The sequence below is a fragment of the Pseudonocardia sp. P-1 genome (assembly GCF_058111925.1).
On the sequence record NZ_CM176614.1, the window covers coordinates 3,836,793 to 3,893,546 of the forward strand.

Annotated in this window: 51 protein-coding genes, 1 tRNA gene and 2 pseudogenes (2 of these 54 running past the window's edge); 34 read left to right on the forward strand and 20 right to left on the reverse strand. The window is 73.2% G+C overall.

Annotated features, from left to right (window positions below):
• Together AC0GKK_RS18880 and AC0GKK_RS18885 are read right to left on the reverse strand one after the other, a co-directional pair.
• Positions 1-1,351, reverse strand: partial view of a DUF3987 domain-containing protein gene (locus tag AC0GKK_RS18880; protein WP_489882238.1) — the 5' portion only. 1,004 nt of this gene lie to the left of the window's left edge; the window shows 1,351 of its 2,355 coding nt (coding positions 1-1,351); it begins with the start codon at positions 1,349-1,351; its stop codon lies beyond the left edge, outside the window.
• A gap of 331 nt (positions 1,352-1,682) precedes the next feature.
• Positions 1,683-1,886: a helix-turn-helix domain-containing protein gene (locus AC0GKK_RS18885; RefSeq protein ID WP_489882239.1), complete on the reverse strand. Its 204-nt coding sequence runs from the start codon at positions 1,884-1,886 to the stop codon at positions 1,683-1,685.
• A gap of 156 nt (positions 1,887-2,042) precedes the next feature.
• On the opposite strand from AC0GKK_RS18885, the gene AC0GKK_RS18890 reads away from it, so the two are divergent.
• Both AC0GKK_RS18890 and AC0GKK_RS18895 read left to right on the forward strand, forming a co-directional pair.
• Positions 2,043-2,645, forward strand: a complete 603-nt coding sequence (locus AC0GKK_RS18890) for a helix-turn-helix domain-containing protein (protein ID WP_489882240.1) — start codon at positions 2,043-2,045, stop codon at positions 2,643-2,645.
• A 1-nt stretch (position 2,646) separates the two neighbouring features.
• Positions 2,647-3,771, forward strand: a complete 1,125-nt coding sequence (locus AC0GKK_RS18895; RefSeq protein WP_489882241.1) for a tyrosine-type recombinase/integrase — start codon at positions 2,647-2,649, stop codon at positions 3,769-3,771.
• Between the two features lie 48 nt (positions 3,772-3,819).
• On the opposite strand, the gene AC0GKK_RS18900 is transcribed toward AC0GKK_RS18895, so the two are convergent.
• Positions 3,820-4,722 carry a 1,4-dihydroxy-2-naphthoyl-CoA synthase gene (locus AC0GKK_RS18900; RefSeq protein WP_226353926.1) on the reverse strand — a complete coding sequence of 301 codons (903 nt, stop codon included), beginning with the start codon at positions 4,720-4,722 and terminating at the stop codon, positions 3,820-3,822.
• Positions 4,723-4,739: 17 nt separating this feature from the next.
• The gene (locus AC0GKK_RS18905; RefSeq protein ID WP_489882242.1) at positions 4,740-4,898 is read right to left on the reverse strand and encodes a hypothetical protein; all 159 of its coding nucleotides are present in this window, start codon (positions 4,896-4,898) and stop codon (positions 4,740-4,742) included.
• Between the two features lie 215 nt (positions 4,899-5,113).
• Between AC0GKK_RS18905 and AC0GKK_RS18910 the strand changes: the two genes are divergently transcribed.
• From AC0GKK_RS18910 to AC0GKK_RS18925, 4 genes are all read left to right on the forward strand, one after another.
• Complete coding sequence (locus tag AC0GKK_RS18910; protein ID WP_405421679.1) at positions 5,114-7,966, forward strand: FAD-binding and (Fe-S)-binding domain-containing protein; 2,853 nt, start codon at positions 5,114-5,116, stop codon at positions 7,964-7,966.
• An 86-nt stretch (positions 7,967-8,052) separates the two neighbouring features.
• Positions 8,053-8,898 (forward strand): patatin-like phospholipase family protein, encoded by an 846-nt coding sequence (locus AC0GKK_RS18915; protein ID WP_208818953.1) that lies wholly within the window; start codon positions 8,053-8,055, stop codon positions 8,896-8,898.
• A 76-nt stretch (positions 8,899-8,974) separates the two neighbouring features.
• The gene (locus AC0GKK_RS18920) at positions 8,975-9,799 is read left to right on the forward strand and encodes an aldo/keto reductase (RefSeq protein ID WP_208818954.1); all 825 of its coding nucleotides are present in this window, start codon (positions 8,975-8,977) and stop codon (positions 9,797-9,799) included.
• Positions 9,800-9,986: 187 nt separating this feature from the next.
• Positions 9,987-10,304, forward strand: coding sequence for an adhesin (locus AC0GKK_RS18925; protein ID WP_073576881.1), 318 nt, complete (start codon positions 9,987-9,989; stop codon positions 10,302-10,304).
• Between the two features lie 54 nt (positions 10,305-10,358).
• Here AC0GKK_RS18925 and AC0GKK_RS18930 read toward each other — a convergent pair whose 3' ends face one another.
• From AC0GKK_RS18930 to AC0GKK_RS18940, 3 genes are all read right to left on the reverse strand, one after another.
• Positions 10,359-12,005, reverse strand: coding sequence for an ABC-F family ATP-binding cassette domain-containing protein (locus AC0GKK_RS18930; protein ID WP_208818955.1), 1,647 nt, complete (start codon positions 12,003-12,005; stop codon positions 10,359-10,361).
• A 20-nt stretch (positions 12,006-12,025) separates the two neighbouring features.
• Positions 12,026-12,760, reverse strand: a complete 735-nt coding sequence (locus tag AC0GKK_RS18935; protein ID WP_405414862.1) for a dienelactone hydrolase family protein — start codon at positions 12,758-12,760, stop codon at positions 12,026-12,028.
• Between the two features lie 100 nt (positions 12,761-12,860).
• Entirely contained in the window at positions 12,861-14,138 is a 1,278-nt protein-coding gene (locus AC0GKK_RS18940; RefSeq protein ID WP_489884037.1) for an MFS transporter, read from the reverse strand.
• 244 nt (positions 14,139-14,382) lie between these two features.
• On the opposite strand from AC0GKK_RS18940, the gene AC0GKK_RS18945 reads away from it, so the two are divergent.
• Positions 14,383-15,102, forward strand: a complete 720-nt coding sequence (locus tag AC0GKK_RS18945) for a PIG-L deacetylase family protein (protein WP_346108511.1) — start codon at positions 14,383-14,385, stop codon at positions 15,100-15,102.
• A 10-nt stretch (positions 15,103-15,112) separates the two neighbouring features.
• On the opposite strand, the gene AC0GKK_RS18950 is transcribed toward AC0GKK_RS18945, so the two are convergent.
• Positions 15,113-16,189, reverse strand: coding sequence for an alkene reductase (locus AC0GKK_RS18950; protein WP_346108509.1), 1,077 nt, complete (start codon positions 16,187-16,189; stop codon positions 15,113-15,115).
• 21 nt (positions 16,190-16,210) lie between these two features.
• Between AC0GKK_RS18950 and AC0GKK_RS18955 the strand changes: the two are divergent.
• Together AC0GKK_RS18955 and AC0GKK_RS18960 are read left to right on the forward strand one after the other, a co-directional pair.
• Positions 16,211-17,167: pseudogene (locus AC0GKK_RS18955) on the forward strand (thiamine pyrophosphate-binding protein); the annotation flags it as partial.
• A 296-nt stretch (positions 17,168-17,463) separates the two neighbouring features.
• Positions 17,464-17,991, forward strand: coding sequence for a thiamine pyrophosphate-dependent enzyme (locus AC0GKK_RS18960; RefSeq protein ID WP_489882243.1), 528 nt, complete (start codon positions 17,464-17,466; stop codon positions 17,989-17,991).
• A 13-nt stretch (positions 17,992-18,004) separates the two neighbouring features.
• Here the strand turns inward: AC0GKK_RS18960 and AC0GKK_RS18965 are convergent, their stop codons facing one another.
• On the reverse strand, positions 18,005-19,261 hold the full coding sequence (locus tag AC0GKK_RS18965) for an isochorismate synthase (RefSeq protein WP_489882244.1): 1,257 nt from the start codon (positions 19,259-19,261) through the stop codon (positions 18,005-18,007).
• A gap of 96 nt (positions 19,262-19,357) precedes the next feature.
• Here AC0GKK_RS18965 and AC0GKK_RS18970 point away from each other — a divergent pair, with 96 nt between their 5' ends.
• Positions 19,358-19,852, forward strand: coding sequence for a DUF3592 domain-containing protein (locus AC0GKK_RS18970; protein WP_405414874.1), 495 nt, complete (start codon positions 19,358-19,360; stop codon positions 19,850-19,852).
• Positions 19,853-19,904: 52 nt separating this feature from the next.
• Here AC0GKK_RS18970 and AC0GKK_RS18975 read toward each other — a convergent pair whose 3' ends face one another.
• Complete coding sequence (locus AC0GKK_RS18975) at positions 19,905-20,747, reverse strand: inositol monophosphatase family protein (RefSeq protein WP_489882245.1); 843 nt, start codon at positions 20,745-20,747, stop codon at positions 19,905-19,907.
• A 167-nt stretch (positions 20,748-20,914) separates the two neighbouring features.
• On the opposite strand from AC0GKK_RS18975, the gene AC0GKK_RS18980 reads away from it, so the two are divergent.
• From AC0GKK_RS18980 to AC0GKK_RS19065, 18 genes are all read left to right on the forward strand, one after another.
• Entirely contained in the window at positions 20,915-22,075 is a 1,161-nt protein-coding gene (locus AC0GKK_RS18980) for a glycosyltransferase family 4 protein (RefSeq protein WP_476652728.1), read from the forward strand.
• 128 nt (positions 22,076-22,203) lie between these two features.
• Positions 22,204-22,803 (forward strand): hypothetical protein, encoded by a 600-nt coding sequence (locus AC0GKK_RS18985; protein WP_251786725.1) that lies wholly within the window; start codon positions 22,204-22,206, stop codon positions 22,801-22,803.
• 30 nt (positions 22,804-22,833) lie between these two features.
• Positions 22,834-23,526 (forward strand): demethylmenaquinone methyltransferase, encoded by a 693-nt coding sequence (locus AC0GKK_RS18990; RefSeq protein ID WP_062403809.1) that lies wholly within the window; start codon positions 22,834-22,836, stop codon positions 23,524-23,526.
• A gap of 893 nt (positions 23,527-24,419) precedes the next feature.
• Positions 24,420-24,785: an NADH-quinone oxidoreductase subunit A gene (locus tag AC0GKK_RS18995; RefSeq protein ID WP_062397987.1), complete on the forward strand. Its 366-nt coding sequence runs from the start codon at positions 24,420-24,422 to the stop codon at positions 24,783-24,785.
• A gap of 7 nt (positions 24,786-24,792) precedes the next feature.
• Positions 24,793-25,500 carry a NuoB/complex I 20 kDa subunit family protein gene (locus AC0GKK_RS19000; protein ID WP_062397985.1) on the forward strand — a complete coding sequence of 236 codons (708 nt, stop codon included), beginning with the start codon at positions 24,793-24,795 and terminating at the stop codon, positions 25,498-25,500.
• A 95-nt stretch (positions 25,501-25,595) separates the two neighbouring features.
• The gene (locus tag AC0GKK_RS19005) at positions 25,596-26,369 is read left to right on the forward strand and encodes an NADH-quinone oxidoreductase subunit C (protein WP_489884038.1); all 774 of its coding nucleotides are present in this window, start codon (positions 25,596-25,598) and stop codon (positions 26,367-26,369) included.
• Entirely contained in the window at positions 26,366-27,721 is a 1,356-nt protein-coding gene (locus AC0GKK_RS19010; RefSeq protein WP_208818963.1) for an NADH-quinone oxidoreductase subunit D, read from the forward strand. The genes AC0GKK_RS19005 and AC0GKK_RS19010 overlap by 4 nt, the downstream gene beginning before the upstream one ends.
• Positions 27,718-28,485 carry an NADH-quinone oxidoreductase subunit NuoE gene (nuoE, locus tag AC0GKK_RS19015; protein ID WP_489882246.1) on the forward strand — a complete coding sequence of 256 codons (768 nt, stop codon included), beginning with the start codon at positions 27,718-27,720 and terminating at the stop codon, positions 28,483-28,485. The genes AC0GKK_RS19010 and nuoE overlap by 4 nt, the downstream gene beginning before the upstream one ends.
• A gap of 4 nt (positions 28,486-28,489) precedes the next feature.
• Positions 28,490-29,839 (forward strand): NADH-quinone oxidoreductase subunit NuoF, encoded by a 1,350-nt coding sequence (gene nuoF / locus AC0GKK_RS19020; protein ID WP_208818965.1) that lies wholly within the window; start codon positions 28,490-28,492, stop codon positions 29,837-29,839.
• Positions 29,836-32,277, forward strand: coding sequence for an NADH-quinone oxidoreductase subunit G (locus AC0GKK_RS19025; RefSeq protein ID WP_489882247.1), 2,442 nt, complete (start codon positions 29,836-29,838; stop codon positions 32,275-32,277). Before nuoF ends, AC0GKK_RS19025 begins: the two co-directional genes overlap by 4 nt.
• 35 nt (positions 32,278-32,312) lie before the next feature.
• The gene (gene nuoH, locus AC0GKK_RS19030; protein WP_062403806.1) at positions 32,313-33,557 is read left to right on the forward strand and encodes an NADH-quinone oxidoreductase subunit NuoH; all 1,245 of its coding nucleotides are present in this window, start codon (positions 32,313-32,315) and stop codon (positions 33,555-33,557) included.
• On the forward strand, positions 33,558-34,097 hold the full coding sequence (gene nuoI / locus AC0GKK_RS19035; RefSeq protein WP_060710481.1) for an NADH-quinone oxidoreductase subunit NuoI: 540 nt from the start codon (positions 33,558-33,560) through the stop codon (positions 34,095-34,097).
• Positions 34,094-34,945 carry an NADH-quinone oxidoreductase subunit J gene (locus AC0GKK_RS19040; RefSeq protein WP_062397973.1) on the forward strand — a complete coding sequence of 284 codons (852 nt, stop codon included), beginning with the start codon at positions 34,094-34,096 and terminating at the stop codon, positions 34,943-34,945. The genes nuoI and AC0GKK_RS19040 overlap by 4 nt, the downstream gene beginning before the upstream one ends.
• Positions 34,942-35,241, forward strand: coding sequence for an NADH-quinone oxidoreductase subunit NuoK (gene nuoK, locus AC0GKK_RS19045; RefSeq protein ID WP_060710483.1), 300 nt, complete (start codon positions 34,942-34,944; stop codon positions 35,239-35,241). Before AC0GKK_RS19040 ends, nuoK begins: the two co-directional genes overlap by 4 nt.
• Before the next feature lie 7 nt (positions 35,242-35,248).
• Positions 35,249-37,201, forward strand: a complete 1,953-nt coding sequence (gene nuoL / locus AC0GKK_RS19050) for an NADH-quinone oxidoreductase subunit L (RefSeq protein WP_218622898.1) — start codon at positions 35,249-35,251, stop codon at positions 37,199-37,201.
• Positions 37,198-38,853 carry an NADH-quinone oxidoreductase subunit M gene (locus tag AC0GKK_RS19055; protein WP_405414887.1) on the forward strand — a complete coding sequence of 552 codons (1,656 nt, stop codon included), beginning with the start codon at positions 37,198-37,200 and terminating at the stop codon, positions 38,851-38,853. Before nuoL ends, AC0GKK_RS19055 begins: the two co-directional genes overlap by 4 nt.
• Positions 38,850-40,463, forward strand: a complete 1,614-nt coding sequence (gene nuoN, locus AC0GKK_RS19060; RefSeq protein WP_489882248.1) for an NADH-quinone oxidoreductase subunit NuoN — start codon at positions 38,850-38,852, stop codon at positions 40,461-40,463. Before AC0GKK_RS19055 ends, nuoN begins: the two co-directional genes overlap by 4 nt.
• Positions 40,464-40,511: 48 nt before the next feature.
• Positions 40,512-41,489 carry a polyprenyl synthetase family protein gene (locus AC0GKK_RS19065; protein WP_062403804.1) on the forward strand — a complete coding sequence of 326 codons (978 nt, stop codon included), beginning with the start codon at positions 40,512-40,514 and terminating at the stop codon, positions 41,487-41,489.
• 168 nt (positions 41,490-41,657) lie between these two features.
• On the opposite strand, the pseudogene rarD reads toward AC0GKK_RS19065, so the two are convergent.
• Positions 41,658-42,407, reverse strand: a pseudogene (rarD, locus tag AC0GKK_RS19070) (EamA family transporter RarD); the annotation flags it as partial.
• Positions 42,408-43,239: 832 nt separating this feature from the next.
• On the opposite strand from rarD, the gene AC0GKK_RS19075 reads away from it, so the two are divergent.
• Complete coding sequence (locus tag AC0GKK_RS19075; protein ID WP_489882249.1) at positions 43,240-43,854, forward strand: sunset domain-containing protein; 615 nt, start codon at positions 43,240-43,242, stop codon at positions 43,852-43,854.
• Between the two features lie 77 nt (positions 43,855-43,931).
• Here the strand turns inward: AC0GKK_RS19075 and AC0GKK_RS19080 are convergent, their stop codons facing one another.
• The 3 genes from AC0GKK_RS19080 to AC0GKK_RS19090 form a co-directional block, all read right to left on the reverse strand.
• Entirely contained in the window at positions 43,932-44,987 is a 1,056-nt protein-coding gene (locus AC0GKK_RS19080; protein ID WP_482638393.1) for a 2-oxoacid:ferredoxin oxidoreductase subunit beta, read from the reverse strand.
• A complete protein-coding gene (locus AC0GKK_RS19085; RefSeq protein ID WP_489882250.1) occupies positions 44,984-46,915 on the reverse strand; it encodes a 2-oxoacid:acceptor oxidoreductase subunit alpha in 1,932 nt (643 codons plus the stop codon). The genes AC0GKK_RS19080 and AC0GKK_RS19085 overlap by 4 nt, the downstream gene beginning before the upstream one ends.
• A gap of 125 nt (positions 46,916-47,040) precedes the next feature.
• Positions 47,041-47,814, reverse strand: coding sequence for an enoyl-CoA hydratase (locus AC0GKK_RS19090; protein WP_251786718.1), 774 nt, complete (start codon positions 47,812-47,814; stop codon positions 47,041-47,043).
• 37 nt (positions 47,815-47,851) lie between these two features.
• Between AC0GKK_RS19090 and AC0GKK_RS19095 the strand changes: the two genes are divergently transcribed.
• The 4 genes from AC0GKK_RS19095 to AC0GKK_RS19110 all read left to right on the forward strand — a co-directional run bounded on the left by AC0GKK_RS19095 (position 47,852) and on the right by AC0GKK_RS19110 (position 51,756).
• A complete protein-coding gene (locus tag AC0GKK_RS19095) occupies positions 47,852-48,355 on the forward strand; it encodes a PaaI family thioesterase (protein WP_251786717.1) in 504 nt (167 codons plus the stop codon).
• Between the two features lie 97 nt (positions 48,356-48,452).
• Positions 48,453-49,313, forward strand: coding sequence for a zinc metalloprotease HtpX (gene htpX, locus AC0GKK_RS19100; RefSeq protein WP_073576528.1), 861 nt, complete (start codon positions 48,453-48,455; stop codon positions 49,311-49,313).
• Positions 49,314-49,964: 651 nt separating this feature from the next.
• Positions 49,965-50,249, forward strand: a complete 285-nt coding sequence (locus AC0GKK_RS19105; RefSeq protein WP_489882251.1) for a hypothetical protein — start codon at positions 49,965-49,967, stop codon at positions 50,247-50,249.
• Between the two features lie 28 nt (positions 50,250-50,277).
• Entirely contained in the window at positions 50,278-51,756 is a 1,479-nt protein-coding gene (locus AC0GKK_RS19110) for an amidase (RefSeq protein WP_482638747.1), read from the forward strand.
• Positions 51,757-52,451: 695 nt separating this feature from the next.
• Here AC0GKK_RS19110 and AC0GKK_RS19115 read toward each other — a convergent pair.
• Positions 52,452-52,943, reverse strand: a complete 492-nt coding sequence (locus AC0GKK_RS19115) for a YajQ family cyclic di-GMP-binding protein (RefSeq protein ID WP_062397949.1) — start codon at positions 52,941-52,943, stop codon at positions 52,452-52,454.
• A gap of 97 nt (positions 52,944-53,040) precedes the next feature.
• On the opposite strand from AC0GKK_RS19115, the gene AC0GKK_RS19120 reads away from it, so the two are divergent.
• Positions 53,041-53,122: transfer RNA gene (locus AC0GKK_RS19120), tRNA-Tyr, on the forward strand.
• Positions 53,123-53,244: 122 nt separating this feature from the next.
• Here AC0GKK_RS19120 and AC0GKK_RS19125 read toward each other — a convergent pair.
• The 5 genes from AC0GKK_RS19125 to AC0GKK_RS19145 all read right to left on the reverse strand — a co-directional run.
• Positions 53,245-53,409: a hypothetical protein gene (locus tag AC0GKK_RS19125; protein WP_489882252.1), complete on the reverse strand. Its 165-nt coding sequence runs from the start codon at positions 53,407-53,409 to the stop codon at positions 53,245-53,247.
• 172 nt (positions 53,410-53,581) lie between these two features.
• Entirely contained in the window at positions 53,582-54,334 is a 753-nt protein-coding gene (locus tag AC0GKK_RS19130; RefSeq protein ID WP_489882253.1) for an ANTAR domain-containing protein, read from the reverse strand.
• A gap of 829 nt (positions 54,335-55,163) precedes the next feature.
• Positions 55,164-55,598 (reverse strand): cupin domain-containing protein, encoded by a 435-nt coding sequence (locus AC0GKK_RS19135; RefSeq protein ID WP_208818979.1) that lies wholly within the window; start codon positions 55,596-55,598, stop codon positions 55,164-55,166.
• A gap of 277 nt (positions 55,599-55,875) precedes the next feature.
• Positions 55,876-56,544: a cation efflux transmembrane domain-containing protein gene (locus tag AC0GKK_RS19140; RefSeq protein WP_345654656.1), complete on the reverse strand. Its 669-nt coding sequence runs from the start codon at positions 56,542-56,544 to the stop codon at positions 55,876-55,878.
• Positions 56,541-56,754, reverse strand: partial view of an ArsR/SmtB family transcription factor gene (locus AC0GKK_RS19145; protein WP_405414912.1) — the 3' portion only. It continues 143 nt past the right edge of the window; 214 of the gene's 357 nt are visible here — the last part of the coding sequence; its start codon lies beyond the right edge, outside the window — the gene reads right to left on this strand; its stop codon occupies positions 56,541-56,543. Before AC0GKK_RS19145 ends, AC0GKK_RS19140 begins: the two co-directional genes overlap by 4 nt.

A 56,754-nucleotide genomic window follows, 5' to 3' on the forward strand; every position in this document is an offset into this window, starting at 1 on the left:
CATCGACCGCGATCGGGTCGCCCTTGGTCATGGTGGCTGCCTGGCCGGTATCCCAGAGGTCGCGGAGGACGTGGCTGATCGTGTTGCCCTCACGCTTGCTGGCTGCGAGCGTCCGCCCGAACTCGGCTTCGGTGACCACTATCCGGGTGCCTGTCGAGTCGTCGGACTGGAGCCGGTGCAGGAGTCCTTCGCCGGTACTCAAGCCGCTCGCCTGCTCGACGAAGTACGAATCAAACGAACTCGACGAAGTTACGAATCTAAGCGCCTGAGCTCGTGATTCCCCCTTGCGGCCGGCCGCGGTGGGGCCCACGACCAGGGTCCAGATCCGCGCGGGGTGCTGGCTCCCGCCGACGAGGACGTGGGGGTCCGGGCCGATCAGCGCGCCTGCCATGGCGAGCAGGTGGAACAGGACCGCTGCGGGGGCCGCCTCAGTGCACGGGTCAAGGCGGCGGACGACGTCACCGAGTACGCCGTGCAGCGCGGCGGGGTGCAGCGTCGGTGCGCCCTCGCGGGATTTCTTCGTACCTTCGTTTCGTTCGTTTGGTTCGTAGTTCGTAGAGGTCGGCGGGAGCGGATCGAGGTCGTCGATACCGAACCCGGCGTCGAGGTGGTCACTCAGATCCGCCCCCTTGAAGTCCGGGCGGACCGTGAACGCCAGCACGGACTCGGCGACGCCCTGCAGCTCGGCCAGAACCGCGCGGGCGTGCGCGTATCCCGGCTCGTCCCGGTCGGCAACGATCAGCACCCGCGCGCCGCGGAGCTGCTCGGTGTACTCGCGGCGCCACTTCGGCCGCTGGCCCTGCCCTGCCGCCCCCTCCGTGTTGCAGGTGGCGCGCATGGACAGATCCCGGACCGCGCGGTCGACGTCCTTCTCCCCCTCGAGGACGAGAATCGGCCGACCCTCCCGGATGGCCTGCGGAAGCTCGGGGGTGCGGTAGAGGACGCGGCGGACGTCACCGAGCCGGTACTCGTACCCGCCGGCGCTGTCGGGGCGTCGCTGTCGGAACGACTTGGGGTGCAGGCGCTGCTTCTCGTAGAGCAGGCGCCCGTCCTCGTCTCGGTACTCGTAGGTCGCGACGACTGCCGGACGGACGGGTGCGGGTTCGTCAGGTCGATCGTCGTAGAGGTCGCTCCAGCCGAGGCCCAGCGCGTTGAGGACGTCGTCCGGGGGGCATCCGGCGTGGCAGTTCAGCAGGACTGTGCCGGCGTGGCTGTCGTACCGGACCGAGAGCGAGGGTGCGTTGTCGTCGTGTGCGGGGCATCGCCCGTCGAGCCGGTCTCCGGAGACCCTGATCGGCATCCCGGCGGCGTGCATGGCGTCCTGGAATCGGACGAAGGGGGAGTCGCTCACGCCGCACTCCGCCCCTCGGTCCGGATCACCCGCACGAAGTAGTCGCGGCCGCAGCCACCGGTGCGGGCGGCACCGTCGACGCCTCCGGCGCGGTGGACATGCGTCAGCGCGCAGTGAGGACAGCTTCTGACCAGCCACAACCACATACGGCGGCGACCGACTGGCGGGACCGCAATGGCGTGCGCCCTCTGGAGACGGCGGCCATCGCGGCGATCGCCGATGACCACGGGAAGCTGCTGCGGGGCGCTATCCTGCGGGTGGATCGGCTGCTTGGCGGCGGGCGGACCAGCGGGGGCGTCCGGGTTGCGGCCGGCGCCCCCGTTCTCGTTTTTCACGCCGCGTCGCCCCCCTCAAATCGAGGCTGCGCAGCAAGCCACTCCTCGACGGCCTTTCGGGAGTAGCGCACCGTGCCGTTGATCTTCAGGTACGGCGGACCGATTCGCTGGGATCGCCAGTTAGCCAGTGTCTTGACGGACACCAGCAGCACCTCAGTCGAGACTGCGTCCGGCTTCATCAGGTCTGGGGACGTCTGCATCTGTCGACTCCAAGAGTCACGGTAGAACTTTCCTGTTCCACGATGACCCTTACGATGCCCGGGGTTGCCCGGAGAGTCAAGCGAGCCCTAGAGTGTGCCACCGTGACCCCTGCCCCGAAGTCGAGCGGCACTGTCAGGGCCGACCCAATAACACGAGTGATCGCCGAGCGCGTCGCCGCGCTGCGGAAGTCCTCCGGCCTGAACCAGGCTCAACTCGGCGAACGCGTGTCGCAGTACCGACCCGGCTGGAGTAGGTCGACCGTCGTCAAGCTGGAGAACTTGAACCGCGAGTCGGTTTCGGTTGGCGACCTTCTCGCCCTGTCACTTGCGCTCGATGTCCCGCCGATCTGGCTGCTCGCCGACGTTGAGGAAGGCACACCGACGCCGGTGGCAGACCAGCAGGCCGTGAACCCCTGGGATGCGCTCCTGTGGATGGGTGGCCGCGCGCCGTTGACGGAGGATCCTGGAGTCTGGTGGCTCCGGATCGCGCCGACGTTCGGCCGCTTGTACGAACTGGCGGGCGCGATCGAGCAGATTCGCCGTAACCAGGCCGAGCAAAGTTTCTTCGCCAGCGGCGCCGGACCTGCCGCGTCCGCCGACTCGCCTGACGACCTCGCTGATAAGGACCGCCGCGTCCTGCGCGTGATCGCCGAGAACCTGACCGCGATTCAACGTTCCGGCCTCACGGTCCCCTCGTTACCTGCGGATGTGCAGAAACGGGCCTTGGATCTGCAGGTCCCCTTGCCCGGGGAGGGCTGACATGGGCTACATACGGGACAGGTGGCGTGACCCTGCCCGCCGCGGCAAGGGCAAACGTTGGCAGGTCAAGATCCGTGTCGACGGGCGGGAACGGGACGGCGGGACCTACGACGTCAAGGCGATCGCGAAGCGCCGTCTGACCGAGCTCGAGGCCGCCGGCCAGCGGGGCCAGTGGGTGGACCTGACCGACCGCACCACGGTCGCCGAGGCCGCCCGCGCCTACATCGCGACCCGCCCGTACAAGGCCGGGACGCTGGAGCGGACCCTTGGCTACGTCCGCAACCACGTCGACGGCACCGAACTCGGCGCTCGACGGCTCACCGCGGTCCGGCCGTCCGACGTGCAGGCGTGGGTCACCGACCGCGCCGCGCACATGGCGCCCTCGACGTTGCGCGCCCTGGTCAAGTTCCTGCGGTCGGTGTTCCGTGCGGCCGTCGACGACCACCGCATCGCGCGCAGTCCGTTCGTCCGGATCACCCTGCCCCGCCACGAGCAGGACCGCGTTGTCCCGCTGACCGTTGAGCAGGTGCGCGCCCTGGCCGACGCCGTCGTCGTCCGGCATCGCGCGCTGATCATCACCCAGGCCGGCCTCGGGCTGCGCATCGGCGAGCTGCTGGCGCTGCGGGCGCAGGACGTCGACTTCCTGCGGCGCACCGTGCGCGTCGAGCACCAGATCGACCGGCGCTCCCGTGAGCGGGTCCCGCCGAAGACCCCGCGGAGCCGCCGCACGGTTCCGCTGCCGACCGTCGTGGCCGAGGCGCTGGCCGAGCACCTGGCGGAGCATCCGGCTGCCCCCGACGGTCTGATCTTCCACACCGCCGAGGGCAGGCCGCTGCTCCAGGAGTACGTCAGTAGGGACGTGTTCGGCCCCGGGGTCCGGCGGGCCGGTCTACCGGACGGGACGACGAGTCACGACCTGCGCCACCACTACGCCTCGGTACTGCTCGCCGCCGGTGAGAGCGTGCTGGCCGTCGCCGAGCGCCTGGGCCACGAGGACGCGACGCTGGCGCTGACGACTTACGGCCACTTAATGCCGGACTCCGAGGACCGGACCCGGCGGGCCGTCGACGGGGCGTGGTCTGCGCTGCCCGCCGACGCTCCCGCTGCCCAGGTGCTGCCCGGATGATCTACGTCGTCGTGTTCTCGCTGGTCAGTGCCGCTGCGCTGCTCGCCGCTAGTAGTGCCAGGGGAACGGCGACCAGTCCGGGTCCCGCTTCTCCAGGAACGAGTCCCGGCCCTCCACCGCCTCGTCGGTCATGTAGGCCAGCCGGGTCGCCTCACCGGCGAAGAGCTGCTGGCCGACCAGGCCGTCGTCGGCGAGGTTGAAGGCGTACTTCAGCATCCGCTGGGCCTGCGGTGACTTGCCGTTGATCTCCGACGCCCACTGCAGGGCCTCGGTCTCCAGGTCCGCGTGGTCGACCACGGCGTTGACCGCGCCCATGTGGTGCATCTGCTCGGCGCTGTAGGTGCGGCCGAGGAAGAAGATCTCCCGGGCGAACTTCTGGCCCACCTGGCGGGCCAGGTAGGCCGAGCCGTAGCCGCCGTCGAACGAGCCGACGTCGGCGTCGGTCTGCTTGAAGCGGGCGTGCTCGCGGGAGGCGATCGTGAGGTCGGCGACGGCGTGCAGCGAGTGCCCGCCACCGGCGGCCCAGCCGTTCACCACGGCGATGACGACCTTCGGCATGAACCGGATCAGCCGCTGGCACTCCAGGATGTGCAGCCGCCCGGCCCGGCCCTGCTCGACGGTCTCCGCGGTGTCCCCGGAGGCGTACTGGTAGCCGGTGCGGCCACGGATGCGCTGGTCGCCGCCGGAGCAGAAGGCGCGCTTGCCGTCCTTCGGGGAGGGGCCGTTCCCGGTCAGCAGCACCGCGCCCACGTCGGCGCTGGTCCGGGCGTGCTCCAGGGCGCGGTAGAGCTCGTCGACGGTGCCCGGCCGGAACGCGTTGAGGACCTCGGGACGGTCGAACGCGATCCGCACGGCCCCGGTGGCGCGGGCGCGGTGGTAGGTGATGTCGCGGAAGTCGAACCCGTCGACCGGCGTCCAGGCGTCCGGGTCGAAGGTCTCGGAGACGGTCATGGCCGAAGCCTAAGGACTCACTCCGCGACGAGCGGCGCCAGCCGCCGGGCCACGGCCAGCGCGGGGCCCGGGCCGGGCCACCCGGTGTCGTCGTCGGCGTCCGACGCGGCCGGCCGGCCGGCCCCGGCCGCGCCCCAGGTGCGCACCACGGTGTCGGCGAGCTCGTCACGGGGCATCCACGCAGCGTGCCGAGGCGATCCGGATCACCGCAACCGCGCTCCCGTCGACGGGAGGGGCCCGGGGACCGCGGGGTAGCGTCATCTCCCAGCCCGGGGCCGTCGCAGGTGCCGGAGTCTGCGCCGAGAGGAGCCCCGTGACCACCGACAGCGCCGCGCGTCCCACCACCGCGAGGAGCGAAGGCGGATCGCGTTCGACCACCGCGTACCGCGCCCTGGAGAACGATCTGCGTGCCGCCATCGGCGGTGAGGTCCGGTTCGACGCGGGCAGCCGCGCGATGTGGTCGGCGGACGCCTCGAACTACCGGGGCGTCCCGATCGGCGTGATCTGCCCGCGCGACGCCGCCGACGTCGAGGCCGCCGTCGCCGTGTGCCGCACCCACGACGTGCCGGTGCTGCCGGTCGGGTCGCGCACCTCCATCGCGGGCCAGGCCGTCAACACCGCGGTCGCGATGGACTTCCGCACGCACATGGACGCGATCCTGTCCGTGGACCCCGACGCCCGGACCGCGACCGTGCAGCCCGGCGCCGTCTGCGACGCCGTGCGCGACGCCGGCAAGCCGCACGGCCTGACGTTCGGCCCGGACCCGTCGACGCACAACCGCTGCTCGATCGGCGGGATGATCGGCAACAACGCCTGCGGCTCGCACTCGGTGGCCTGGGGCAAGACCGTCGACAACGTCGCATCGCTGGAGGTCCTCACCTACCGCGGCGAGCGGCTCGTGCTGGGCGGCGACGGCACCGAGACCGGCGCGATCCCGGACGCGCTGCGTGCGCTGGGCGCGCGGGTCGCCGACGACGTCGAGAAGCACGTGCCCGAGCTGACCCGGCGGGTGTCGGGCTACAACCTCGACCAGCTCGTCCCGGGCAACGTGAACCTCGCCAAGGCGCTGGTCGGCACCGAGGGCACCTGCGCGACGATCCTGTCCGCGACCGTCGACCTCGTCGAGTCCCCGCCCGCGCGGGCGCTGGCCGTGCTCGGCTTCCCCGACGCCTACCACGCCGCGGACAACGTGATGATCGTCCGCGAGCACTCGCCGCTGACGATCGAGGGCATGGACGCCGGGCTGATCGCCTCGCTGCGCGCCCTGCGCCCGAACGAGACGACGAGCCGGATGCTCCCCGAGGGCAAGGGCTGGCTCTACGTCGAGACCGGCGGGGCCACCCGCGCCGAGGCCGAGGCGGCCGCGCAGGCCGTCGCCGACGCCATGAAGGCCTACACGACCGGTGCGGTCGTCGTCGGCGAGCCGGCCCGGATGGCCGCGCTGTGGAAGATCCGCGAGGAGGGTGCGGGCCTGCTGACCCGCTCGCCCGAGGGCGGCGAGGCCTGGCCCGGCTGGGAGGACGCCGCCGTCCCGCCCGAGCGCTTCGGCGCCTACCTGCGCGAGTTCGACAAGGTGCTGGAGGACCACGGCCGCAAGGGCATCTACTACGGCCACTTCGGCGACGGCTGCCTGCACGTCCGGATCGACTTCGACCTGCTCACCAAGCCCGGCGTGCAGAACTTCCGGGACTTCATGACCGCGGCCGCGGACCTCGTCGTCGCGCACGGCGGGTCGCTGTCCGGTGAGCACGGCGACGGCCAGGCCCGCGCCGAGCTGCTCCCGCGGATGTACCCGCCGCAGATCATCTCCGCGTTCGAGGACTTCAAGGGGATCTGGGACCCGGACGACCGGATGAACCCCGGCCGCGTCGTGCGCCCGGCGACGATGGACGAGAACCTGCGCGTCCAGCTCGGCATGCCGACCATGCCCGATGAGCCGAAGCTGGCCTTCGGCCACGACCGCGGCTCCTTCCACCGGGCCACCCGCCGCTGCCTGGGCGTCGGCAAGTGCGCCGTCGACACCGGATCGGGCGTCATGTGCCCCAGCTGGAACGTGACCAAGGAGGAGAAGCACTCCACCCGCGGACGCGCCCGGCTGCTGTTCGAGATGGCGAACGGCGAGATCATCACCGACGGCTGGCAGTCCGACGAGGTCGCCGAGTCCCTCGACCTGTGCCTGTCCTGCAAGGGCTGCAAGTCCGACTGCCCGGTCGGGGTGGACATGGCCTCGTACAAGACCGAGTTCCTCGCGAACCGCTACCACCGGAAGCTGCGCCCGCGCGCGCACTACTCGATGGGCGCGCTCCCGCGCTGGCTGCGCGCGGTCGGGGTGCTGCCCGCCGCCGCCGTCGACGGGCTGAACCGGCTCGCGCAGGTGCCGCTGCTGGCGAAGGTCGCGAAGAAGGCGGGCGGTATCGACGCCCGTCGCGCCATCCCGCCGATCGCCCGGGAGACCTACACCGCCCGTGCCGCCCGCGGGCTGCCGATGTCGACGGTGCCGGACCTCGGCGTCGCCCCCGGCAGCCGCGGCCCGCTGCTGCTGTGGACCGACACCTTCACCGACCACTTCGACCCGGAGATCGCGGCCGACGCCGTCGCGGTCCTCACCGGGCTCGGGTACCGGGTCGAGCTGCCCCCGAAGAACGTGTGCTGCGGCCTGACCTGGACCTCCACCGGCCAGGTCACCGCGGCCCGCCGGGTGCTGGCGCGCAGCCTGCGCGCGATCGGCCCGGCGCTCGACGCCGGCATCCCGGTCGTCGGGCTGGAGCCGTCCTGCACCGCCGCGCTGCGCAGCGACGCCGCGGAGCTGCTGCCCGACGACCCGCGGGTGCCGCTGCTGGCGCGGCAGGTGTCGACCTTCGCCGAGCTCCTGGCCCGGCACGCCGACGAGCTGTCGGCCGTCGCGGGGACCGGGAACGGTGCCGCGCTGGTGCAGATCCACTGCCACCAGCACGCCGAACTGGGCTCCGAGCCCGACCGCGCGGTGCTCGCCGCGCTCGGCGTCGACGCCACCGTGCTCGACTCCGGCTGCTGCGGCCTGGCCGGCAACTTCGGGTTCGAGGACGGCCACTACGACGTGTCGATGGCGTGCGCCGAGCGGGCCCTGCTGCCCGCGCTGCGCGCCGCCGACGAGTCCGTGGACCTGCTCGCCGACGGCTACTCCTGCCGCACCCAGGTCCGCCAGGCCGGGGAACGGGAACCGGTGCACCTGGCCCAGATCGCCTACCGCGCCCTGCGAGGGTGATCGCCGGCGGCGAGGGGTCCGGTGCCGGATCCGGCACCGGACCCCTCGCCCGTGGTGATCGTGCAGGACGCCGACGAGGAGGACCCATGGCCGACGACCGACGGGCACTGGTGCTGGGCGGCGGCGGGCTGACCGGCATCGCCTGGATGTACGGACTGCTGGCCGGGCTCCTCGCCGACGGCGTCGACCTGCGCGACGCCGACCTCGTCGTCGGGACCTCGGCGGGGTCGGTGGTGGGCACCAACCTGGCCGTCGGGCGTGACCCGGCCGCCCTCGCCGCGACCCAGCTCACCCCGCCGTCCGGGGAGATCGCCGCGACCCTCGGGCTGCGGCTCGCGGTCCGCTACGGCGTCGCCGCGCTCTCCGGACCGCGCGACGCGACCCGGGTCCGGGCCCGGATCGGCCGCCTCGCCCTCGACACCGACACGGTCGACGAGGCCGAGCGGATCGCGGTGATCCGCTCGCGGCTCGACGGCGCGGACTGGCCCGCCGACCGCGACCTGCGGGTCACCGCCGTCGACGCGCACACCGGCGGGTTCCGGGTCTTCGGCCGCGACGACGGCGTCGAGCTCGCCACCGCGGTCGCCGCCAGCTGCGCGGTGCCCGGTGTGTGGCCGCCGGTCACGGCCGCGGGCACCCGGTGGATCGACGGCGGGGTCCGCTCGATGGCCAACGCCGACCTCGCCGCCGGCTACGGCCGTGTCGTCGTCCTCGCGCCGCTGTCCGGCGGGCTCGGCGGTGCCGCGGCGCCGCGGGTGCAGGCCGAGGCGCTCGGTGCGCTGGCCCGGGTCGCGGTCGTCGAACCGGACCGGCGGTCGCGCCGGGCGTTCGGGCGCAACATGCTCGACCCGGCGCGGCGCCCCGCGTCGGCGCGGGCCGGCCGGGCGCAGGCGGCGGACGTCGCCGCCGAGATCGCGCGCGTCTGGGGCTGAGCCCGCGGGGTATTCCCGCCGGAGACCGATCCCACGGGGTCGCATGAGCGCGCAACGGCCCGGGTAGCCGAGGGCCATGACTGTTCCCACGATCAAGCTGAACGACGGCCGCGAGATCCCCCAGCTCGGCTTCGGCGTCTTCCAGATCGAGCCCGGTGACACCGCGGAGAAGGTCAGGGCGGCCCTCGACGTCGGCTACCGCCACATCGACACCGCGCAGATGTACGGCAACGAGGAGGGCGTCGGCAAGGCCATCGCCGACTCCGGCATCCCGCGCGACGAACTGTGGATCACCACCAAGCTGAACAACGACGGGCACGGCCGGGAGTCCGCGGTCAGCAGGCTCGACGAGAGCCTCACCAAGCTCGGCCTCGACCACGTGGACCTGTACCTCATCCACTGGCCGCGTCCGAAGGAGAACCGCTACGTCGAGACCTGGCAGGGCCTCGAGGACGCGCAGAAGGCGGGCAAGGCGCTGTCGATCGGCGTCTCGAACTTCCAGCCCGGCCACCTCGACCGGCTCGCGGCGGAGACCTCCACGGTCCCCGCGATCAACCAGATCGAGTTCCACCCGCACCTGGTGCAGCGCGAGCTCCGCGAGTACCTCCAGCAGCACGACATCGCGCTGGAGGCGTGGAGCCCGATCGGCCAGGGCAAGGGCCTGCTCGACGCGCCCGAGCTGAAGGAGATCGCCGAGCGGGTCGGCAAGTCCGCCGCGCAGGTCGTGCTCCGCTGGCACATCCAGCTCGGGAACATCGTGTTCCCCAAGTCGAACAACCCGGAGCGGATCAAGGAGAACTCCGAGATCTTCGACTTCGCCCTGAGCGAGGACGACATCGCCGCCGTCGAGAAGCTCCACACCGGCGAGCGCATCGGCCCGGACCCCGACGACTTCGGCTGATCCGCACCCCGCGCGCCACGGCCCGGCGCCCCTCTCCGTGAGGGGCACCGGGCCGTCGTCGTCGGTGGGGGTGACGGGTGTCACAGTGCGGCATGTGCGGAGGGCACGGCGCCACGGACCACCCGACAGGGGACGCGGACGGGCCGGCGCGGTGGACGTGTGCGCGTGCGCCCGTACGGTGGGGACGATGTTGGCGATCACCGAGAACGCCGCCGAGGCGATCAAGACCCTGAGCACCGACGCGGAACTGCCCGACGACGGCGGCCTGCGCATCTCCGCGACCGACCCGGCGCAGGGCCTCGAACTGGCCCTCGCGCAGGAGGCCGACGCGCAGGACACCGTGCTGCGCGGGGAGGGCATCACCGTGTTCCTCGAGCCGGCCGCGGCGGAGCTCCTGGACGACAAGGTGCTCGACGTCCAGCCCGTGGCGACCGAGCAGGGCGAGCAGGAGCTGCGCTTCGCGATCGTCGAGCAGCCCGAGGCCCCGGACACCGTCCAGGCCTGACCCACCCGACGCACTGCGTGGCCCCGCCGGACATCCGGTGGGGCCACGCCCGTCTCACAGCTCGGTGACGGTCCCGTCGCGGACGTCCCAGCGGCGGGTGGCGCGCACCGTGTCGAGCATCCGCCGGTCGTGGGTCACCAGCAGGACGGTCCCGTCGAAGTCCTCGACCGCCTGCTCCAGCTGCTCGATGGCGGGCAGGTCGAGGTGGTTGGTCGGCTCGTCGAGCACCAGCAGGTTCACCCCGCGCGCCTGCAGCAGCGCCAGCGCGGCGCGGGTCCGCTCGCCCGGCGAGAGCGACGACGCCGTCCGCAGCACCTGGTCCGCGCCGAGGGAGAACTTCGCGAGCAGCGTCCGCACCTCGGACTCGGGCCAGTCGGGCACCTGCTCGCCGAACGCGCGCAGCAGCGTCGCGTCCCCGAGGAAGGCGCCGCGGGCCTGGTCGATCTCGCCGACCAGCACCCCCGACCCGAGCCCCGCCGAGCCCGAGTCCGGGGTGATCCGGCCGAGCAGCAGCCCGAGCAGCGTCGACTTGCCCGCCCCGTTCGCGCCGGTGACGACGACCCGGTCCGCCCAGCCCACCTGCACCGTCGCGGGACCGAACGCGAAGTCCCCGCGCCGCACGGCGGCGGCGTCGGCCCGCGCGACGACCGACCCGGACCGGGGTGCGGAGGCGATCTCCATCCGCAGCTCCCACTCCTTGCGGGGCTCCTCCACGACCTCCAGCCGCTCGATCGCCCGCTCGGTCTGCCGGGCCTTCGCGGCCTGCTTCTCGCTGGACTCCTGGCGCTGCGCGCGGACGTTCTTGTCCGGGTCCTTCGTCTTGCGCCGGGCGTTGCGCACGCCCTGGGCCATCCAGTTGCGCTGCATGACCGCGCGCTGCTTGAGGCCACCCAGCTTGTCGGCGTACTCCTCGTAGTCCTCGCGGGCGTGCCGGCGGGCGACCTCGCGCTCGGCGAGGTAGGACTCGTAGCCGCCGTCGTAGACGTCGATCCGCTGCTGGACCAGGTCCAGCTCGACGATCCGGTTCACCGTGCGCGCCAGGAACTCCCGGTCGTGGCTGACCAGCACCGTCGGCGTGCCCTGCCGGGCGAGGCCGCCCACGAACCGCTCCAGCCGCTCCAGGCCGTCGAGGTCGAGGTCGTTGGTGGGCTCGTCGAGCAGCAGCAGGTCGTAGCGGGACAGCAGCAGCGCTGCGAGGTTCGCCCGCGCCGCCTGCCCGCCGGACAGCCCGGTCATCGGGGCGTCCGGGCCGACCGCGAGCCCGACCTCGCGCAGCACCTCGCCGGAGCGCTCGTCGAGGTCCGCGCCGCCGAGGGCCAGCCAGCGGTCCAGCGCGGCGGCGTAGCGGTCGTCGGCGCCGGGGGTGCCCGACGCCAGCCCCTCCGCCTCGGCGTCCATCGTCGCCTGTGCGTCGGCGACGCCGGTCCGGCGCGCCAGGAACCCGGCGACCGTCTCCCCGGGACGCCGGTCGGGCTCCTGCGGCAGGTGCCCGACGGTCGCGTCGGGCGGGGCGAGGGTCAGCGACCCGTCGTCCGGGGGCCGCGAGCCGGCCAGCACCGTCAGCAGGGTGGACTTGCCGGCGCCGTTGGCACCGACCAGCCCGATGACGTCGCCGGGCGCGACGACGAGGTCCAGCCCGGAGAACAGGGGTCGGTCGCCGTGGCCGGCGGCCAGGCCCGTCACGTGAAGGGTCGCGCTCATCTCGAGCGCAGACGCTACCCCTACAGGTTCGCCCCGAAGAGCCGGTGCAGGGCGTCCCAGTGCCGCTGTTCGGCGTCGTCGTCGTGGGTGGGGGCGTCCGGCACCGCGAAACCGTGCGCCGCCGGATAGGTCTCCAGGGTCGCCGACACCCCGGCCGCGGACAGCGCGTCGCCGAGGCGCTGCTTCTGCTCGTCGGGGAAGGAGTCGTCGTCGGTGGCGCCGGCCACGTACACCTCGGCCCGGATGCGGTCGGCGAGCCGGTGCACGCTGGCCGGGTCGTCGGTGGCGAGGTTGCCCCCGTGGAACGACGCCGCGGCCGCGACCCGCTCCGGCTGCGTCGCGGCGGTGCGCAGGCTCATCACCCCGCCCATGCAGTAGCCGGTGGTGCCGACCGCCCTGCCGCCGACCTCGGACCGCTCCAGCAGCGCGGTCACCCACGCCTCGGCGTCGACGGCGACGAACTCGGGCGTCAGCGACCTCACCATCCCCATCAGCCGGGCCCGCTCGGGCTGGTCGGAGAACACGGTGGCGAAGTCGAACGGGGCCCAGTCGCCGTGCCGGTGGTAGACGTCGGGCAGCAGCACCGCGTAGCCGAGCGACGCCAGGTGCGCGGCCATGTCGTGGATGGCCGTCCGGACTCCGCCGGCGTCGGGGTAGAGGAGCACGCCCGGCCACGGGCCGTCGCCGTCGGGGGTGTGCAGGGTGGCGGCGGCGTCGCCGTCGGGGGTGCTGATCGTGAAGTCGGTGCGCGGCACGGGTCCGGCCTCCCGGGGGTGATCGACGGGTCGCACCCGTTCTACGCCCCCGGGAGGCGTTCCGCCGGACCGCGGCGCGGTTCGGGTGGTACGTACCGGATCAGGTCCTGGTCAGTGCGTCGTCCTCGTCGAGGCGCCGGGTACGGGTCTCCGAGTAGCTCGCCACGGCGATGATCGTGACCACCGACGCGACCGCGATGTACACCGCGATCGAGTAGCCGGTACCCGTCGCGACCAGCAGCGACGCCGCGATCAGCGGGGCCAGGCCGCCCGCGAACACCGACGCCAGCTGGTAGCCGATCGAGATGCCCGAGTAGCGCACCTTGGTGCCGAACAGCTCGGACAGGAACGCCGCCTGCGGGCCGTACATCGCGCCGTGCAGCACCAGCCCGACCGTCACCGCGACGGCGGTGAGGGCGAAGCTCTGCGTGTCCACCAGGAAGAAGAACACGAACGCCCAGACGCCGACGCCGGCGGCGCCGAACAGGTAGACCGGCTTGCGGCCGACCCGGTCGGAGACCGCACCCCACATGGGGGTGGTCACCAGGTGCACCGCGGCACCGATCAGCACCGCGCCCAGCACGAACGACGACGGCAGCCCGAACTGCTCCTTCACGTACGTCGAGATGACGATCGTGAAGATGTAGTACGAGACGTTCTCGGCGAACCGGGCGCCCATCGCGGTGAGGACCTCGCGCGGGTAGAGCCGCAGGACGTCCAGGATCGGCATGGTGTCCTTCTCGCCGGCCGCGGCCCGCGCGGCGGCCCTGGCCTGCGCCTCCCGGAAGACCGGGGACTCCTCGACGGCGAGGCGGACGTAGAGGCCGATCAGGACCAGCACCGCGGACAGCAGGAACGGGATCCGCCAGCCCCAGGCCAGGAACGCCTCCTCGGACTGCACCAGCGCCATGATCGCGAGCAGACCGTTGGCCAGCAGCTGACCGGCCGGGGCACCGGCCTGCGGCCAGCTCGCCCAGAACCCACGGTGCTCGGGCTTCCCGTGCTCGGAGACGATGAGGACCGCGCCGCCCCACTCACCGCCCAGCGCGAAGCCCTGGATCAGCCGCAGCACGACGAGCAGCAGCGGCGCGGCGATCCCGATCGTGGCGTAGGCCGGCAGCAGGCCGATCGCGAACGTCGAGGCGCCCATCATCAGCAGCGACAGGACCAGCAGCTTCTTGCGGCCGATCTTGTCGCCGTAGTGGCCGAAGACCAGGCCGCCCACCGGGCGCGCGATGAACCCGACCGCGAACGTGCCGAGCGAGAGCAGGGTCCCGGTCGCGCCGTCGGACTCGGGGAAGAACACCGCCGGGAACACCAGGGCGGCGGCGACGCCGTAGAGGAAGTAGTCGTACCACTCGACGGTCGTGCCCAGCATGCTCCCCGCGACGACCTTCGCGATCGGCGTGTGCGGCCGGTCGGATGCGGGGGGCGTCGACGGTCCCGGCGCGGTGGCGCCTGCGTGCGTGTCGGACACGGTCTCTCCCCGTCGACGAGACTGGTGGTCGTCGGGAGAAGGTACTGCTTCCGGGTGATCGATTCACCGGTTGCGCCCGCACCCGTGAGCCGACCGTGACGTCCTCCGGCGCCACCGGCGGCACGGGGGACGGCACACTCCCGGCATGGCCGACCTGCAGCCGCTGCCCGAGACGTTCGACCGCGCGCTGGTCGTGGTCGCCCATCCCGACGACATGGAGTACGGCGGGTCCGGTGCCGTGGCGCGGTGGACCGCGCAGGGCCGCGAGGTCTCCTACCTGCTGGTCACCCGTGGGGAGGCCGGGATCGACGGGCTCGATCCCGCCGAGTGCGGTCCGGTGCGCGAGGCCGAGCAGCGGGCGGCGTGCGCTGCCGTCGGTGTCACGTCGTGCGCGTTCCTCGACCACCCCGACGGGCTCGTCGAGTACTCCGTCGCGCTGCGCCGCGACATCGCCGCCGCGATCCGCCGGCACCGGCCGCAGCTCGTGGTCACCGGCAACCTCCGGGAGTTCTGGGACGCCGGGGAGTCGCTGAACCACGCCGACCACGTCGCGGTCGGGCGGGCGACGGTCGACGCCGTCCGTGACGCGGCCAACCGCTGGTTGTTCCCCGGCACCGGCCCGGCCTGGGACGGTGTCACCGGGATCGCGGCCGCCGCGTCACCGGCGTCGCGGCACGCCGTCGACATCTCCGACCACCTCGACGCCGCCGTCGCGTCGCTGTCGGCGCACCGCACCTATCTCGACGGTCTGGGCGGCGGCCCGGCGACCGACCCCGCCGGCTTCCTGAGGGAGACGGCCGAGGTGACCGCGGCGCGCCTGCCCGGCGCCACCGCGGCCACCCCGTTCGAGTACCTGCGGCCCTGACCGGGGCGGGTCAGAGGGTGGGGTAGTCGGTGTAGCCCTCGGCGCCGCCGCCGTAGAACGTGGCCTGGTCGGGCTCGTTCAGCTCCGCCCCGGCGCTCCAGCGCGCGACGAGGTCGGGGTTGGCCAGGAACGGGCGGCCCACCGTGACGGCGTCGGCGACCCCGTCGGCGAGCAGGCGCTCCAGCCCGTCGCGGTCGGACTCGGTGCCGAAGCCGGTGTTGAGCACGAAGGTGTTCGGCCAGATCGCGCGCAGCTTGGCGACGATCGGGTCGTCGGCCTCGGCGATCACGTGCAGGTAGGCCAGGTCCAGCTCGGCCAGCTGCGCGACGAGCGCCTCGTAGACCGACAGGTCGGTCTCGGAGATGTCGTTGAACGGGTGGCCGGGGGAGATCCGGATGCCGGTGCGTCCGGCGCCGATCGCCTCCACGGTCGCCCGCGCCGTCTCGACGACGATGCGCGCCCGGTTCTCGGCCGAGCCGCCGTAGCCGTCGGTGCGGTCGTTGACCCCGTCGGCGAGGAACTGGTGGAGCAGGTAGCCGTTCGCGGCGTGCAGCTCCACGCCGTCGAGTCCGGCGTCGACGGCGAGGCGGGCGGCGTCGGCGTACTCGCCCACGATGCCGGGGATCTCCTCGGTCGCCAGCGGCCGCGGCGTCGCGTGGTCCTGCGGGCCGGTGGCGGTGAAGATCTGGCCCGCGGCCGGGGTCGCGGTCGAGGAGACCGGGGTGGCGCCCCCGTTGTTGTCGGTGTGGGAGATGCGCCCGGCGTGCATCAGCTGGACGACGATGCGCCCGCCGGCGTCGTGCACGGCCTCGGCGATCCGTGCCCAGCCGGCGCGGTGGGCGTCGGTGTACACCCCCGGGGTGTTCGGGTAGCCCTGCCCGACGGCGGAGGGCTGGCTGCCCTCGGCGACGATCAGGCCGGCTCCGGCGCGCTGGGCGTAGTAGGTCGCCTGCAGGGCGTTGGGGGTCCCGTCGGCGTCGGCGCGGTTGCGGGTCAGCGGCGCCATCCAGACCCGGTTGGCGACGGGCACGTCACCGACCCGGGCGGGCGCGAGCAGGGGGCTGTCGGCACGGAGCGGGGAGCTCACGGTCGGATTCCTTCCGGTCGGATGCAGATCCATGAACCATCAACGAACCCCGGGCCGCAGAGCTTCCGGACCGCGCGGGCGGCGATCATCACGTTTCCTAGGCTGGTGACCGTGAACGGTTCCACCGCCCAGGCCCGGGTGATCGTCGACGAGCTCGTGCGCAACGGCGTCGCCGACGCGGTGCTCTGCCCCGGCTCGCGCAACGCCCCGCTCGCGTTCGCGCTGGCCCGGGCCGAGACCCTCGGCCTGCTGCGGCTGCACGTGCGCATCGACGAGCGCACCGCGGGCTTCCTCGCGCTCGGTCTGGCGCTCGCCTCGGGCCGACCGGTGCCGGTCGCGGTCACCAGCGGGACGGCGGTGGCGAACCTGCACCCGGCGGTGCTGGAGGCGTCGCACTCCGGGGTCCCGCTGCTGGTGCTCGCGGCCGACCGCCCGCCGGAGCTCGTCGGCACCGGGGCCAGCCAGACGATCGAGCAGACCGGGCTGTTCGGCGGTGCGGTCCGCCGGTCCGCGGTCCTGGCCACCCCGCCTCCCCACGCCACGGACGCCGACGCGCAGCGCTGGCGGGCGGCGCTCGTGCGGGTGCTGGCCGCCGCGACCGGGGCCGGTGCGGGCGGGCCCGGGCCGGTGCAGCTCGACCTGCCCTACGCCGAGCCTCTGGTCCCCGACGACGGCCCGCCCGTCCCCGGCTCCGGTCCGGCCGGGCTGCTCGGTGGCGCCGTCGCGCCCGGCCGCGACGACGGCGGGCCCTGGACGGCCGTCGCCCCGCCGGTGCCCACCCCGGCGCCGCTGCCGCTCGACCCGGCCGCGCCGACCCTGGTCGTCGCCGGCAGCGGGGGACCGGGCGCGGCCCCGGCGCTGCTCGGCGGGGCCCCGCTGGTGGCGGAGCCGACCTCGCCGTGGTGGGCGCACGCGCTGCGCGCGGGACCCTGGTTGCTGGATCGCGCGGAGCTGCGCCCCGCCCAGGTCGTCGTCCTCGGACGTCCCACACTGCACCGTGCCCTCGCCCGGCTGCTCGCCGACCCGGGCGTCGCGGTGTACGCAGACCCCGGTCCGGACGGCACCCCGTGGACCGACGTCCCCGGCACCGTCCGCGCGGTCGGGGCCCTGCCCGCCCTGGCCCCGCCGCCGGACTTCACCGGGGCCTGGGCGGCCGCCGACCGGGCCGCGGGTGCGGCGCTCGACCGGGCGCTCGACGGCGGCGGCACGGCCGGCGCCCCGGGCTCGCGCTGGCCCGCGCCGTCGTCGCCGCCCAGCCCGACGGCGGGCAGCTGGTGCTCGGCTCGTCCAACCCGGTGCGCGACGTCGCGCTCGCCGCCGCCCCGCGGACCGGTCTCACGGTGCGGTCCAACCGCGGCGTGGCCGGGATCGACGGCACGGTGTCCACCGCGGTCGGCGCCACGCTCGCCCACCGCGACGGCCCGACGGCGCTGCTGCTCGGCGACCTCACGCTGCTGCACGACACGACCGGGATGCTGGCCGGGCCCGCCGAGCCGGTCCCGGATCTCACCGCCGTCGTCCTCGACGACGACGGCGGGGGCATCTTCTCGCTGCTCGAACAGGGCGCCGACGAGCACGCCCACGCGTTCGAGCGGGTGTTCGGCACCCCGGTCGGCGCCGACCTGCTCGGCCTGGCCCGGGCGGCGGGCTGGTCCGCGGCCGACTGGTCCGGGGACCCGACCGAGCTCGCCGCGCGCCCCGGTTCCGGACGCAGGCTGGTCCGTGTCGCCGCGACCCGCGACGGGCTGCGCGACACCCACGCTGCGCTGCGGGCCGCCGTCGCCGCCGCCCTGGACGGGTGAGGGGCCCGGCGGCTCAGCCCTCCAGGGACTCGCGGACCGCGCGCATCTTGGCGGCGGCCTCGCGCACCTCGCCGTCGGGCTCGGAGTCGGCGACGATCCCGCACCCGGCGAACAGCCGCGCCGTGCGTCCCTGCAGCTCGGCACAGCGCAGCGCGATGCCCATCTCGCCCGCGCCCTCGGCGTCGACCCAGCCGACCGGGCCCGCGTAGCGGCTGCGGTCGAGACCCTCGATCTCGGAGATCAGCGCCGTCGCGTCCGGGGTCGGGGTGCCGCCGACGGCGGCCGTCGGGTGCACCGCTCCGATCAGCGTCAGCAGCGATGCAGGCCGGGCCGGGTCGAGGCGGGCGTGCACGTCGCTGGACAGGTGCGACACGTTCGGCAGGGTCAGCACGGACGGCGCGTCCGGCACGTGCAGCTCGGCCACCAGCGGGCGCAGCGACGCAGCGAGGGAGTCCACGGCGTAGGCGTGCTCGCGGCGGTCCTTCGACGAGCCGATCAGCGCGCCCGCGGTGTCGCCGTCCGGTCCGGAGCCGGGCCACATCGTGCCCGCCAGCACCCGCGACTCCACGGTCCGCCCACGCAGCCGCAACAGCAGCTCGGGGGTGGCGCCGACCAGGCCGTCGACGGCGTAGCTCCAGCACGTCGGGTAGCGCCGGGCGAGCCCGCGGAGCAGGAACCGGGGGTCCAGCGGGCGGTCGGCGACGGCGAGCAGGTCGTGCGCGAGCACCACCTTCTCCAGCTCCCCGTCGCGCATCCGCCCGACCGCCGCGGCGACGGCGGCCCGGTACCGGTGCGCGGACACCTGGCCGTCGGCGTAGCGCAGCCGTCCGCTCGGGCGCACCGGCGACGGGACCGGCAGCCTGCCCGGGGTCTCCGGGGCGTCGGCGGGGGTGATCTCGGTGATCCAGGCGCGGTGCCCGCGCCGCCCGACGATCACCTGCGGCACGACGAGCACCGAGCCCGGGCAGCCGTCGGCGAAGGTGAACGAGGCGAACGCGAGGGCGCCGGTACCGGGGAGGCGGACGTCGTCGTAGCCGGCGCCGGCGTCGAGCCGGTCGACCACGCGGCGCCACCAGCGGTCGGCCTCGGCGAAGCGCTCGGGTCCCGACGCGGTGAACCGCGCGACCTCGCCCCAGCCGACCACGCCCTCGCCGTCGCGCACCCAGGACAGCGCCCCGGCGTCGGCGGGCAGCACGTCCAGCAGCCGCCCGTCGAGCCGCAGCGGGCGTGTCCGGACGCGCAACGCGGTGCTGGCCGGTGCGACGGTCACCCTTCGAGAGTAGGCAACTTCCTCGGCCGGGGCGGGCGCCAGGGTGGGAGGCACCGGACACACCCGGGTGCCGGAGCGCTCCTAGAATCGGGTCCCGTGACCAGTCCGAGCGGCCGTCCCACCGGCGATGTGCTGACCGAGACCTCGGCCGTGGCGGCCCGTCTCATCGGCCGGACGCGGTACCACCTGCCCGAGATCGTCCTGGCCGTCGCACTGGCGTGGACGCTGGTCGCGCTGGTGGCCCTGGGCGGTGCGTTCCTGGAGGACGCGGCGATCGACGGCAACCGCGGCACCACCGCCGCGACCGTCCTCGACGGCTCGGACTACTGGCGCACCCTGGTCAGGTTCGTCGACGACGACGGCCGGCTGCAGACCCCGGCCGCGGGCATCTCGTACCCGGTCGGGCTCACCCCGGGCGAGAACATCTACGTCGAGTACGACACCGCCGACCCGACGCACGTGCGCGTCGCGGGCCGCACCGCCGTCGACGGGATCCTCCCGGTCGCCGGGCTGATCGCGGGCGGCTGGGTGCTCCTCGGGCCGCTGTACGTGTGGCTGCGCCGCCGCCGGGCCCGCACCGGCACCGTCTGACGGCGCCCGGACCGGACCGGACCGCACCGGGCCGCGCCGCCCCGCACCGGGCTCAGCCCCGCCAGAGCGCCCCGACCTCGGCGGCGACCTGCGGCGCGGCGACGAGCAGCCCGCCCTCGGGCAGCGGCGTCGACCGGCCGTCGCGGCCCAGCACCAGCGCGCCGGCCTCGGTGGCCAGGCAGAGCGCCCCGGCGACGTCCCACTCGTGGTAGCGGGTCAGCACCGCGGCGACGGCGTTGCCCAGCGCGACCTGGGTGATCGCCAGCGCGGCCGAGCCGAGCACCCGCACGCCGACGTGCGCGGCGCGGGCGCGTTCGACGAACCCGGGGTCGGGGTCCTCGGCGCAGATCAGCGACCCGGCGACCCGGGCGGTGCACCGCGACGGCACCGGCACGCCGTTGGCCCGGAAGCCGCGCCCGCGGGCGGCGGCGTAGATCTGCCCGCGGCCCGGGTCGGCGACGACGCCCACGGCCGGGCCGTCGCCGTCGACCAGGGCCAGGCTGTAGGCGCACCAGGGCAGGCCCGCGACGTAGTTCGCGGTGCCGTCGACCGGGTCGACGACCCACCGCAGCGGTGCGGTGTCGGCACCGGTGTCGGCGCCGAACTCCTCGCCGACGACCGGGCAGCCGGGGAACTCCGCGGCCAGCACCCGGCGGGTGTGCCGCTCCAGGGTGCGGTCGGTGTCGGTGACCCAGTCGAACGGGTTGGCCTTGGCCGACGCGTCGAGCGATCCGGTGTGCTCGCGACCCAGCGTCGCGGTGATCACCTCGGCGGCGTCGTTGGCCAGCCGGCCCGCGGTCTCGAGCGCGTGGGAGAGCAGTGCCGGGTCCACCGGCCGGGGGGACGGCACCGGGGGTGGCGCCGTGTCTGGCGGGGTGTGGGGCACGGCCGTCATGCGACCCGAGTGTCCGGGCGGGTGATGTCCCGGCGACGACGTGCGGGTGTCCACCTTGTGCCGGACGTGCCAACTCGTGACCCGCCCACCCGATGTTCGCCCAGGGTTGGGTGGTTGATCACGCCAGGGACCCGGCCCGCTGTCCCGCCCCCGTCACCGTTCCGGCCGTGCGCGTCGCAATCGTCTCGGAATGCTTCCTGCCGGTGGTCAACGGCGTCACCAACTCGGTGCTGCGGGTGTGCGAGCACCTGCGGGCAGGGGGTCACGACGTCGTGGTGATCGCGCCGGGCACCGGGGAGCCGGACTCCCACGAGGGGATCCCGGTCGTGCGGATCCCGGCCGTCGAGCTGCCGGTGGTGAACTCGATGCCGGTCGGGGTGCCCAGCAGGCGGATCCTGACCGCGCTGCGCCGGTTCCGGCCGGACGTGGTGCACCTGGCGGCGCCGTTCGTCGTCGGGGCGCGGGGGCTGGCGGCGGCGCGGCGCCTCGGCGTGCCGACGGTCGCGATCTACCAGACCGACGTCGCCGGGTTCGCCTCCGCGTACGGGCTCGGGCTGACCGCACGGGCCGCGTGGCGCTGGACCTGCCGGCTGCACGGCATGGCCGACCGGACCCTCGCGCCGTCGAGCTGGGCGACCGGGGCCCTGCGCGAGCGCGGCGTCCCGCGGGTGCACCAGTGGGCGCGCGGCGTCGACACCCGCCGGTTCACCCCGTCGCGGCGCAGCGACGCGCTGCGCGGCCGGCTCGCCCCGAACGGCGAGCGGCTCGTCGGCTTCGTCGGCCGCCTCGCCCCGGAGAAGCAGGTCGAGCGGCTCGCCGTGCTGGGAGAGCTGCCCGGGACGCGCCTGGTCGTCGTCGGCGACGGCCCCAGCGCCGACGGGCTGCGCGATCGACTGCCCTCGGCGGCGTTCCTCGGGCACCGCGGCGGTGACGAGCTCGCGCAGATCTACGCCAGCCTCGACGTGTTCGTCCACACCGGCCAGGCCGAGACGTTCTGCCAGGCCGTGCAGGAGGCACTCGCCTCGGGCGTCCCGGTGGTCGCGCCCGACGCGGGCGGCCCGCGCGACCTCGTGCTGCCCGACCGCACCGGTTACCTCGTGGCACCCCGCCCCGACGGCGGGGAGCCCGGCGACCCGGCCACCGACGCCGCCGACCGCGAGCTGGTCGGGGCGGTCGCCGCGCTGTGCGAGCCGCAGCGCAACCGGGAGTTCGGCCTGGCCGCCCGCCAGTCGGTGCTGCGCCGCACCTGGACCGCGGTCGGCGACGAGCTGCTCGCCCACTACGGCGACGTGCTCCGCGCCGCGGCCCCGGAGCGCCTCGCGGCCTGACCGGCACGCCGCCGCCCGACCGGACCCCCGCCTGGTCGGGCCTCCGCCGGCCGGGCCGACGCGGCCGGGGAGGGTGCCTGCGTAGTCGTGCGGATCCGTGGCCGCGGCCCGGCGGCGACGGTGGTCCCATGAGCCGCACCGTCGTCGTCGCGCCCCGTGGTGAGCTCGCCACGGTCGACACCTCCGCCACCGTCCGCCTGATGTCCCGGCTGCTCGACCCCGCGCCCGCGGTCCGTGCCGCCGCCCGTGCCGAGGTCCTCGACGCCCCGCACCGGCAGATGCCGCCGGTGCTGTTCGCGCTGTCGGAGAACCTCGTCGCCGACGGCGCGATGCCCGAGGCCGCCCGCTGGTTCTACGCGGGCCAGCTGCGGGCCCGCTACGACGCCTGCCGCTGCACCGACACCACCGCCGCCCAGGCGCTGGCCGTGCTGCGCGACCGCTTCGGCGAACCGGTGAACCGCTGGGCCTTCGCCGACCCGGCCCGGGTCCGCCGGGCCGCGGTCCGCGCCGTCGCCTGGGACCGGGCGGCGCCGCACGACTACGACCACCGCTGGATCGCGCTGCACGGCATGGGCGCCTTCACCGGCGACGGCAACGGTGTCAGCACGCCGTCGGCCGAGTGGGCGGGCGTCGCCGCCCGGGTCCGTGCCGACTACCTGAGCGGCCTGCGTGAGGTGCTGCGCGAGCAGTTCGGACAGCAGTTCGGGCAGCGGTTCGGACGGCGGTGAGCCGGCGGCCGGGTCGCCTAAGCTGTGTTCGTGTCCCGCGCCGAGCTCGACAAGAACCCGACCGACGTCGCCCGCATGTTCGACGGCGTCGCCCGGCGCTACGACCTGACCAACACCGCGCTGTCGGGGGGGCAGGACCGCTACTGGCGGATCCAGACCCGCCGGGCCCTCGGCCTGCGCCCGGGCGAGAAGGTCCTCGACCTCGCCGCGGGGACCGCGGTATCGACCGTCGAGCTGGCGAAGGACGGCGCCTGGTGCGTCGCTGCGGACTTCTCCCTCGGCATGCTGCGTGCGGGCGCCCGCCGCGACGTCCCGAAGGCCGCCGCCGACGCGCTGCACCTGCCCTTCGCCGACGGCAGCTTCGACGCCGTCACCATCTCGTTCGGCCTGCGCAACGTGAACGACACCGTCGCCGGCCTGCGTGAGATGGCCCGCGTGACCCGCCCCGGCGGCCGCCTGGTCGTCTGCGAGTTCTCGACGCCGACCTGGGCCCCCTTCCGCGTGCTCTACCAGAACGCGGTGCTCGGCCACGCCCTCCCGGCGATCGCCCGCACGGTCTCCTCCAACCCCGAGGCCTACCTGTACCTGGCCGAGTCGATCCGGGACTGGCCCGACCAGCCCGCACTCGCCGGGAAGATCGCCGACGCCGGCTGGGAGCGCCCCGCCTGGCGGAACTTGACCTTCGGCGCCGTCGCGCTGCACCGGGCGTACAAGCCGGCCTGAGCCCCCGCCGCCCCGTCCCGCCACGGTCCCCGTGGACGGGTCTGCGGAGGCGGCCTGCGACACAGGGGCCGACGTCGTGGCGGAGCCGGGCGCGCTGCACGCGTGCGGTCGCGGCGGCGGCCGGGCGGTCGTCCCTCCACCGGCTCGCGCCCCTGCAGCGAGCCCGCTCCGCCGCGGACCAGTGCACACGGTGCCGGGTTCCCGCGCGGCCAGCGCCCGGGGCCGGGCGAATCCGCTCACCGGGTCAGCGAGTTGGCAAGGGAATGCACGGCCCCGGGGATCGCGCTCGATCTGCTGCGCCGGGCCCGGCAGCACCACGCGACGACGTGCTCCCTTCTCGAAATTCGCTCACCGGGTAAGCGAATTCGGAGAAGGGAGGGTCCGGAGTCGCGTCTCTCATGGCACGCGGCGGTCCGCGGTGCAGCGGTGGGCGCTGTGGCGGTCGGTCACCCTGCGCCCGGCGGTCGGTGGTCGGCTGCGTGGGAGTCGGCTGCGTGGGAGTCGGCTGCGCGGGAGGTCGACCGCGGGAGGGCCGACTGTGCGAGGGGACGCCGTGTGCGCAGCCCGGCACCGGCCGTCACCACCCACTGACCCTGCGTCGAAGCGCGTTGCGCCGCAAGGAGTCCCGCGTCGTCGCCCGATCCGCCCACGCGATCACGGCGACGTCGTCCTACACTGCTCGCGCAGTTCGTGAACTTTTTCACAAGGGTGGTGGGAGACACGCGACCCGGAGCGCGCCGACCTGCACGGATGCGGATCACATGTGACCCGCGCCCCGTCACAGGTAAGGCTCGCCTGGGTTCTTGGTCACAGGGGACCGGACATAGGGTCGCCGCGACCGGCTCGTCGATCACCACCAACGACGGTGGCGCCGCGACAACGAAGGTGTAGGAATGCTCGATCCCTATCTCCCGCTCGTCCTGCTGTTCGTGTTGGCGGCGGGCTTCGCGGTGTTCTCGGTCGCCTCCGCGCCGTTGATCGGTCCGCGCCGGTTCAACCGGGCCAAGCTGGACTCCTACGAGTGCGGTATCGAGCCCTCGCCGCAGCCGGTCGTCGGCGGCGGTCGCGTGCCGGTCGCCTACTACCTCACGGCGATGCTGTTCATCCTGTTCGACATCGAGCTGGTGTTCATGTACCCGTACGCCGTCGTCGCCGATGCGGTCGGCGTCTTCGGGTTCGTGGCCATCACGCTCTACATCGCCACGATCGCCTTCGCGTACGCCTACGAATGGCGTCGCGGCGGGCTCGAGTGGAGCTGAGGCCGTCATGGGACTCGAGGAGAACCTGCCCAGCGGCGTCCTGCTGACCAACGTCGAGAAGCTGGTCAACTGGACCCGGAAGTCGTCGCTCTGGCCTGCCACGTTCGGCCTGGCCTGCTGCGCCATCGAGATGATGACCACCGGCGCCCCGCGCTACGACCTCGCCCGGTTCGGCATGGAGGTTTTCCGGGCCTCGCCGCGCCAGGCGGACCTGATGATCGTCGCGGGCCGCGTGAGCAACAAGATGGCGCCGGTCCTGCGCCAGATCTACGACCAGATGCCCGAGCCGCGCTGGGTGCTCGCCATGGGCGTGTGCGCCAGCTCCGGCGGCATGTTCAACAACTACGCGATCGTCCAGGGCGTGGACCACGTCGTCCCGGTCGACATGTACCTGCCCGGCTGCCCGCCGCGGCCGGAGATGCTGATCGACGCGATCCTCAAGATCCACGCCAAGATCATGGACGAGCCGCTCGGCCCGAAGCGGGCCGCCGAGCTCGCCGAGTCCGGGTACCGCACGCCGATGGTGCCGTCGTCGGTCAAGTACGCGCCGAAGCACAAGCAGCTCGGTGCGCTGAAGACCACGCACACCCCCGACGTCCCGAACTACCTGGAGCCGGGCTCGCAGCCCAAACCGGCCCCGAACGCGCTCGCGCCGGGGGAGACCCTGGAGCTGCCGTCGCTGGCCGACGCGGCCCGCGGAGGTGACGCGACGTGACCGAGCCGACCGGCACCTCCAAGGACGGGGCCGAGCCCACCGGCGGCGCGCACTCGTCGTCGCAGGAGAGCGGCGCCGCGGCCGAGGAGCAGCGGATGGCGGGCGGCGAGGCCCCCGGCGACCTGGCCGCTCCCGGGGACGCGGCCACCCCCTCCGACGCGCTGGGCGGCGCCCGCCCCGCGCAGAGGATGACCGAGACCCGTACCCGCTCGGGCATGTTCGGCGTCCGCGGCTCCGGCGACACCTCCGGCTACGGCGGCCTGCGTCTGCAGGGCTGGGCCCCGGCCCCGGCCGAGCGGCCCTTCGGCGGCTGGTTCGACGAGTTCGCCGACGAGCTCGGCGCGGCCCTCGACGAGCGCGGCGTCCCGCGCGCCGCGATCGAGCAGGTCACGATCGACCGCGACGAGATGACCCTCTACGTCGAGCCCGCCCGGCTGCACGAGGTCGCCCGCACCCTGCGCGACGACCCGGGCCTGCGCTTCGAGTTCTGCTCCGGCGTGTCCGGTGTGGACTACTCGGCGCCGGACGGCGCCCCGGTCGACCGGCCGCTGCACGTCGTCTACCACCTGCTGTCGATGACCTACCGGCGCCGGGTGCGCCTGGAGGTCGCGCTCGACATGGGGGACGCCGCGAACCCGCCCACCGTGCCGAGCGTCGTCGACGTCTACCCGACGGCCGACTGGCACGAGCGCGAGACCTGGGACATGTACGGCGTCGTCTTCGACGGCCACCCGGCGCTGACCCGGATCCTCATGCCGGACGACTGGGACGGCCACCCCCAGCGCAAGAGCTACCCGCTGGGCGGCATCCCCGTGGAGTACAGGGGCGCGGAGATCCCCCCGCCCGATGAGCGGAGGGCCTACTCGTGACGACTGACGCCGACCCCACCACCGCCGACGCCACCACCGACCCGTACGCCGCGCCCGGCCGCGAGACCACCGAGGGCACGGTCTACACCGTCACCGGCGGCGACTGGGACGACCTGCTCGAGGCCGAGCACGACGACCGCATCGTCATCAACATGGGCCCGCAGCACCCGTCGACGCACGGGGTGCTGCGCCTGGTCCTGGAGCTGGAGGGCGAGACCGTCACCCAGGGCCGCGCGGTCATCGGCTACCTGCACACCGGTATCGAGAAGAACTGCGAGTACCGGACCTGGACCCAGGGCGTCACCTTCGTGACCCGGGCGGACTACCTGGCCCCGCTGTTCAACGAGGGCGCCTACTGCATGGCCGTCGAGAAGCTGCTGGGCGTCGAGGTCCCGCAGCGGGCCGAGCACCTGCGGGTGCTGCTCTGGGAGCTGAACCGGATCGGCTCGCACCTGGTCGCGCTGGCCACCGGCGGCATGGAGCTGGGCGCGCTGACCGGCATGACCTCCGGCTTCCGCGAGCGCGAGGAGGTGCTCCACCTGCTGGAGTTCCTCACCGGCCTGCGGATGAACCACGCGTTCATCCGCCCCGGCGGCCTCGCTCAGGACATGCCCGAGGGCTGGCAGGAGAAGGTCCGTGACTTCCTGAAGGTCATGAACTCCCGGCTGCCCGACTACGACCGGCTGCTCACCGGGCAGCCGATCTGGCGCCAGCGCCTGGAGGGCGTCGGCTACCTGCCCGTCGACGGCTGCCTGGCCCTCGGCGCGTCCGGCCCGATCCTCCGCTCGGCGGGTCTGGCGTGGGACCTGCGCAAGCACATGCCGTACTCGGTCTACGACCAGTACGACTTCGAGGTCCCGACAGCCACCGAGGCCGACTGCTTCGCCCGCTACCGGATGCGCGTCGCCGAGATCCACGAGTCGCTCAAGATCATGGAGCAGGCGGTGACGAAGCTCGACGAGCTCGGCCCGGGCCGCGTCATGGTCGACGACCCGAAGGTCGCCTGGCCGGCGCAGCTGTCGGTCGGCAGCGACGGCATGGGCAACACCCTCGAGCACGTCCGCAAGATCATGGGTCAGTCGATGGAGTCGCTGATCCACCACTTCAAGCTGGTCACCGAGGGCTTCGGAGTCCCGCCGGGGCAGGCCTACGCGGCCGTCGAGTCCCCGCGCGGCGAGCTCGCGGTGCACGCCGTGTCCGACGGCGGCACCCGCCCGGTCCGCATCCACGTCCGGGACCCCAGCTTCGTGAACCTGCAGACGATGCCCGCGATGAGCGAGGGCGGCCAGGTCGCCGACGTCATCGCGGCCGTCGCCTCGATCGATCCCGTGATGGGAGGTTGCGACCGATGACGGTCCCCCCGCAGGAGAAGAGCCCCGTCTCGCCGGTGTTCGACGAGGTGACCCGGCAGCGCACCACGGAGATCATCTCCCTCTACCCGGAGTCCCGGTCGGCGCTGCTGCCGCTGCTGCACCTGGTCCAGTCGGTCGAGGGGTACGTCAGCCCCGACGGCATCCGTTACTGCGCGGAGGCGCTGGAGCTGACTACCGCCGAGGTGTCGGCGGTCGCGACGTTCTACACGATGTACAAGCGCACTCCGTGCGGCGAGCACCTGGTCAGCGTGTGCACCAACACGCTGTGCGCGGCGCTGGGCGGCGACGACATCTACGCCCGCCTGCGCACGCAGCTGGGTACCGAGGACCGTCCGCTGGGCCACGAGGAGACGGCGGGGGAGCCCGGCAGCACCGGCTCGGTCACCCTGGAGCACGCCGAGTGCCTCGCGGCCTGCGACCTCGCCCCGGTGCTGCAGGTCAACTACGAGTACTTCGACAACCAGACCGTCGAGTCCGCGGTGGAGCTCGTCGACGCCCTGCGTCGCGGCGAGCGCCCGCAGCCGACCCGCGGGGCGCCGCTGACCGATCTGCGGACCGTCGAGCTGGAGCTGGCCGGGTTCACCGACGACGCCGGAGGCGTCGACACGACGGCCCGCGTCGAGGGCCCGTCCGGTGCGATCGAGTCGGTGCGCGGGGCCCGGATGGCCGAGGAGAACGGCTGGACCGCCCCGGCGCTGCCCGACGAGCCGCCGGCGATGCCCGCGCTACCGGAGAAGAAGTGATCGCATGAGCACCACTGAGCCTGTGCGCAAGCCGGACCCGATCACGCCCGTCCTGACCAGGCGCTGGCTGTCGCCGCGGTCCTGGTCGATCGACACCTACGAGCAGCTCGAGGGCTACACCTCCCTGCGTACCGCGTTCGCCGCCCACCCCGACCAGCTCATCCAGCTGGTGAAGGACTCCGGGCTGCGCGGCCGCGGTGGTGCCGGGTTCCCCACCGGCATGAAGTGGGGGTTCATCCCGCAGGACGACGGCAGCGGCACGGGCCCCGGCGCGAAGCCGAAGTACCTGGTCATCAACGCCGACGAGGGCGAGCCGGGTACCTGCAAGGACATCCCGACGATGATGGCCGACCCGCACGCGCTCATCGAGGGCTGCATCGTCACCAGCTACGCGATCCGCGCCAACTTCTGCGCGATCTACGTCCGCGGCGAGGCGCTGCACTGCATCCGCAGGCTGCGCGCCGCCGTCCGCGAGGCGAAGGCGAAGGGCTACCTCGGCCGCGACATCCTCGGCTCCGGGTTCGACCTGGAGATCGTGGTGCACGCCGGTGCGGGTGCCTACATCTGCGGCGAGGAGACGGCGCTGCTCGACTCGCTCGAGGGCCGTCGCGGTCAGCCCCGGCTCAAGCCGCCGTTCCCGGCGACCGCCGGGCTCTACGCCTGCCCGACCGTCGTCAACAATGTCGAGACCATCGCCAGCGTCCCCGCCATCGTCAACGGCGGGGCGGCCTGGTTCCGCTCGATGGGGCGCGAGAAGTCGCCCGGCCCGAAGATCTACTCGGTCTCCGGGCACGTCGAGCGTCCCGGCCAGTACGAGGCGCCGCTGGGCATCACGCTGCGGGAGCTCCTGGAGCTCGCCGGCGGGATGAAGGACGGGATCCCGCTGAAGTTCTGGACCCCGGGCGGCTCGTCGACACCGCTGTTCACCGCCGAACACCTCGACGTCCCCCTGGACTTCGAGGGTGCGGCCGAAGCCGGCTCCATGCTGGGGACGACCGCGGTGCAGGTCTTCAACGAGACCGTCTCGGTGCCGTGGGCGGTCATGAAGTGGACCGAGTTCTACAAGCACGAGAGCTGCGGCAAGTGCACCCCGTGCCGCGAGGGCACGTACTGGCTGGTCCAGGTGCTGCAGCGGATGGTGCGCGGCGAGGGCACCTCGACCGACATCGACACCCTGCTCGACGTCTGCGACAACATCCTCGGCCGCTCCTTCTGCGCCCTCGGCGACGGTGCGACGAGCCCCATCACCAGCGCCATCAAGTACTTCCGCCAGGAGTTCCTGGACCTCATCGCGGAGCAGCCCGATGTGGACCGCCCGGAGCAGCTGGCCGCACTGACCGGAGCGAGCGCATGACCCTCACACCGGAGCGGAACGCCACCGAGGAGACACCCGTCCCCGAGGGCCACGTCCGTCTCACCATCGACGGCCAGGTCGTCGACGCCCCCAAGGGCGAGCTGCTGATCCGCACCTGCGAGCGCCTCGGCATCGTGATCCCGCGGTTCTGCGACCACCCGCTCCTCGACCCGGCCGGCGCCTGCCGCCAGTGCCTGGTCGAGGTGGAGATGGGCGGCCGGCCGATGCCGAAGCCGCAGGCCAGCTGCACCATGACCGTCGCCGACGGGATGGTGGTGAAGACCCAGCACACCTCCGAGCGGGCCGACAAGGCGCAGCAGGGTGTGATGGAGCTGCTGCTCATCAACCACCCGCTGGACTGCCCGATCTGCGACAAGGGCGGCGAGTGCCCGCTGCAGAACCAGGCGATGGCGCACGGCCGGTCGGACTCCCGCTTCGTCGAGACCAAGCGGACCTTCCCGAAGCCGCTGCCGATCTCCAGCCAGGTGCTGCTCGACCGCGAGCGCTGCGTGCTCTGCCAGCGCTGCACCCGGTTCTCCGAGGAGATCGCCGGCGACCCGTTCATCGACCTGCTCGAGCGCGGGGCGAAGCAGCAGATCGGCATCGCCGAGGACCAGCCGTTCCAGTCCTACTTCTCCGGCAACACGATCCAGATCTGCCCGGTCGGGGCGCTCACCAGCGCCGCGTACCGGTTCCGGTCGCGCCCGTTCGACCTGCGCTCGACCCCGGGCGTGTGCGAGCACTGCAGCTCCGGCTGCGCCTCGCGCACCGACTCCCGTCGCGGGACCGTGCTGCGCCGGCTGGCGGGCAACGACCCGGAGGTCAACGAGGAGTGGCTCTGCGACAAGGGCCGGTTCGCCTTCCGCTACACCGGTAGCCAGGGCCGCATCACCCGGCCGCTGGTCCGGCGCGCGGACGGCACGCTGGAGGAGGCCTCCTGGACCGAGGCGCTCGCCGTCGCCGCGGAGGGGCTGCTCGCGGCCCGCGCGGCCGGCGGCATCGGCGTCCTGCCCGGGGGACGGCTGACCGTCGAGGACGCCTACGCCTACGCCAAGTTCGCCCGCGTCGTCGCCGGCACCAACGACATCGACTTCCGCGCCCGCCCGCACTCGGGCGAGGAGCTGGAGTTCCTCGCCGCGCACGTCGCCGGGGGGACTCCTCAGGACTCGGTGACCTTCACGGCGATCGAGAACGCCCCCGCGGTGCTCACCGTCGGCACCGACCCCGAGGAGGAGTCGGGCATCGTCTTCCTGCGCCTGCGCAAGGCGTACCGGAAGCGCGGGCTGCGCCACTTCCAGGTCGGCCCGTTCACCAGCTACGGCGCCGAGAAGACCGGCGCCACCGTGCTGCACGCGGTGCCCGGCGCGGAGGCCGCGGTCGTCGCCGACCCGGGCGCCGACGTCGTCGCCGCGCTGGAGCAGCCGGGCGCGGTGATCCTCGTCGGGGACCGGGCCGCGGAGTCGCCGGGCCTGTACTCGGCGGTGTCCGCGCTCGCCGCCCGCACCGGCGCGGCGATCGGCTGGCTGCCGCGCCGGGCCGGGGACCGCGGTGCGGTCGAGGCGGGCGCGCTGCCCACCCTGCTGCCCGGCGGCCGGCTCGTCACCGACGCCGCCGCCCGCGCCGAGCTGGAGCAGGTCTGGGGCGCCCCCGTCCCGTCCGCCCCGGGCCGCGACGGCGACGCGATCCTCGCCGCCGCCGCGTCCGGTGAGCTGGCCGCGCTCGTCGTCGGCGGCGTCGACCCGCAGGACATGGCCGACCCGACGGCCGCGATCACCGCGCTGCGCGAGGTCGGGTTCCTGGTCAGCCTGGAGATCCACACCTCGGCGGTCACCGAGCTCGCCGACGTCGTCCTCCCGGTCGCCCCGGACGCCCAGCGCTCCGGCGCCTACGTGAACTGGGAGGGGCGCCGCCGCGAGTTCGGCGTCGCGCTCGACGCGACCGGCGTGCTCCCGGACTGCCGGGTGCTCGACACCCTCGGCGTCGAGATGGACGCGGACCTGTTCACCCAGACCCCGGCCGCCGCGGCCGGGGAGCTGGAGCGGCTCGGCTCGCGCCGCGCCGGCGGCGTCGCACCGGACCACACGGCGGGCCAGGCCCGGCGTCCCGGCTACGGCCAGGCGGTCCTCGCCACCTCGCGCCAGATGATCGACGACGGCAGCCTCCAGATCGACGAGCCCGCGCTCGCCGGCACGGCGCGGCGGCCCTACGTCAAGGTCAACGCGGCCACCGCGGAGCGGCTCGCGCTGGTCGAGGGCGCCGAGGCGACGGTCCGCACCGACCGCGGGGCGATCACCCTGCCGGTCGCACTGACCGACCTGCCCGACGGCGTCGTCTGGCTGCCGACCTGCTCGCCCGGCTCGCACGTCCGCCCCACGCTCGGGGTGGGCCACGGTGACCTCGTGACGGTCGGTCCGGCCGGGAACGGAAGCGCGTCGTGAACCTGTCCCAGGTCCCGCCCGCCCCGGTGGACCAGCTGACGCACACCCAGGCGCTGCTCGCCGACGACCCGATCTGGCTGATCCTGATCAAGGTCGTCGGGCTGTTCGCGCTCGGCGTCGTGCTGACCCTGTTCATGATCAACTGGGAGCGCAAGGTCGTCGGCCGGATGCAGCACCGTCCGGGCCCGAACCGGACCGGCCCCGGCGGCTGGCTGCAGAGCCTCGCCGACGGTCTGAAGCTGGCGTTCAAGGAAGACATCATGCCGGCGATGGCCGACAAGAAGGTCTACTTCATCGCCCCGGTCATCTCGACGATCCCGGCGTTCGTCGCCTTCTCCGTCATCCCGTTCGGCGGCGAGGTCACGATCTTCGGCGAGCAGACGGTGCTCCAGCTCGTCGACGTCCCGGTCGGCGTGCTCGTCGTGCTGGCCTGCTCCTCGATCGGCGTCTACGGCATCGTGCTCGGCGGCTGGGCCTCGGGCTCGCCGTACTCGCTGCTCGGTGCGCTGCGCTCGGCCGCCCAGGTCATCTCCTACGAGATCGCGCTGGGCCTGGCCGTCGTCGGCGTCGTGCTCTACTCCGGCTCGCTGTCCACCGCGACGATCGTCGGGGCGCAGGCGTCGGGCTGGTACTTCTGGCTGCTGCTGCCGAGCTTCGTGGTCTTCGTGATCGCGATGGTCGGTGAGACCAACCGGGCGCCGTTCGACCTCCCCGAGGCCGAGTCGGAGCTGGTCGGCGGGTTCCACACCGAGTACTCGTCGCTGAAGTTCGCGCTGTTCTTCCTGGCCGAGTACGTGAACATGGTGACCGTCTCGGCGATGGCGGTGACGCTGTTCCTCGGTGGCGGTATGTGGCCGTGGCCGCTGAGCTTCCTCAACGAGTACGGCTGGATGCAGTTCGTCGCCTTCATCATCAAGGTGCTGCTGTTCCTGTTCGTGTTCATCTGGCTGCGCGGGACGCTGCCGCGGTTCCGCTACGACCAGTTCATGAAGCTGGGCTGGAAGGTCCTGGTCCCGGTCATGCTGGTCTGGATCGTCGCGATCTTCGGCATCCGGGCGTTCGTCAACACCGGCTCGGACAACTACGTGCTGCTGCTGTCGCTGATCGGCTTCGCGCTCGCCGTCGTGCTCGCGGTGGCGTTCCTGCTGCCCGACCGGCAGACCGAGGCGCCACCGGTCGAACCGGCGTCGGACTATCCGGTGCCGCCGCTGGACCTGGTGGTCCCCGACTCACCCCCGAAGCGTCGGAAGGCCGTCACGGCCGGAAAGGACGCGCGCTAGATGTTCGACTTCTTCAAGGGATTCGGCGTCACCTTCTCGACGATGTTCAAGAAGGTCGTCACCGAGGAGTACCCCGAGGACTTCCCGCCCGCCGCGCCGCGCTACCACGGGCGCCACCAGCTCAACCGGCACCCGGACGGGCTGGAGAAGTGCGTCGGCTGCGAGCTGTGCGCCTGGGCCTGCCCGGCCGACGCCATCTACGTCGAGGGCGGGGACAACACCGAGGAGGCGCGGTACTCGCCCGGTGAGCGCTACGGCGCGATCTACCAGATCAACTACCTGCGGTGCATCGGCTGCGGCCTGTGCATCGAGGCCTGCCCGACGCGCTCGCTCACGATGACGAACTTCTACGAGCTGGCCGACGACAACCGGCAGGACCTCATCTACACCAAGGAGCAGCTGATGGCCCCGCTGCTGCCGGGCATGGAGCAGCCGCCGCACCCGATGCGCCTGGGCGACGACGAGCAGGACTACTACGTCTCCGGCCCGACGCTCGCGAAGGTGTCCGCCCAGGACCAGACCAAGGAGCAGGCCCGATGACCACGGCCGCGGTCCTGGCCCAGGCGGCCGGGGAGGTGAGCACCGGCGAGGCGGTCGCGTTCTGGATCCTCGGACCGGTGGCGCTGGCCGGTGCGCTCGGCCTGGTCTTCGCCCGGCACGCGGTGCACGCCGCGCTGCTGCTGGTCCTGACGATGTTCTCGATCGCGGTGCTGTACCTGGTGCAGTCCGCCCCGTTCCTCGGGTTCGTGCAGATCATCGTCTACACCGGCGCCGTGATGATGCTGTTCCTGTTCGTCCTCATGCTGGTCGGACGGGACTCCAAGGACTCGGTGATCGAGGTCCTGCGCGGGCAGCGGGCCGCGGCGCTGGTGTTCGGCGTGGCGCTGGCCGCGCTCCTGGTCGGCGGGCTGGCCCGCGGCCTGACCAGCGTCACCCCCGCGGGGCTGGCGCAGGGCGGGCTCGGGTGGAACGGCAACGTCCCCGGCCTCGGCCGGCTGATCTTCACCGACTACCTGCTGGCGTTCGAGCTGACCGCGGCCCTGCTGATGGTCGCCGCGCTCGGCGCGATGGTGCTGTCCGGCTCGCAGAGCAGCCAGCACACCAAGATCGGCCAGCGCGCGACGGTGCTGAAGCGGCTGCGCGGCGAGCACGCCCGCATCTCCCCGCTGCCCGGCCCCGGCGTCTACGCGACGGCGAACTCCGTCGCGGTCCCGGCGATCCTGCCCGACGGCTCGATCGCCCCGGAGTCGCTGTCGGAGATCATCGAGTCGGTCGCGGTCGACGTGCCGGACACGACGACCCCGGACGCGCACGCGCTGACCGGCCGCCCCGCACCCGACCGGACCGCCGCCTCCGGTGAGGCCGCCGACACCGGGGAGCACCGATGAGGCCCGAGTACTACCTGCTGCTCTCGGCGCTGCTGTTCACCATCGGCGCCGTCGGCGTCCTGGTGCGGCGCAACGCCGTGGTCGTGTTCATGTGCATCGAGCTCATGCTGAACGCGGTGAACCTGACCCTGGTCACGTTCTCGCGCATCAACGGCAACCTCGACGGCCAGGTGATGGCCCTGTTCGTGATGGTCGTCGCGGCCTGTGAGGTCGTCGTCGGGCTCGCGATCATCACGGCCATCTTCCGCACCCGCCAGTCGTCGTCGGTGGACGACGCGAACCTCTTGAAGTACTAGGAGCGCGCTGGTGACCGTCCTTCTCGCACAGGCCGCCCCGCAGGCGACCGGCGCCGCCTCGCTGGCCTGGTTGCTGATCGCGCTCCCCGCGGCCGGTGCACTCGTGCTCTTCCTCGCCGGACGGCGGGCCGACGCCTGGGGCCACTGGCTCGGCGTCGCGACCGTCGTCGGCGCGTTCGTCGTCGGTGTGACGATATTCCTGCAGACCCTCGGTCTCCCTGCCGACGAGCGGCTGCGCGAGCAGTCGCTGTGGTCCTGGATGTCCTCCGGCGCGCTGGAGGTCGACTTCGGGCTCCGGATCGACACGCTGTCGCTGACGTTCGTACTGCTGATCACCGGGGTCGGGGCGCTCATCCACCTCTACTCGGTGGGCTACATGAGCCACGACCCGAACCGGCGGCGGTTCTTCGCGCAGCTGAACCTGTTCGTCGCCGCGATGCTGGTGCTGGTCCTCGGCAACAACTTCGTGATGCTCTACCTCGGCTGGGAGGGCGTCGGTCTGGCGTCGTACCTGCTGATCGGCTTCTACCAGGACCGGCCCTCCGCGGCGACGGCGGCGAAGAAGGCGTTCCTGATGAACCGGGTCGGCGACGTCGGCCTGGCGATCGCGATCTTCCTGCTCTGGCTGGAGCTCGGGACCCTGCAGTACACCGAGGTCTTCGCCCGCATCGGCGAGGTCGGCGGCGGCACGGTCCTCGCGATCACGCTGCTGCTCCTGCTCGGCGCCTGCGGCAAGTCCGGCCAGTTCCCCCTGCAGTCCTGGCTCCCGGACGCGATGGAGGGCCCGACCCCGGTCTCGGCCCTGATCCACGCGGCCACGATGGTCACCGCGGGCGTCTACCTCATCGCCCGGGCGTCGCCGATCTACAACCTGTCCGAGACCGGACGGCTGGTCGTCGCGCTCATCGGTGTCGTCACGCTGATGATCGGCGCGATCATCGGCTGCGCCTACGACGACATCAAGAAGGTCCTGGCCTACTCCACGGTCAGCCAGATCGGCTACATGATCCTCGCCGTCGGGCTCGGGCCGGCCGGCTACGCGCTGGGCATCCTGCACCTGCTGACGCACGGCTTCTTCAAGGCCGGGCTCTTCCTCGGCGCCGGTTCGGTCATGCACGCCATGAACGACGACGTCGACATGCGCCGCTTCGGCGGCCTGTGGCGGAAGATGCCGGTCACCTTCGTGACCTTCGGCCTCGGCTACCTCGCACTGATCGGCTTCCCGTTCCTGTCCGGCTACTTCTCCAAGGACGCGATCATCGAGGCCGCGTTCGCGCAGGAGGGCTGGCAGGGCTGGGTGTTCGGTGGGCTCGCGACGCTCGCGGCCGGTCTGACCGCCTTCTACATGACCCGCCTGATGATCATGACGTTCTTCGGTGCGGAGCGGTGGCGCACGGTGCAGTCCACCGACGGCCGCGACTACCACCCGCACGAGTCCCCGGCGACGATGACCGTCCCGATGATCGTGCTGGCCGTCGGCTCCGTCTTCGGCGGCGGCGTGCTCTACGGGATGATCCCGGAGTGGCTCGCCCCGGTCGTGGGGGAGCGCCTCGAGCTCGAGGGCGGCGCCCTGCCGCACGCGGTGATCCCGTGGCTGGTCGTCGGCGTCTCGCTGCTCGGCGTGCTGGCGGGCTACCTGTTCGTCGGCCGCTCCCCGGTGCCGGTGGAGCGCCCGCAGCGGGTGTCGCCGGTCGTTGCCGCGGCCCGTGCCGACCTCGGCGCGAACGCCTTCAACGAGGCGTTCATCGAGCGGCCCGGCATCGTCCTCACACGGGCGCTCGCCTGGTTCGACGACCGCGGGATCGACGGGGCCGTCAACGGCACCGCGTCGGCGTTCGGCGGCGGTTCCAGCCGCCTGCGCCGGCTCCAGACCGGCTTCGTCCGGTCCTACGCACTCTCGATGCTCGGCGGGGCGGTCATCGTCGTCGCCGCGATGCTGGCGGTGAGGTTCGTCTCATGACCCCCCTGGACACGGCTCCCATCGTCCCCGGCTCCGGGGGCAACCCGTTCCTGATCGTCCTGCTGCTGGTGCCGGTCGTCGGCGCGCTGGTCATGTACCCGCTGCGCGCCAACACCGGGCTCGCGAAGGCGGTCGCGATGGCGACGGCGCTGCTGGAGCTGGTGCTCGTCGTCGTCGCGTGGGCGCTCTACTCCATCCCCGCGGCGCAGGCCGGCGCCCGGTTCCAGCTCGAGTTCTCGATGTCCTGGATCCCCGCGTTCGGTACCCACATCGCGTTCGGCGTCGACGGCATCGCGCTGGCGCTGATCGGGCTCACCGCGTTCCTGGTGCCCGGTCTGATGCTGTTCGCGTGGGCGGAGAAGCTGCCGGAGGGCCGCTCGGCCGCCGGGTACTTCGCGCTGCTGCTGGCGACCCAGGCGACGCTGGTCGGCGTCTTCGCCGCCACCGACGTCTTCCTGTTCTACGTGTTCTTCGAGGCCATGCTGGTCCCGATGTACTTCCTGATCGGCCGCTTCGGCGGGCCGCGCCGGCAGTACGCGGCGGTCAAGTTCTTCCTGTACTCGCTGCTCGGCGGCCTCATCATGCTGGCGTCGCTGATCGGGCTGTTCGTGGTCAGCGAGCAGCAGCTGGGCCAGGGCACGTTCACCTGGGCCGACCTGCAGGCGATGGCGTCGAGCGTGCCGGAGTCGACCCAGATCTGGCTGTTCCTCGGCTTCTTCGTCGCGTTCGCGATCAAGGCGCCGCTCGTGCCGTTCCACACCTGGCTGCCCGACGCCGGTGCCGAGGCCCCGATCGTCGGCGCGGTGCTGCTGGTCGGCGTGCTGGACAAGGTCGGTACCTACGGCTTCCTGCGCTACCTGCTGCCGCTGTTCCCGCAGGCGTCGCAGACCCTGGCGCCGCTGGTGCTGGTGCTCGCCGTCGCCGGGATCGTCTACGCCGCACTGCTCGCGGTCGCCCAGACCGACATGGGCCGGTTCGTCGCCTACACCTCGGTGGCGCACTTCGGCTTCATCGCGCTCGGGGTGTTCGCGTTCTCCTCGCAGGCCTTCGCCGGCGCGACGCTCTACATGGTCAACCACGGTCTCTCGACCGGCATGCTGTTCGTCATGGTCGGCGTGCTGATCAGCCGCGGCGGCTCGCGCCTGATCGCCGACTACGGCGGCGTCGCGAAGCTCGCCCCGGTGATGGCGGGCTGCCTGCTGCTGGCCGGGATGAGCTCGCTGGCGCTGCCCGGCACGAACTCGTTCGTCTCGGAGTTCCTGGTGCTGGTCGGCTCGTTCCCGAACCGGCCGGTGTTCACCGTGATCGCGACGATCGGCATCATCTTCGCCGCGCTCTACGTGCTGTGGTTCTACCAGCGCACGATGCAGGGCCCGGTGCGCGGCACCGCGGTCATGGCGGCGCTGGAGCGCGGCGGCGCGGGCGGCCCGGGGTCGGTGATCGACCCGGCGGTCGCCGCGCAGCGCAAGGGCACCGGCTTCCCCGACCTCACGGGTCGTGAGATCGGCGTGCTCGTGCCGCTGATCGTCGCGATCGTGGTGCTCGGCTTCTACCCGGGCCCGGTGCTCGACCTGATCAACCCGTCGGTGACGGCGACGATGACCGAGCTCGGCCTGCCCGACCCGGTCGTCGCTGGAGGGATCGCTCGATGAGCTCGTTGGTTCTCCCCGCCCAGGTGGCTCCGATCGAGATGCCCGCGGTCGACTGGGCGGCCACCGCGCCGCTGTGGATCGTGTTCGCGGGTGCCTGCGTGTCGGTGCTGCTGGAGGCGTTCCTCCCGCGGCACCAGCGCTGGCCCGTCCAGGTCGTGCTGACCGGGCTGACCCTGGTCGCGGCGCTCGTCGCGCTGGCCGGGTACGCCCTCGGGTCCCCGGCGGCCGTGCTGACCTTCGGCACCGCGCTGTCGGTGGACGCGCCGTCGCTGTTCCTGTGGGGCACCCTGATCGTCCTCGCGATCCCCAGCCTGCTGCTGATCGCGGACCGGTCGGTGGAGCCGGGCGGGGTGTTCGTCGCCTCGGCCGCCGAGCGGGCCGCGGTCCGAGCCGGCGGCGGCCCGGCCACCCCGGCCGGCGGCGAGCACGTCGACCGCTCCTACGGGGCGCCCGACGAGACACCGACGATGCAGACCGAGCCGTTCCCGTTCGTGCTGTTCGCGCTCGGCGGCATGATGGCGTTCGTCGCGGCGAACGACCTGCTGACGATGTTCATCGCGCTCGAGGTCCTGTCGCTGCCGCTGTACCTGATGTGCGGGCTGGCGCGGCGCCGCCGGCTGCTGTCGCAGGAGTCCGCGGTCAAGTACTTCCTGCTCGGCGCGTTCGGCTCGGCGTTCTTCCTCTACGGCATCGCGCTGCTCTACGGCTACGCGGGCTCGGTGCGGCTCTCGGCCATCTCCCAGGCCGCCGCGGGCACCCTGGCGTCGGACACGCTGCTGTTCGCGGGCCTGGCGCTGCTGCTGGTGGGGCTGCTGTTCAAGGGCTCGGTCGCCCCGTTCCACACCTGGACCCCGGACGTCTACCAGGGCGCCCCGACGCCGGTCACGGCGTTCATGGCGGCCTGCACGAAGGTCGCCGCGTTCGGCGCGATCGCCCGGGTGCTCTACGTCGGCTTCGGCAGCACCGTCTGGGAGTGGCGCGGCGTGCTGTGGGTGGTCGCGGTCGTCTCGATGGTCGTCGGCGCGGTGCTGGGGCTCACCCAGACCGACGTGAAGCGCATGATCGCCTACTCCTCGATCGCGCACGCCGGGTTCATCCTGCTCGGCGCGATGGCGCTGACCCCGCAGGGCACGTCCGGGCTCATGTTCTACCTGCTGGCCTACGGCTTCACGACGATCGCGGTCTTCGGGATCATCTCGCTGGTCCGCGCCGGTGACGGCGAGGCCTCGGACCTGGGGGCCTGGGCGGGCCTGGCGAAGCGGTCGCCGCTCGTCGCCGGGATCATGACGTTCCTGCTGCTCGCGCTCGCCGGCATCCCGCTGACCAGCGGGTTCACCGCCAAGTTCGCGGTGTTCTCGGCGGCGTCGGCGGACGGCATGGTGCCGCTGGTGGTGATCGCGCTGGTCGCGTCCGCGGTGGCCGCGTTCTTCTACCTGCGCATCGTGGTGCTCATGTACTTCTCCGAGCCCGCCGAGGACGGTCCGGCCGTCGTCGTGCCCGGGGCGTTCACCACCGTGGCCATCACCCTGGGCACGCTGGCGACCCTCGTTCTCGGGATTCTTCCCACACCCGTCCTCGAATGGGCCGCCAGCGGCGCGTTCTCGGGCTGACGTTCGTAGGCTGTGGGGGTGGAGACACAGAGTGTGGCCGGGGTCCGGATGGCCGATCCGGTCCTGGCCGAGGCCACCGCTGACGGGCTCAAGCGGGTCGAGGACCTGCTGCACCGCGAGGTGCACAGCGACTACGAGTTCGTCACCGAGACCTCGTTGCACCTGATCGACGCGGGGGGCAAGCGGTTCCGTCCGCTGTTCACGCTGCTCGCGGCGCAGGTGGGACCGCATCCCGAACGCGACGAGGTGATCACGGCGGCCGCCGTGGTGGAGCTGATCCACCTGGCGACGCTGTACCACGACGACGTGATGGACGAGGCGTCCATGCGGCGGGGCGCGGAGTCCGCGAACTCGCGCTGGGACAACTCGATCGCGATCCTGACCGGGGACTTCCTGTTCGCGCACGCGTCGCGGCTGGTCGCCGACCTGGGGCCGGACGCGGTGCGGATCATCGCCGAGACGTTCGCGCTGCTCGTGACCGGTCAGATGCGCGAGACCCGCGGCCCCAAGGCGTCCGACGACCCGGTGCAGCACTACCTGCGGGTGGTCGCGGAGAAGACCGGGTCGCTCATCGCGACCTCGGGCCGCTACGGCGGCATGTTCTCCGGCGCACCCGCCGAGCACGTCGAGGCGCTGCGGACCTTCGGCGAGGTCATCGGGGCGGCGTTCCAGATCTCCGACGACATCATCGACATCGCGTCGCCGTCGGACGACTCGGGCAAGACGCCCGGCACCGACCTGCGCGAGGGCGTGCACACCCTGCCGATGCTCTACGCCCTGCGGGACGGCGACGACTCCGCCGACGCGCGCAGGCTGCGTCAGCTGCTGGCCGCCCCGATCAGCGACGACGACGAGGTGGCCGAGGCGCTGGAGCTGCTCCGCTCCGGTGACGCGCTGGTCAAGGCCCGCGAGACCGTCGCCGGGTACGCGGACCGGGCGCGCGCCGAGCTGGCGGTGCTGCCGCCGTGCCCGGCGATCGAGGCGCTGCGGACGCTGACCGACTACACGGTGGAGCGGGTGGGCTGAGGCGCCGGTGGGCGTCGCCGTCGCAGCAGGTCGACGGTGAAGAACCACCAGCGCCAGCCAGACGAGGGCGAACCCGGCCCAGCGGGCCGGGGCCATCGTCTGGCCGACCACCAGCACGCCCCACAGGAACTGCAGTGTGGGGTTGATGTAGAGCAGCACCCCGAGGGTCGTGAGCGGCAGCCGTCGCGCCGCGGAGCCGTAGAGCAGCAGCGGCAGCGCCGTCGCCGGGCCCGCGGACAGCATGAGCAGCAGGTGCCACGGGCCGTGCCCGGTGAACGTGCCGCCGCCGGAGAGCGCCACGACGACGAGGAACACCGCGGCCGGCACGACGAGTACGAGGCCCTCCGCGGTCAGCCCGGCCGCGGCGGGCAGCGGCGCGGTCGCCTTGAACAGCCCGTAGATCCCGAACGAGCAGGCCAGCGCCATCGACAGCCACGGCACCGTGCCGTTCCCGACGGCGATGACGACGACGGCCGTCGCCGCCAGCCCCAGCGCCACCCACTGCGCGGGCCGCAGCCGCTCCCGCAGGACGAGGACGCCGAACAGCACCCCGACCAGCGGGGTCATGTAGTAGCCGAGCGCGGACTCGACGACCAGGCCCGCCGACACGCCCCAGATGAACAGGCCCCAGTTCACCGCGATGAACACCGCGGCGGCGGCCGTCGCGAGCCATCCGCGGACACCGAGCCCGCGCACGTCGCCCCAGCCGCGCAGCACGGTCAGCACCAGCGACATCAGCACCGCGGTCCACAGCACGCGGTGGGCGAGCACCTCCGGCGGCGCCGCGGGGTCCAGCAGCGGCCAGAACGCCGGGAACAGGCCCCACAGGACGTACGCGCCGACGCCCGCGGTGAGCCCGGCGGGGTGCCGCTCACTCCGTTCGGGTGTGGTTCGTTCGGGGGAACGGGCGGTGGTCATGGTCGCTTCGGGTGGTCGGTCACGGGCACGATGATCCGGTACGGGTGTGCTCCCGCGCGAGACGACGGCGGGGCGGGCACGATCCGTGATACCAAGCACGGCGACAGCGGTCCGGGACGGTCCCGGGCGGACGGAGGTCCGGCATGGGCTGGATGTGGGTACTGCTGGCGGTGCTCGTGGTCCTGATGGTGGCGGGGGTACTGGTGTCCCGTCGCCGCGGAGGGACCGTCGAGGGCGGTCCGGAGGCCACGGGGACGCCCGACACGGCGGAGGTGCCCGACGGGCCGGGCCCGGGGCGCGACCCCGGGACCGTGGCGCTGTTCGACACCGCGGGGGTGGTCGACCCGTCCGCCGCGGCGGCCGGGTCGCACGCGCCGTCGCCGGACGTCGCACCGCAGCCCTCCTCGGCGGACGGTGCGGAGGAGTGGTCCGGCCCGGGGCGACCGCGGGCGGGCCCACCGGGACCAGCGATGCGCCGGCCGGGCACGGGCTGTCCGACGGGACGGAGGACGACCCGGCGCCCGGGACGCGGCCACCGGACGTCGCGCCCGGAGCCACGGCGACGGCCCCGGACACGTCCGGTCCCGATGTGTCGGATCGCGGTGCCGCCGGAGACGGAGCCGACGGGGACGTCGTCACGGCGGGCGGGACCGGCCCGGGTGGCGGCGACAGGCCCACGTCCGACGGTGCCGTTGCCCTGTCCCAGGACGGTGCGGCCCACGACGGTGCGGCCCACGACGGCACAGCCCCGGACGGCACAGCCCTGGACGGCACAGCCCTGGACGGCACAGCCCTGGACGGCACAGCCCCGGACGGCACAGCCCACGAGGGCGTGGCCCAGGTCGGTGTGGCCCAGGTCGGTGCGGTGCAGAACGGTGCGGGCCACGACGGTCCGGTGGACGACGGCGCGGCCGGCCCCGTCTCGATCCCGGGCGAGCCGGGCAGCGCCGCCACGGCCCCCGAGGTCCCCCTCCCGCGCCCCGAGAGCGACCCGGCGTCGCCGGAGGGATCGGCCGAGGACGACGAGCCGGCCGGCCGCCACGCCCTGCGCGACGACGTCGAACCGGCCCCGCTGCCCGAGCCGGGCCCCGCGCCGGCCGACGACGGCCCGCCCGCACCGCTGCCGATCCCGTCGCGGCCGCGACAGGGCGCCGGCGGCTCGGCGCTGGCGGCGCTCGACTCCATGATCATCGGCCCGTCCGCGGCGTCCGCGCCGCTGCCCCCGGGTGTGCGGCCCGGCCCGTACCCGGACTCGGTGCTCGCCCCCACCGACGGCGGCGACCCGCCCGAGACGCACCGGGTGAAGGTGCACAGCGGTTCGCGGCGGTTCCACCCGCCCGAGTCGCCGTACTACGTCCGCACCCGCGCGGACCTGTACTTCACCGCGGAGGGCGCCGCACGGGCGGCCGGGTTCATCGCCTGGCACGAACGCCCCGGGGCCCGCTGAGACCCACCGCCTCCGGACACACGACGGCCCCGGTACTCCGAGGAGTACCGGGGCCGCGGTGTGTCACGGGCCGGGACCTAGACGATGGTCCAGGTGTCGCGGCCGTTCAGCAGGGCCTGCAGGTCCGCGTCGGGCTTGGCGTCCTTGGCCGCTTGGACCTGGGCGCGGGCGGCGTCGTCGTAGGTGGTGCGGTCGGTGTTGCGGAAGATCCCGGTGACGGTGTGGGTGAGGTCCTGGTCCGAGAGCCGGGACAGGGCGAAGGCCAGCTCGTGGTCGGCGGCGTCGTGCACGACGATCTGCGAGGCGTCCACCGAGGCGGTCTCGACGACCTTGAGCTTGAACCCGTCCTGCACGACGGCGTGCGAACCCTCGGCGCCGAAGACGATCGGCTCACCGTGGACGACGGGGATGAGCCGGTTGTCGGTGTCGCCCTTGCGGAGCACGTCGAAGCTGCCGTCGTTGAAGATGGGGCAGTCCTGGAAGATCTCGACCAGGGCGGAGCCGCGGTGCTCGGCGGCGGCCTGCAGCACGGCGGTGAGGCTCTTGCGGTCGGAGTCCAGGGCCCGTCCGACGAAGCTCGCCTCGGCCCCGAGGGCCAGCGAGATCGGGTTGAACGGGTGGTCCAGCGATCCCATCGGGGTGGACTTGGTGACCTTCCCGACCTCGGAGGTCGGGGAGTACTGGCCCTTGGTCAGCCCGTAGATCCGGTTGTTGAACAGCAGGATCTTGATGTTGACGTTCCGGCGCAGCGCGTGGATCAGGTGGTTGCCGCCGATCGAGAGGGCGTCGCCGTCACCGGTCACGACCCAGACGCTGAGGTCCTCGCGGCTGGTCGCGAGACCGGTCGCGATGGTCGGGGCGCGGCCGTGGATGGAGTGCATCCCGTAGGTGTTGAGGTAGTACGGGAACCGCGAGCTGCAGCCGATGCCGGAGACGAAGACGGTGTTCTCGCGCTTGATCCCCAGGGTGGGGAGGAACTGGCGGACGGCGGCGAGGACGGCGTAGTCGCCGCAGCCGGGGCACCAGCGGACCTCCTGGTCGGAGGTGTAGTCCTTCGCGGTCTGCTTCGCGTCCGTGGTCGGGACGCCGTCGAGGCCGCCGATGGACGGCAGGCCCAGGTCGGTGGCGGTCATGCCTGCGCTCCAGTGGTCTCGTTGGCGATGTCGGACGCCGACTCCGGGTGCTTGCCGGTGAGGTAGTCCAGGAACACGTCCTGGAGCTCCTCGGCGCCGAACGGGAGCCCGGCGACCTTGGTGTAGCTCTTGACGTCGACCAGGTGCTCGGCGCGCAGCAGCATGGCGAGCTGACCGAGGTTCATCTCGGGGCAGAGCACCGTGCGGTAGCCGCCCAGGATCTCGCCGAGGTTGGCCGGCATCGGGTTGAGGTTGCGCAGGTGCACCGTGGCGACGGAGTGGCCCAGCTTGCGCACGCGCCGCGCCGCGGCGTTGATCGGGCCGTAGGTCGAGCCCCAGCCGATGACGAGGAAGTCCGCGTCGCCGTCGGGGTCGTCGACCACGAGGTCGGGGACGTCGATGCCGTCGATCTTGGCCTGGCGCAGCCGGACCATGCGGTCGTGGTTGTCGGGGTCGTAGGAGATCGAGCCGCGCCCGTCGGCCTTCTCCAGCCCACCGACCCGGTGCTCCAGCCCGGCGGTGCCCGGGATCGCCCACGGCCGGGCCAGGGTCTCGGGGTCACGCAGGTACGGCCAGAACTCCCCGGACCCGTCGGGGGCGTTGGGTTCGGTCGCGAACCCCGGGTCCACCGTCGGCAGCGACTCGACGTCGGGGATCTTCCACGGCTCGGAACCGTTGGCCAGCGCCCCGTCCGACAGCAGCATGACCGGGGTGCGGTACTTCACCGCGATCGCGGCGGCCTCGACCGCGGCGATGAAGCAGTCCCCCGGCGTGCAGGGGGCGATCACCGGCAGCGGCGCCTCCCCATTGCGCCCGTGCAGGGCCTGGAGCAGGTCGGCCTGCTCGGTCTTGGTCGGCAACCCCGTCGAGGGCCCACCCCGCTGCACGTCGATGACCAGCAGCGGCAGCTCCAGGGCGACGGCCAGGCCGACGGTCTCGGCCTTGAGCGCGATCCCCGGCCCCGACGTGGTGGTCACGCCGAGTGCCCCGCCGAAGGCTGCGCCGAGGGCGGCACCGACACCGGAGATCTCGTCCTCGGCCTGGAACGTGGTCACGCCGAAGGCCTTGTGCTTGGACAGCTCGTGGAGGATGTCCGAGGCCGGCGTGATCGGGTACGTGCCCAGGAACACCGGCAGGCTCGTCGTCCGCCCCGCGGCGATGAGCCCGTAGGCCAGGGCGACGTTCCCGGTGATCTGCCGGTAGGTCCCCGGTGCCAGGCGGGCCGGCGCGACCTCGTAGGTCACCGCGAACGCCTCGGTCGTCTCCCCGTAGGCGTGCCCCGCGCGGAACGCCAGGACGTTGGCCTCGGCGATGTCGGGCTTCTTCGCGAACTTCTCCCGCAGGAACCGCTCGGTCGACTCCGAGGGGCGGTGGTACATCCAGGACAGCAGACCCAGGGCGAACATGTTCTTCGCCCGCTCGGCGTCCTTCTTCGACAGCCCCGTCTCCTCCAGAGCCCCGCGGGTCAGGGTCGCCATCGCGACCCCGTGCACCGCATAGGGCTCGAGCGAGCCGTCCTCCAGCGGGTTCGCCGCGTAGCCGACCTTGGTCAGATTCCGCTTCGTGAACTCGTCGGTGTTGACGATCAGCACCCCGCCCTGGGGCAGGTCGCCGATGTTGGCCTTCAGCGCCGCCGGGTTCATCGCGACCAGCACGTCGGGGCGGTCACCGGGGGTCAGGATGTCGTAGTTCGCGAAGTGCAGCTGGAACGACGACACCCCCGGCAGCGTCCCGGCAGGCGCCCGGATCTCAGCGGGGAAGTTCGGCAGCGTCGACAGGTCGTTGCCGAAGTTCGCGGTCTCGGAGGTGAAACGGTCACCCGTCAGCTGCATGCCGTCGCCGGAGTCGCCGGCGAACCGGATGACCACCCGGTCGCGCTGCACGACCTCGGAGTCGCGTGCCTCGACGGGAGTGTCGCTGGTCGTCATGGGCTGATGGTCCCCAGTTCGGCGTCGAATTGTCCCTCGATACATCGAGGTTAACTCCCGGTTCGGCCCCCTGTCCGGAGACCCGGGATCACGTCACATAACCCGGATTACGTTCGTGACGACAGTCACTTCTTGCTGATCTTCTTCTGCAGCGCCGCGACGCGCTCCGCGAACGCCTCGGAGTGCACCGTCTCGGCCTGCGCGCGGACCTCGACGTCGGTGGCGTCGGCGTGCGCGGTGAGCCGGGAGGTGATCCGCATCGTCGCCTTGGTGGTGACGATCAGATCCCGCGGTGCGGCGGCCGCCCGGCCCGCGAGCTCGTGGGCGCCTGCCATCAGGTCCTCGTCGCTGTCGTAGGCGCGCCAGGCCAGGCCGACGCGCTCGGCCTCGCGGGCGTCGAGGACGTCGCCGAACAGGGTCATCGCCGCGGTGCCCTGGGCGCCGAGGGCGCGCTGGGCCATCCACGTGTAGCCGCCGCCGGGGTGCAGGCCCAGCTGCATGAAGCGGACGTCGAACCTCGCGGTCGGGCCGGCCAGCCGGACGTCGCAGGCCAGTGCCAGGTTGATCCCGGCGCCGACGGCGGCGCCGTTGACCGCGGCCAGGGTCGGCAGCGGGGACGAGGCGATGGCGAGGAATCCGGAGTAAACGCGCTTGAGCGTGGCCGGGTCGGCCTCCTGCAGCTCGGCGAGGTCACCGCCCGCGCAGAAGGCGGGTGCCTGCCCGGTGACGACGATCGCACCGACCGAGTCGTCGGCGTTCGCGGCCTCGACGGCGGCGACGAGCTTCTGCGAGAGGTCCAGGTTCAGCGCGTTGCGTCGTGCCGGGTTGGACACGGTGAGCACCGCGACACCGTCGGTGACCTCGGTGCGGACCTCTGTCGTGACATCGCCGTCGCTCATGGGCCCGACTCTTCCACGCCGGGTTAGCCTCCCGCACGTGACGGGTGCACAGGTGACCGGGCGGGCCGAGCTGCCCCGCCACCACGCCGGCTGCTTCGCCTGCGGTGACGGCCCCGGCGGGCTGCGGATGCGCTTCGCCGATCCCGGCCCCGACTCCGACGGGCGGGCCCGGGTGACGGGGGCGGTCGTCGTCGCCGACGCGCACGAGGGCGCGCCCGGGCTGGTGCACGGCGGGGTGCTGGCCGCGGCGATGGACGAGCTGTTCGGCGCGCTCCAGCACCACCTCGACGGCCACTACGTGACCGCGGAGCTGACCACCCGCTACCGGGCGCCGGTGCCGCTCGGCACGACGCTGCACCTCGACGCGGTGATCGAGTCGGTCGACGGGCGCAAGCTGTGGGTCCGCGGCACGGGCAGGCTCGACGCCCCGGACGGCACCGTCGCGGTGTCGGCGACGGCGCTCTTCCTCGGCGTCACGCTCGACCACTTCCGCCGCCACGCCCCCGAGGGCACCCGCTTCCGGGAGCGGCACGCGCGCTGAGCCGCGGCCGGGGCGGGTCACACCCGGGAACGCGGCGCCCGGTTCGTCCGTTGACCCGGGTGACCCCCGCAGGACCGCACGGAAAGGCGACCCCGGCGTGCACAGCCACATGAACGGTCTGAAGACGGCCGTCCTCCTCGGCGCGATGAGCGCCCTGATCCTCGCGATCGGCGGGGTCCTGGGCGGGCGCGGCGGACTGGTCATCGCGCTCGTCATCGCGTTCGCGGTGAACGGGTGGGCCTACTTCAACTCGGCGAAGACGGCGCTGCGGTCCATGCACGCCCAGCCGATCACCGAGGCCGAGTACCCGCAGCTGTTCCGGATCGTCCGCGAGCTGAGCCAGCGGGCCCGCCAGCCCATGCCGTCGCTGCACATCAGCCCGACCGACGCGCCGAACGCGTTCGCCACGGGCCGCAACCCGCGGCACGCCGCGGTCTGCGTCACCACCGGTCTGCTGCACCTGCTCGACGAGCGCGAGCTGCGCGCCGTCATCGGCCACGAGCTCAGCCACGTCTACAACCGCGACATCCTGATCTCCTCGATCGCCGGTGCGCTCGCCTCGGCGGTGTCGTTCCTCGCGAACTTCGCGATGTTCGCCTCGATCTTCGGCGGCGGCGACGAGGACCGCCCGAACCCGATCGCGATCATCCTGGTCGCGATGCTGGGGCCGATCGCGGCCGGCGTCGTGCAGATGGCCGTCAGCCGGTCCCGGGAGTACCAGGCCGACGCGTCGGGCGCCGAGCTCACCGGCGACCCGCTGGGCCTGGCCTCGGCGCTGCACAAGCTCAAGTACGGCACCGCGGCCGCTCCGCTGCCCCCGGACCCGCGGCTCACCGCGCAGTCGCACCTGATGATCGCCAACCCGTTCCGGCCCGGCGAGAAGATGGCGAGGTGGTTCTCCACCCACCCGCCGATCGAGGACCGGATCGCGCGGCTCCAGCAGATGGCCCGCCGCTGAGCGGACCGTTCCGGGGGTGGTTGCGTGTCCCCGGGTCGCTGTTCCGTAACGGTTCGGGGTACCGCGAGCGATGGAACTCCCAGAGCAGAGCTCCCCCTGCGGAAGAGGACCCATGAGCGAGACCCCGTCCCAGAAGCCCCGCCACGCGCTCACCGACACCGGTGGGACGCCGTCGGTGCCGCTCCGGGGCGGCCCGGTCGAGGTGCCGTCACCGGCGCGCCCGGGGGACGACGTGGTCACCGGGACCGGCCCGGGGGAGCAGGTCGCGCTGCCGGCGGCCCGGTCGTCCTCGGACGCCGACGCACCGGTCGCCGCCGACGTCCCGGCCTCCTCCGCCCCGGACTCCGACACGGACACCGCGGCCGCGCCCACCCCGGACGCGGAGCCGGAGACGCCGGAGCTCCGTGCCCCCGTGCGGCCGCGCCGGACACGGCGCCCGGCGGCGGGTCCTCCGACTACGCACCCACCACCGCGCTGCCCGTCGTCCCGCGTCCCCGCGACGCGGCCGGTCCCGGCCGGCAGCGGCCGGTCGGCGTCCCGCCCCGGCAGGCCCCGGGCGCCTACGTCCCCGGGCAGTACGCCGCGGCGGCCCCGCGACACCCGTTCCGACCGACGGCGCCCCGGCAGCCCGTGGCGGGCCGGCCCCCGGCGGTGCAGCGCCCGCCCGCGCGATTCCCGTCGGGACCCGCAGCACAGGCCCCGGCCGTCCAGCGGCTCCCCGAGCCGTTCCGCGCGGCGCCGCTGCCCGAGGGCGGCGGCACCCGAACCTCCGGTGGTTTCCGGCTGCCCGACTTCCCGGCCCGCACCCGGCCGGTGCTGCCCGCCGTCCTGGGCGCGGCGGCCGCGGTCGTCCTGGCCCTCGGTGTCGTCGCCGGGGTCACCGGCACGTCCGACGCGTCGCCGGCGCCCGCGCCCGCCCCGGTGTCCACTCCCTGACCGATCTGCTTGTATCCCCGCCGTGGGGATCTCCTGGGACGACTACCGCAGCCACGACGCCGTCGGGCTGGCCGCACTCGTCGCCGCGGGTGAGGTGAGCGCGGCCGACCTGCTGGAGGCCGCCGTCGCTCGCGCCGACGCCGTCGAGCCGGGCCTCAACGCCATCCGGCTGCGCCTCGACGACGCCGCCCGCTCCCGCGCACGTGGCCCGCTGACCGGGCCGTTCGCGGGCGTCCCGTTCCTGGTGAAGGACCTCGCCCAGCACATCGCCGGGGTCCCGACGGCGTCCGGCTCCCGTCCGCTCGCCGACCACCCGCGCCCCGAGACCTCGACGGTGGTCCGGCGCTGGACCGAGGCCGGTCTCGTCGTGTTCGGACGGACCGCCACGCCCGAGTTCGGTGCCCGCGCCGTCACCGAACCCGCGCTCGGCGGCCCGACCCGCAATCCGTGGGACCCCGGCCGCACCCCCGGCGGCAGCTCCGGCGGGTCCGCCGCGGCCGTCGCCGCCGGGATCGTCCCTGCGGCCGGCGCGAGCGACGGCGGCGGCTCCATCCGCATCCCGGCCGCCGCCTGCGGGCTGTTCGGGCTCAAGCCCGGCCGCGGCGTGACGCCGTCCGGGCCGGACGTCGCCGAGGGCTTCCACGGCGCGGCGGTGCAGGGTGTGCTGTCGCGGACCGTGCGGGACTCCGCGGCCCTGCTCGACGTGACGGCCGGTCCGGAACCGGAGGGCCCCTACGTCGTGCGTCCGCCGGAGCGCCCGTACGTCGACGCCGTCCGGGACGACCCGGCGCCGCTGCGGATCGGGCTGGCCACCGCCGCGCCGCTGGGCACCGACGTGGACCCCGAAGCGGTCGCCGCGGCCACCGACGCCGCCGAGCTGCTGACCTCGCTCGGTCACGTCGTGGAGGAGTCCGCCCCCGCCCTCGACGGCCGGGCGCTGGCCACCGACTTCCTCACCACCTGGTTCTCCACGATCTCGGCGCAGGTGGCGTCGGCGCGGGCGCTGACCGGCTGCGGCGACGACGCCTTCGAGACCGAGACCCGGGTGATGGCCGCGATCGGCCGCGCCACCCCCGCGCCGGACTACCTCGCCGCGCTCGCCCGCCGCCAGGACCACACCCGCGCGCTGGCCGCGTTCCACGAGCGCTACGACCTGCTCCTCACCCCGACCCTGGCCCGGCCGCCGTGGCCGATCGGGGAGCTGGCACTGCCCGCCCCGGCCCGGATCGGCGCGCAGGCGCTGCTGCGGGCCGGCGCATCCGGCCTGTTCGGACGGCTCGGCCTGGTCGAGAGCCTGGTCGACGCCAACTTCGCCCCGGTGCCCTACACCCAGCTGGCGAACCTGACCGGGCGGCCCGCGTCGTCGGTGCCGCTGTACCGGACGGCGTCCGGGCTGCCGCTGGGCGTGCAGTTCGTCGGGCGGCCGGGGTCCGAGCCGCTGCTGCTCGCCCTGGCGGCGCAGCTGGAGCGGGCGCGGCCGTGGGCGCACCTGCGGCCCGCGGTCTAGGGGTCGACGAGCCGCGCGAGTTCCCGCACACCCGCTCCCGCTGCACTCCGGCCACGGCCGGGGCGTGGTGCAGCAGACCGTCGACGGCGTGCACCAGGGTGCGCGCGAGCCCGTCCGGGTCCGCCGTGCCGGGCCGCCGTGACAGGTGGAACGCGACCTCCCGGACGCAGTCCTCCCGCAGCGCCTCGACGGCCGCGACGCCGTGCGGGTCGCGAACGCGGCGAACAGAGCCGGCGTTCGGCGCTGTGCGCGCGGTCTCGCGTCGGGCCTGCTCTTCGCGGTGGGGCACGTCGTTCTCGCCACGACCGTGACCGATCTCGGATGGCCGCTCGTCGTGTCCACCGCCGCGGAGGGACCGGTGTGCGCGTGGGTGCGGCACGGGCACGGCGTGCTGGCCGCGACCCTCACGCACGGGACGGTGATCCTGGGTCTCGCCTCGGTGCTGTGGACGGCCCCCGGTGACAGCGGGACACATCGGGCGTCGCGGATCACGCACCAGGACCGTTCCCGACCGCGTCACCGTCCGGGGTCGGTGTGCCCGAGAGGCCGCGGCGGGACGCATCGAGGGATGTGCGTCCGGCCGGGAGCCGGCCCGCCCGCCCGCGACCCGACCACCACGATCGGCGACAGCCTGTCGAGCGTGGGCGTGTGGCGTGGCGGGCGGGAGGTGTCCGGCCGTGCCGGGGCCGGCCCGGCTACCGGTAGTTGGTGAACTGCAGCGCGATGCCGAAGTCCTTGGACTTGAGCAGCGCGATGACGGCCTGCAGGTCGTCCTTCTTCTTGCCCGAGACGCGCAGCTGGTCGCCCTGGATCTGGGCCTGGACGCCCTTGAGCTTCTCGTCGCGGATGGCCTTGCTGATCTCCTTGGCCTTGTCCTGCGCGATGCCCTGCAGGATCTTGCCGCCGGCCTTGTAGGCCTTGCCCGACAGCTGGGGCTCGTCCACCTCGAGGGCCTTCAGGCTGATCGAGCGCTTGATCAGCTTCTCCTTGAACACCTCGATCCCGGCGAGCAGCCGCTCCTCGGTGTCGGACTCGAAGGTCACGGCCTCCTCGCCGGCCCATGCGACCGTCGTGTTGGTGCCGCGGAAGTCGAAGCGCTGCGACAGCTCCTTCGCGGCCTGGTTCAGGGCGTTGTCCACCTCCTGGCGCTCCACCTTGCTCACGACGTCGAACGACGGGTCGGCCATCGGTCACTCCCTCGGGGTCGGTCGGGGCCCCCTCGTCGGGGGCCGTCGGTCGTGTCGTATCCTCGTTCACGCACTCAGCGAGAGCGACGTGCACCCCGGCTGGTTGCCCGAGCGGCCAAAGGGAGCGGACTGTAAATCCGTCGGCGTAGCCTTCCCAGGTTCGAATCCTGGACCAGCCACAGCAGGTGAAAGAGACCCCCGACCAGCGGGAACGCTGGAACCGGGGGTCTCTTTCGTCGTCCGGGTCCGTCCGGCTCTGACCGGGCTTCTACGGGTGTTCACGGACGCATCACGGACGCGATCATGAACGGCCGTCGCGGAGAGCCTGCTCGACCCGGCGGCGCAGAGCGTCGTCCTGACCGGCGATGCACTTCGCGTAGACCCGCAGCAGGACGTTGACGCTGTGCCCGGCCCACTGGGCGACCTGGGTGGCCGGGACGCCCCCGTTGAGCCACGTCGACACCACGGCGTGCCGGAGGTCGTACGGACGGCGGGCGAGCGGCGAAGTGGCCTCCTCCGGCGAGAGCGCGGCCAGCCGGGCAGCGGCCCACAGACGCCCGTAGTGGCTCTCGGAGAGAGCACCGCCACGGGCCCCGCGGAACAGGCGACCGTCCGATGTGGTGCCGCGCCCGTCCTCGCTACCGTGCCAAGTCGGGGCCAGATCCCGATCGCGCCTGCGGCACCGTCATCGCCCGTGCTTCCGCCTCACGACAGAGAACCTCGGCCACGTCGCAGAGCTTCATGTTGACGTCCTGCGAGGACCGCACCAGCAATCGGAAAGCGCTGTCATCGGTCAAGCGAAACCGCTCGATCAGGATTCCCTTGGCCCGCCCGATGACGTCGCGGCTCGTCAAAGCCTTCACGAGGTGCTCGGCGCGCTGCGCGCCGTACACCGCTACCGCGGCTTGTGTGACGAACGCGGCCATGATGCTGCGCGAGCGGTCGTCGCTGAACGCCCCGACCTCGTCCGACCACACCGTCATCGCACCGATCGGATGTTCCTCAGGGGCCATCGCGTGGCACAGGACGCTGCGCATCCCCGCACTGGCGGCGGCTGGGGCGAAGACCGGCCACCGATCGCCGGCCTCCGTGAAGTCGTCGATGACGACCTCACTCAGGGAACCGGCCGCGATGGCATCGATGCACGGCTCGTGTCCGCAGTCCACCATGACCCGGGCCAGCTCCGGGATGCGCTTGTCGGTGGCTGCGAGGCAGTGCAACCCCGACCGGTCCTGAGTGGTCAGCGCAGCCCATTTGGCGTGGGGTACCGCTCGCACCAGGTCATCGCAGATCCGGGTGTACTGCTGGTCTGTGTCCTGGTCAGCCCCCGGCTCGCTGAGGAGTCGCTCCGCTTGCGCCTGAAGGACCGAGTGCAGTTCTTGTGTCTCCACGAAGATCAGTGCCTCCTCGCTGATCGCGAACCGTCGGACTCACTCTGGCCTGATGAACCGTGCCATAACGCAGCTTGGAGAGTCAGTCTCCCGGCGCTGGTCAGACATCTTCGAGGGCTTGTACGACAAGGCCCCGGGCTCCGCCCGGACCCGACACCGCTCGGAGATCAGGGGACGTGCGGCGGGGCCGGTGATCTCCTCACCGCGCGCCGAGACGGCAGCCAGACCGGGGAGTGGGGTGCAAGGCGGGACCCCGTGCCCTGCACCCCACTCCCCGGCCTGGCAGGGGTGAACCCGCGCCGCGAGGAGATCACCAGCAGGCCGGGCATGTGGGGGAGAAGCCCCGTCGGTGCCGCTCACGGACGATACGCGGACGCGGGCGGGTGGTCCGTACTTAAGCCGCAGGTCAGGGCCGGTTTGGCAGCTCTCTGCAAATCCGTCGGCGTAGCCTTCCCAGGTTCGAATCCTGGACCAGCCACAGCAGGTGAAAGAGACCCCCGACCAGCGGAAACGCCGGCACCGGGGGTCTCTTTCGTCGTCCGGGCCCGTCCGGCTGTGACCGGGGTGTCCCGTTGAGCCGCGTCGACACCGCGGCGTGCCGGAGGTCGTGGGGGCGGTGGCCCGGCGTCTGTCGAGGGCTCCGCGTCCGGCGGTGCGGAGCCGGCCACGCCGCCGCCGTCGGCTCGCGCCCTCCACCTCCGACCCGGTCGCGGCCGCCGGAACCGGCCACCCGGCCCCGGTCGCCGAGCGAGCCCGGATGTCCGGCATCGGTGTCCACATGCGATCCGCTGCGTGCCCGTCGAGCCACCGCGCGATCATGTCCCGCGGGCTACTCGTCCCAGACGATCCCGACCGAGTCCAGACGCGGGCGGTCGAAGCCCCACAGGAACTCGAGCGTCTCCCGCGGACGGTCGTTGTGGATCCGGTGCGGTACCCCCGTGGGGATCCACAGAGCCGAACCGGGCTCACCACGGATGACCTCGTCGCCGATGGTGAACTGCGCCGACCCCCGGATGACGTAGTACCACTCGTCAGCGTGCGGGTGATGGTGGAGCAGGTGCACCTCGCCGGGGCTCAGCCAGGCCAGTCCGACCATCAGGCGCTCGGACCCGACGAGCTGCTCCGACACGAGTTCGATCAGCCGTCCCCGATCGCGCGGGTCACCGCCGGCGCTCATCCACGACTCGTTCCCGGCGTCGCCCTGGTCGACGACGGGTTGGTCCTGCGCCCTGACGTGGAACCTGCTCGACGTGCCGTCGCTCATCGACATCCCTCACGACTCGACCCGGCCGCCGAACGCCGGCCGCATCCCCGTTCGATCGGGGCTCTGCGGGCGGGCGGCGCAGACCCTGGCCGGCGCGGTGACCCGGAGCGGCCACCCCGGGCAGTCTCCGAGACGAGAAGTCCTGACGTCCATCTCGGGAATTCGGCCCTGATCGTGTTCGTGAGGTACACGATCCATCGCCAGGACGACGTCCAGGCGCGGGATCCGGCCGCACCCCTCGCCCGAGGGGTGTCCACATCGTGGTGGCTCCGGACCGTCAGCGGCAGCAGCCGTCGGCGCGCGCGTCGGACGTCGCGACGGCGCCGGGCAGCGCGGCGCAGCAGCCCTCTCCCCGCCACGCGTTCCCGCCCTCGCGCACGGCCAGGCCCGCCAGCACCAGCGCGGCGACGGGGTCGGCCCACCACCAGCCGAGGGTGGTGTGGAGAACGAGCCCGACGAGCACCGCGGCCGACAGGTAGGTGCACAGCAGCGTCTGCCGGGAGTCGGCCACGGCGCTGGCCGAGCCGAGCTCGCGCCCCGCGCGCCGCTGCGCCCACGACAGGAACGGCATGACCACAACACTGGCCGCGACCAGCACGATGCCCACCGTCGAACGGTCCGCCTCCGCCGCCCCGGACAGGCCCCGCAGCGCCTCGACGGTCACGTAGAGGGCGAGGGCGAAGAACGAGCACGCGATGACCCGCAGGGCGATGTGCTCGCGGCGGGCCGGGTCGCGGCCGGCGAACTGCCACGCCACGGCAGCGGCCGAGCTGACCTCGATGACCGAATCCAGTCCGAACCCGATCAGGGCGATCGAGGACGCGGCACGACCTGCGGCGATGGCGACCACGGCCTCGACCACGTTGTAGCCGATGGTGATCGCGACGAGCAGGCGGATGCGGCGGACGAGGACGGCGCGACGGTCGTCGGAGAGGGACAGGGTCACGACGCCCGTTCCCCGGTCTGTCCCGGTGCGCCGTAGGTAGGGCACAGCGCGACCGCGTCGCCGGTCTCGGCGAGCACCGTCTCGGCGCTGCGCAGGAGGTCGAGCAGCTCCGGGCGCACGAGGCGGTAGTAGGACTGGCGTCCCTCGGCCCGGGAGTCGATCAGGCGGCAGTCCCGCAGGCAGGCCAGGTGCTTCGACACCGTCGACTGG

Bases quoted from the DNA above. Each gene is read 5' to 3' on its own strand.
- AC0GKK_RS18885 (WP_489882239.1), bottom strand. From the start codon at position 1,886: ATGCAGACGTCCCCAGACCTGATGAAGCCGGACGCAGTCTCGACTGAG.
- AC0GKK_RS18895 (WP_489882241.1), top strand. From the start codon at position 2,647: ATGGGCTACATACGGGACAGGTGGCGTGACCCTGCCCGCCGCGGCAAG.
- AC0GKK_RS18900 (WP_226353926.1), bottom strand. From the start codon at position 4,722: ATGACCGTCTCCGAGACCTTCGACCCGGACGCCTGGACGCCGGTCGAC.
- AC0GKK_RS18905 (WP_489882242.1), bottom strand. From the start codon at position 4,898: ATGCCCCGTGACGAGCTCGCCGACACCGTGGTGCGCACCTGGGGCGCG.
- AC0GKK_RS18915 (WP_208818953.1), top strand. From the start codon at position 8,053: ATGGCCGACGACCGACGGGCACTGGTGCTGGGCGGCGGCGGGCTGACC.
- AC0GKK_RS18920 (WP_208818954.1), top strand. From the start codon at position 8,975: ATGACTGTTCCCACGATCAAGCTGAACGACGGCCGCGAGATCCCCCAG.
- AC0GKK_RS18925 (WP_073576881.1), top strand. From the start codon at position 9,987: ATGTTGGCGATCACCGAGAACGCCGCCGAGGCGATCAAGACCCTGAGC.
- AC0GKK_RS18930 (WP_208818955.1), bottom strand. From the start codon at position 12,005: ATGAGCGCGACCCTTCACGTGACGGGCCTGGCCGCCGGCCACGGCGAC.
- AC0GKK_RS18940 (WP_489884037.1), bottom strand. From the start codon at position 14,138: ATGCTGGGCACGACCGTCGAGTGGTACGACTACTTCCTCTACGGCGTC.
- AC0GKK_RS18945 (WP_346108511.1), top strand. From the start codon at position 14,383: ATGGCCGACCTGCAGCCGCTGCCCGAGACGTTCGACCGCGCGCTGGTC.
- AC0GKK_RS18975 (WP_489882245.1), bottom strand. From the start codon at position 20,747: ATGACGGCCGTGCCCCACACCCCGCCAGACACGGCGCCACCCCCGGTG.
- AC0GKK_RS18985 (WP_251786725.1), top strand. From the start codon at position 22,204: ATGAGCCGCACCGTCGTCGTCGCGCCCCGTGGTGAGCTCGCCACGGTC.
- AC0GKK_RS18995 (WP_062397987.1), top strand. From the start codon at position 24,420: ATGCTCGATCCCTATCTCCCGCTCGTCCTGCTGTTCGTGTTGGCGGCG.
- AC0GKK_RS19000 (WP_062397985.1), top strand. From the start codon at position 24,793: ATGGGACTCGAGGAGAACCTGCCCAGCGGCGTCCTGCTGACCAACGTC.
- AC0GKK_RS19005 (WP_489884038.1), top strand. From the start codon at position 25,596: ATGGCGGGCGGCGAGGCCCCCGGCGACCTGGCCGCTCCCGGGGACGCG.
- nuoE (WP_489882246.1), top strand. From the start codon at position 27,718: ATGACGGTCCCCCCGCAGGAGAAGAGCCCCGTCTCGCCGGTGTTCGAC.
- nuoF (WP_208818965.1), top strand. From the start codon at position 28,490: ATGAGCACCACTGAGCCTGTGCGCAAGCCGGACCCGATCACGCCCGTC.
- AC0GKK_RS19025 (WP_489882247.1), top strand. From the start codon at position 29,836: ATGACCCTCACACCGGAGCGGAACGCCACCGAGGAGACACCCGTCCCC.
- nuoI (WP_060710481.1), top strand. From the start codon at position 33,558: ATGTTCGACTTCTTCAAGGGATTCGGCGTCACCTTCTCGACGATGTTC.
- AC0GKK_RS19040 (WP_062397973.1), top strand. From the start codon at position 34,094: ATGACCACGGCCGCGGTCCTGGCCCAGGCGGCCGGGGAGGTGAGCACC.
- nuoK (WP_060710483.1), top strand. From the start codon at position 34,942: ATGAGGCCCGAGTACTACCTGCTGCTCTCGGCGCTGCTGTTCACCATC.
- AC0GKK_RS19055 (WP_405414887.1), top strand. From the start codon at position 37,198: ATGACCCCCCTGGACACGGCTCCCATCGTCCCCGGCTCCGGGGGCAAC.
- nuoN (WP_489882248.1), top strand. From the start codon at position 38,850: ATGAGCTCGTTGGTTCTCCCCGCCCAGGTGGCTCCGATCGAGATGCCC.
- AC0GKK_RS19065 (WP_062403804.1), top strand. From the start codon at position 40,512: ATGGCCGATCCGGTCCTGGCCGAGGCCACCGCTGACGGGCTCAAGCGG.
- AC0GKK_RS19080 (WP_482638393.1), bottom strand. From the start codon at position 44,987: ATGACCGCCACCGACCTGGGCCTGCCGTCCATCGGCGGCCTCGACGGC.
- AC0GKK_RS19085 (WP_489882250.1), bottom strand. From the start codon at position 46,915: ATGACGACCAGCGACACTCCCGTCGAGGCACGCGACTCCGAGGTCGTG.
- AC0GKK_RS19090 (WP_251786718.1), bottom strand. From the start codon at position 47,814: ATGAGCGACGGCGATGTCACGACAGAGGTCCGCACCGAGGTCACCGAC.
- AC0GKK_RS19115 (WP_062397949.1), bottom strand. From the start codon at position 52,943: ATGGCCGACCCGTCGTTCGACGTCGTGAGCAAGGTGGAGCGCCAGGAG.
- AC0GKK_RS19135 (WP_208818979.1), bottom strand. From the start codon at position 55,598: ATGAGCGACGGCACGTCGAGCAGGTTCCACGTCAGGGCGCAGGACCAA.